Origin of the sequence: Alkalibacterium sp. MB6 (genome assembly GCF_009935905.1) — a bacterium.
Taxonomy (GTDB): domain Bacteria; phylum Bacillota; class Bacilli; order Lactobacillales; family Carnobacteriaceae_A; genus Alkalibacterium.
The window spans coordinates 57,672-113,084 of sequence record NZ_PREX01000004.1; the positions used below are offsets into that span (position 1 = coordinate 57,672).

Annotated in this window: 54 protein-coding genes (1 of these 54 cut by a window edge); 37 read left to right on the forward strand and 17 right to left on the reverse strand. The window is 39.1% G+C overall.

What is annotated here, in order from left to right:
- Positions 1-122, forward strand: partial view of an O-acetyl-ADP-ribose deacetylase gene (locus C3945_RS02830; RefSeq protein ID WP_161878171.1) — the end only. It extends 394 nt beyond the left edge of the window; the window shows 122 of its 516 coding nt (coding positions 395-516); its start codon lies beyond the left edge, outside the window; the stop codon is at positions 120-122.
- Between the two features lie 52 nt (positions 123-174).
- Here C3945_RS02830 and C3945_RS02835 read toward each other — a convergent pair whose 3' ends face one another.
- Together C3945_RS02835 and C3945_RS02840 are read right to left on the reverse strand one after the other, a co-directional pair.
- A complete protein-coding gene (locus C3945_RS02835) occupies positions 175-1,107 on the reverse strand; it encodes a DUF368 domain-containing protein (RefSeq protein ID WP_161878172.1) in 933 nt (310 codons plus the stop codon).
- Between the two features lie 132 nt (positions 1,108-1,239).
- Positions 1,240-2,766 carry a ClC family H(+)/Cl(-) exchange transporter gene (locus C3945_RS02840; RefSeq protein WP_161878173.1) on the reverse strand — a complete coding sequence of 509 codons (1,527 nt, stop codon included), beginning with the start codon at positions 2,764-2,766 and terminating at the stop codon, positions 1,240-1,242.
- Positions 2,767-3,031: 265 nt separating this feature from the next.
- Between C3945_RS02840 and C3945_RS02845 the strand changes: the two genes are divergently transcribed.
- The 3 genes from C3945_RS02845 (at position 3,032) to C3945_RS02855 (ending at position 5,396) form a co-directional block, all read left to right on the forward strand.
- Positions 3,032-3,313 (forward strand): DUF503 domain-containing protein, encoded by a 282-nt coding sequence (locus C3945_RS02845; protein WP_161878174.1) that lies wholly within the window; start codon positions 3,032-3,034, stop codon positions 3,311-3,313.
- Positions 3,314-3,340: 27 nt separating this feature from the next.
- Positions 3,341-3,937: a hypothetical protein gene (locus C3945_RS02850; protein WP_161878175.1), complete on the forward strand. Its 597-nt coding sequence runs from the start codon at positions 3,341-3,343 to the stop codon at positions 3,935-3,937.
- Between the two features lie 187 nt (positions 3,938-4,124).
- The gene (locus C3945_RS02855) at positions 4,125-5,396 is read left to right on the forward strand and encodes a mechanosensitive ion channel (RefSeq protein WP_161878176.1); all 1,272 of its coding nucleotides are present in this window, start codon (positions 4,125-4,127) and stop codon (positions 5,394-5,396) included.
- A gap of 261 nt (positions 5,397-5,657) precedes the next feature.
- On the opposite strand, the gene C3945_RS02860 is transcribed toward C3945_RS02855, so the two are convergent.
- The gene (locus C3945_RS02860) at positions 5,658-6,569 is read right to left on the reverse strand and encodes a nuclease-related domain-containing protein (protein ID WP_161878177.1); all 912 of its coding nucleotides are present in this window, start codon (positions 6,567-6,569) and stop codon (positions 5,658-5,660) included.
- Positions 6,570-6,851: 282 nt separating this feature from the next.
- Here C3945_RS02860 and C3945_RS02865 point away from each other — a divergent pair, with 282 nt between their 5' ends.
- The 3 genes from C3945_RS02865 (at position 6,852) to C3945_RS02875 (ending at position 9,482) form a co-directional block, all read left to right on the forward strand.
- A complete protein-coding gene (locus C3945_RS02865; protein WP_161878178.1) occupies positions 6,852-7,508 on the forward strand; it encodes a P-II family nitrogen regulator in 657 nt (218 codons plus the stop codon).
- Between the two features lie 27 nt (positions 7,509-7,535).
- Positions 7,536-9,008: a DUF1538 domain-containing protein gene (locus C3945_RS02870; protein WP_161878179.1), complete on the forward strand. Its 1,473-nt coding sequence runs from the start codon at positions 7,536-7,538 to the stop codon at positions 9,006-9,008.
- Positions 9,009-9,218: 210 nt separating this feature from the next.
- On the forward strand, positions 9,219-9,482 hold the full coding sequence (locus C3945_RS02875; protein ID WP_161878180.1) for a hypothetical protein: 264 nt from the start codon (positions 9,219-9,221) through the stop codon (positions 9,480-9,482).
- A gap of 74 nt (positions 9,483-9,556) precedes the next feature.
- Here the strand turns inward: C3945_RS02875 and C3945_RS02880 are convergent, their stop codons facing one another.
- Together C3945_RS02880 and C3945_RS02885 are read right to left on the reverse strand one after the other, a co-directional pair.
- Positions 9,557-9,799: a hypothetical protein gene (locus tag C3945_RS02880; protein WP_161878181.1), complete on the reverse strand. Its 243-nt coding sequence runs from the start codon at positions 9,797-9,799 to the stop codon at positions 9,557-9,559.
- 4 nt (positions 9,800-9,803) lie between these two features.
- Positions 9,804-10,013 (reverse strand): hypothetical protein, encoded by a 210-nt coding sequence (locus tag C3945_RS02885; protein ID WP_161878182.1) that lies wholly within the window; start codon positions 10,011-10,013, stop codon positions 9,804-9,806.
- Positions 10,014-10,151: 138 nt separating this feature from the next.
- Between C3945_RS02885 and C3945_RS02890 the strand changes: the two genes are divergently transcribed.
- The 6 genes from C3945_RS02890 (at position 10,152) to brnQ (ending at position 17,564) form a co-directional block, all read left to right on the forward strand.
- Complete coding sequence (locus tag C3945_RS02890; protein WP_161878183.1) at positions 10,152-11,000, forward strand: metallophosphoesterase; 849 nt, start codon at positions 10,152-10,154, stop codon at positions 10,998-11,000.
- A gap of 103 nt (positions 11,001-11,103) precedes the next feature.
- Positions 11,104-11,424: a PTS sugar transporter subunit IIB gene (locus C3945_RS02895; protein WP_161878184.1), complete on the forward strand. Its 321-nt coding sequence runs from the start codon at positions 11,104-11,106 to the stop codon at positions 11,422-11,424.
- 30 nt (positions 11,425-11,454) lie between these two features.
- Positions 11,455-11,772, forward strand: coding sequence for a PTS lactose/cellobiose transporter subunit IIA (locus C3945_RS02900; RefSeq protein ID WP_161878225.1), 318 nt, complete (start codon positions 11,455-11,457; stop codon positions 11,770-11,772).
- Positions 11,773-12,289: 517 nt separating this feature from the next.
- The gene (locus tag C3945_RS02905) at positions 12,290-14,041 is read left to right on the forward strand and encodes an ABC transporter ATP-binding protein (RefSeq protein WP_161878185.1); all 1,752 of its coding nucleotides are present in this window, start codon (positions 12,290-12,292) and stop codon (positions 14,039-14,041) included.
- The gene (locus C3945_RS02910; RefSeq protein ID WP_161878186.1) at positions 14,042-15,799 is read left to right on the forward strand and encodes an ABC transporter ATP-binding protein; all 1,758 of its coding nucleotides are present in this window, start codon (positions 14,042-14,044) and stop codon (positions 15,797-15,799) included. It begins immediately after the preceding gene.
- Positions 15,800-16,208: 409 nt separating this feature from the next.
- Complete coding sequence (brnQ, locus tag C3945_RS02915; protein WP_161878187.1) at positions 16,209-17,564, forward strand: branched-chain amino acid transport system II carrier protein; 1,356 nt, start codon at positions 16,209-16,211, stop codon at positions 17,562-17,564.
- A gap of 57 nt (positions 17,565-17,621) precedes the next feature.
- On the opposite strand, the gene C3945_RS02920 is transcribed toward brnQ, so the two are convergent.
- The 4 genes from C3945_RS02920 to C3945_RS02935 all read right to left on the reverse strand — a co-directional run bounded on the left by C3945_RS02920 (position 17,622) and on the right by C3945_RS02935 (position 19,617).
- A complete protein-coding gene (locus C3945_RS02920) occupies positions 17,622-17,981 on the reverse strand; it encodes a DUF2512 family protein (RefSeq protein ID WP_161878188.1) in 360 nt (119 codons plus the stop codon).
- 119 nt (positions 17,982-18,100) lie between these two features.
- A complete protein-coding gene (locus C3945_RS02925; RefSeq protein ID WP_161878189.1) occupies positions 18,101-18,733 on the reverse strand; it encodes a YczE/YyaS/YitT family protein in 633 nt (210 codons plus the stop codon).
- A gap of 120 nt (positions 18,734-18,853) precedes the next feature.
- On the reverse strand, positions 18,854-19,201 hold the full coding sequence (locus C3945_RS02930; protein ID WP_161878190.1) for a DUF2200 domain-containing protein: 348 nt from the start codon (positions 19,199-19,201) through the stop codon (positions 18,854-18,856).
- A complete protein-coding gene (locus C3945_RS02935) occupies positions 19,198-19,617 on the reverse strand; it encodes a glyoxalase (RefSeq protein WP_161878191.1) in 420 nt (139 codons plus the stop codon). Before C3945_RS02935 ends, C3945_RS02930 begins: the two co-directional genes overlap by 4 nt.
- A 134-nt stretch (positions 19,618-19,751) precedes the next feature.
- On the opposite strand from C3945_RS02935, the gene C3945_RS02940 reads away from it, so the two are divergent.
- Both C3945_RS02940 and C3945_RS02945 read left to right on the forward strand, forming a co-directional pair.
- Positions 19,752-20,174, forward strand: coding sequence for an OsmC family protein (locus C3945_RS02940; protein WP_161878192.1), 423 nt, complete (start codon positions 19,752-19,754; stop codon positions 20,172-20,174).
- A 24-nt stretch (positions 20,175-20,198) separates the two neighbouring features.
- Complete coding sequence (locus C3945_RS02945; protein ID WP_161878193.1) at positions 20,199-20,984, forward strand: alpha/beta hydrolase; 786 nt, start codon at positions 20,199-20,201, stop codon at positions 20,982-20,984.
- A 122-nt stretch (positions 20,985-21,106) separates the two neighbouring features.
- On the opposite strand, the gene C3945_RS02950 is transcribed toward C3945_RS02945, so the two are convergent.
- Together C3945_RS02950 and C3945_RS02955 are read right to left on the reverse strand one after the other, a co-directional pair.
- Positions 21,107-21,451, reverse strand: coding sequence for an ASCH domain-containing protein (locus C3945_RS02950; RefSeq protein ID WP_202623275.1), 345 nt, complete (start codon positions 21,449-21,451; stop codon positions 21,107-21,109).
- Between the two features lie 71 nt (positions 21,452-21,522).
- The gene (locus C3945_RS02955) at positions 21,523-22,761 is read right to left on the reverse strand and encodes an aminopeptidase (RefSeq protein ID WP_161878194.1); all 1,239 of its coding nucleotides are present in this window, start codon (positions 22,759-22,761) and stop codon (positions 21,523-21,525) included.
- 302 nt (positions 22,762-23,063) lie between these two features.
- On the opposite strand from C3945_RS02955, the gene C3945_RS02960 reads away from it, so the two are divergent.
- Entirely contained in the window at positions 23,064-23,633 is a 570-nt protein-coding gene (locus C3945_RS02960; RefSeq protein WP_161878195.1) for a TetR/AcrR family transcriptional regulator, read from the forward strand.
- Positions 23,634-23,939: 306 nt separating this feature from the next.
- Here C3945_RS02960 and C3945_RS02965 read toward each other — a convergent pair whose 3' ends face one another.
- Together C3945_RS02965 and C3945_RS02970 are read right to left on the reverse strand one after the other, a co-directional pair.
- A complete protein-coding gene (locus tag C3945_RS02965) occupies positions 23,940-24,785 on the reverse strand; it encodes an aldo/keto reductase (protein WP_161878196.1) in 846 nt (281 codons plus the stop codon).
- A 121-nt stretch (positions 24,786-24,906) separates the two neighbouring features.
- Positions 24,907-25,359 carry a flavodoxin gene (locus C3945_RS02970; protein ID WP_161878197.1) on the reverse strand — a complete coding sequence of 151 codons (453 nt, stop codon included), beginning with the start codon at positions 25,357-25,359 and terminating at the stop codon, positions 24,907-24,909.
- Positions 25,360-25,627: 268 nt separating this feature from the next.
- Here C3945_RS02970 and C3945_RS02975 point away from each other — a divergent pair, with 268 nt between their 5' ends.
- The 7 genes from C3945_RS02975 to C3945_RS03005 all read left to right on the forward strand — a co-directional run bounded on the left by C3945_RS02975 (position 25,628) and on the right by C3945_RS03005 (position 33,084).
- Positions 25,628-26,608, forward strand: coding sequence for a 2-keto-3-deoxygluconate permease (locus tag C3945_RS02975; protein WP_161878198.1), 981 nt, complete (start codon positions 25,628-25,630; stop codon positions 26,606-26,608).
- A gap of 21 nt (positions 26,609-26,629) precedes the next feature.
- Positions 26,630-28,069 carry a glycoside hydrolase family 1 protein gene (locus C3945_RS02980; protein ID WP_161878199.1) on the forward strand — a complete coding sequence of 480 codons (1,440 nt, stop codon included), beginning with the start codon at positions 26,630-26,632 and terminating at the stop codon, positions 28,067-28,069.
- Positions 28,070-28,192: 123 nt separating this feature from the next.
- A complete protein-coding gene (locus tag C3945_RS02985; protein WP_161878200.1) occupies positions 28,193-29,101 on the forward strand; it encodes a diacylglycerol/lipid kinase family protein in 909 nt (302 codons plus the stop codon).
- A 117-nt stretch (positions 29,102-29,218) separates the two neighbouring features.
- A complete protein-coding gene (locus tag C3945_RS02990; RefSeq protein WP_161878201.1) occupies positions 29,219-29,833 on the forward strand; it encodes a hypothetical protein in 615 nt (204 codons plus the stop codon).
- A 527-nt stretch (positions 29,834-30,360) separates the two neighbouring features.
- On the forward strand, positions 30,361-31,281 hold the full coding sequence (locus C3945_RS02995; RefSeq protein WP_161878202.1) for a nuclease-related domain-containing protein: 921 nt from the start codon (positions 30,361-30,363) through the stop codon (positions 31,279-31,281).
- A gap of 66 nt (positions 31,282-31,347) precedes the next feature.
- The gene (gene map, locus C3945_RS03000) at positions 31,348-32,103 is read left to right on the forward strand and encodes a type I methionyl aminopeptidase (RefSeq protein WP_161878203.1); all 756 of its coding nucleotides are present in this window, start codon (positions 31,348-31,350) and stop codon (positions 32,101-32,103) included.
- 66 nt (positions 32,104-32,169) lie between these two features.
- Positions 32,170-33,084: a phosphotransferase family protein gene (locus C3945_RS03005; RefSeq protein WP_161878204.1), complete on the forward strand. Its 915-nt coding sequence runs from the start codon at positions 32,170-32,172 to the stop codon at positions 33,082-33,084.
- 129 nt (positions 33,085-33,213) lie between these two features.
- On the opposite strand, the gene C3945_RS03010 is transcribed toward C3945_RS03005, so the two are convergent.
- Together C3945_RS03010 and C3945_RS03015 are read right to left on the reverse strand one after the other, a co-directional pair.
- Positions 33,214-33,414: a hypothetical protein gene (locus tag C3945_RS03010; RefSeq protein ID WP_161878205.1), complete on the reverse strand. Its 201-nt coding sequence runs from the start codon at positions 33,412-33,414 to the stop codon at positions 33,214-33,216.
- A 4-nt stretch (positions 33,415-33,418) separates the two neighbouring features.
- Positions 33,419-33,733 carry a hypothetical protein gene (locus tag C3945_RS03015; protein WP_161878206.1) on the reverse strand — a complete coding sequence of 105 codons (315 nt, stop codon included), beginning with the start codon at positions 33,731-33,733 and terminating at the stop codon, positions 33,419-33,421.
- 69 nt (positions 33,734-33,802) lie between these two features.
- Here C3945_RS03015 and C3945_RS03020 point away from each other — a divergent pair, with 69 nt between their 5' ends.
- Positions 33,803-34,546 (forward strand): YihY/virulence factor BrkB family protein, encoded by a 744-nt coding sequence (locus tag C3945_RS03020; protein WP_161878227.1) that lies wholly within the window; start codon positions 33,803-33,805, stop codon positions 34,544-34,546.
- 58 nt (positions 34,547-34,604) lie between these two features.
- On the opposite strand, the gene galE is transcribed toward C3945_RS03020, so the two are convergent.
- On the reverse strand, positions 34,605-35,618 hold the full coding sequence (gene galE, locus C3945_RS03025; protein WP_161878207.1) for a UDP-glucose 4-epimerase GalE: 1,014 nt from the start codon (positions 35,616-35,618) through the stop codon (positions 34,605-34,607).
- Between the two features lie 459 nt (positions 35,619-36,077).
- On the opposite strand from galE, the gene C3945_RS03030 reads away from it, so the two are divergent.
- The 3 genes from C3945_RS03030 to C3945_RS03040 are packed head-to-tail and all read left to right on the forward strand — an operon-like array spanning position 36,078 to position 39,526.
- Positions 36,078-37,127 carry a glycosyltransferase family 2 protein gene (locus C3945_RS03030; RefSeq protein WP_161878208.1) on the forward strand — a complete coding sequence of 350 codons (1,050 nt, stop codon included), beginning with the start codon at positions 36,078-36,080 and terminating at the stop codon, positions 37,125-37,127.
- A 33-nt stretch (positions 37,128-37,160) separates the two neighbouring features.
- The gene (locus C3945_RS03035; protein WP_237585454.1) at positions 37,161-38,588 is read left to right on the forward strand and encodes a lipopolysaccharide biosynthesis protein; all 1,428 of its coding nucleotides are present in this window, start codon (positions 37,161-37,163) and stop codon (positions 38,586-38,588) included.
- Positions 38,589-38,605: 17 nt separating this feature from the next.
- Positions 38,606-39,526: a glycosyltransferase family 2 protein gene (locus C3945_RS03040; protein WP_161878209.1), complete on the forward strand. Its 921-nt coding sequence runs from the start codon at positions 38,606-38,608 to the stop codon at positions 39,524-39,526.
- Positions 39,527-39,600: 74 nt separating this feature from the next.
- On the opposite strand, the gene C3945_RS03045 is transcribed toward C3945_RS03040, so the two are convergent.
- Complete coding sequence (locus tag C3945_RS03045; protein WP_161878210.1) at positions 39,601-41,466, reverse strand: LTA synthase family protein; 1,866 nt, start codon at positions 41,464-41,466, stop codon at positions 39,601-39,603.
- Positions 41,467-41,777: 311 nt separating this feature from the next.
- Between C3945_RS03045 and wecB the strand changes: the two genes are divergently transcribed.
- The 10 genes from wecB (at position 41,778) to C3945_RS03095 (ending at position 55,207) form a co-directional block, all read left to right on the forward strand.
- Entirely contained in the window at positions 41,778-42,896 is a 1,119-nt protein-coding gene (gene wecB / locus C3945_RS03050; RefSeq protein WP_161878211.1) for a non-hydrolyzing UDP-N-acetylglucosamine 2-epimerase, read from the forward strand.
- A gap of 17 nt (positions 42,897-42,913) precedes the next feature.
- Entirely contained in the window at positions 42,914-44,086 is a 1,173-nt protein-coding gene (locus C3945_RS03055) for a hypothetical protein (protein ID WP_161878212.1), read from the forward strand.
- Between the two features lie 38 nt (positions 44,087-44,124).
- Positions 44,125-45,219: a glycosyltransferase family 4 protein gene (locus tag C3945_RS03060; RefSeq protein WP_337249269.1), complete on the forward strand. Its 1,095-nt coding sequence runs from the start codon at positions 44,125-44,127 to the stop codon at positions 45,217-45,219.
- Between the two features lie 12 nt (positions 45,220-45,231).
- Positions 45,232-46,029, forward strand: a complete 798-nt coding sequence (locus tag C3945_RS03065) for a glycosyltransferase family 2 protein (protein WP_237585455.1) — start codon at positions 45,232-45,234, stop codon at positions 46,027-46,029.
- Positions 46,007-47,134, forward strand: a complete 1,128-nt coding sequence (locus C3945_RS03070) for a glycosyltransferase family 4 protein (RefSeq protein WP_161878214.1) — start codon at positions 46,007-46,009, stop codon at positions 47,132-47,134. The genes C3945_RS03065 and C3945_RS03070 overlap by 23 nt, the downstream gene beginning before the upstream one ends.
- Before the next feature lie 14 nt (positions 47,135-47,148).
- Positions 47,149-48,291 carry a glycosyltransferase gene (locus C3945_RS03075; RefSeq protein ID WP_161878215.1) on the forward strand — a complete coding sequence of 381 codons (1,143 nt, stop codon included), beginning with the start codon at positions 47,149-47,151 and terminating at the stop codon, positions 48,289-48,291.
- Between the two features lie 47 nt (positions 48,292-48,338).
- Positions 48,339-49,352 carry a hypothetical protein gene (locus C3945_RS03080; RefSeq protein ID WP_161878216.1) on the forward strand — a complete coding sequence of 338 codons (1,014 nt, stop codon included), beginning with the start codon at positions 48,339-48,341 and terminating at the stop codon, positions 49,350-49,352.
- A gap of 30 nt (positions 49,353-49,382) precedes the next feature.
- The gene (locus tag C3945_RS03085) at positions 49,383-50,690 is read left to right on the forward strand and encodes an O-antigen ligase family protein (RefSeq protein ID WP_161878217.1); all 1,308 of its coding nucleotides are present in this window, start codon (positions 49,383-49,385) and stop codon (positions 50,688-50,690) included.
- Between the two features lie 311 nt (positions 50,691-51,001).
- Positions 51,002-52,906, forward strand: coding sequence for a cell wall-binding repeat-containing protein (locus C3945_RS03090; protein WP_161878218.1), 1,905 nt, complete (start codon positions 51,002-51,004; stop codon positions 52,904-52,906).
- 57 nt (positions 52,907-52,963) lie between these two features.
- Positions 52,964-55,207 carry a cell wall-binding repeat-containing protein gene (locus C3945_RS03095; RefSeq protein ID WP_161878219.1) on the forward strand — a complete coding sequence of 748 codons (2,244 nt, stop codon included), beginning with the start codon at positions 52,964-52,966 and terminating at the stop codon, positions 55,205-55,207.
- Positions 55,208-55,413 lie beyond the last annotated feature (206 nt).

A 55,413-nucleotide genomic window follows, 5' to 3' on the forward strand; every position in this document is an offset into this window, starting at 1 on the left:
TTCATACAGTATACGAATTGACGAAAGACTCAACCGATATACAAAAAGTCATTTTCACTGCCTTTGATGAAAAGACCGAAAATAGTTATAAAAATGAGTTGAAAAAAATAGAACCCAGCTAAAATTATAAGCATAACAAAACTCCCCTCAAACAAAAGGGGAGTTTCGAATTTATTAAGCAGTATGTTTAGAATCTTGTGGAATTTCTTCTGTTGTATCTTCCAACTGCCCGATGCCGTATGACAAAGCAAAGCCCGCTGCCGTAATGACTAAGGCAATCACAATTTGAAGGACAGCATTTCCGCTGCTCAAACCATCCAATGCTTGAGTATTAGCCAATACAGCGATAGGAGAACCAAGAACAAGTCCTAAAATAGCTGCATAAGTCAGTTGTGGGTAGTTTTTAAACATATAATCCAACAACTTACTAATTAAACCAAGACCAACTAAGACACCAAGGCCAAAAGCAGTCAATAGAATAGTTACCGGAATTAAGGCATCTATGTCAAAAGAAGCCAGTGCTGATGAAAAGGTATTGATAGAATTTATCACGACATAGTAATAACCTAAAATCAACATTAACAAGGATCCGCTAATGCCAGGCACAACCATAGCTGCAGCAGAGATGAGACCCACTAAAAATAGCATGGATAAGCTACTAGCAGAAATAGCAACAGACTGCATACCTGAATCGGCCACGTCGGCGATACCCATCCAAGACACAATGATGAAAAAGACAATCATCAAGACAATGTGAAGGCCATTAAATCGTTGACCAGCATCTTTTAAACTGTCTTTAAATTCAGTAGTCAATATAGGCAATCCACCTAAAATCAATCCAATGAAAGCAAAAGCAGTATACAAGGTATAATTTTCCAAAAGCCAGACAATGGCAAAAGAAAAGGCTACAACTCCAAGTACAGCACCAATTAGTAAGGGTCCCAATACTTTTAAACTAGTCTTAAATTCTTTTTTGATATGAGTAACTGAGTGAATCAGGTCGTCGTAAATGCCAAAAGAAACGGCCATAGTCCCACCGGATACACCGGGTATAACGTTCGCAACGCCTATAAACATGCCCTTAATAATCATCCAAAAATAAGTCATTTTGTTTCTCCTTCTAAAAGTCAATTTATGTATAGCGATATACATATAAGCCACAAAAAAGCTCCTTTCCTATTCTATCATAATAAGGAAAGGAGCATAGTCAAAAATGGGTAATTTTACAATTAATTAATATCAATTCAACTTTTCGATATATTTATTCACTTCTGTGATGAACCCTCTGTCACAGGAAACGGCGAGTTCATCTCCGGCCATCAAGACAGTATCTCTGTGGGGAATAAATTCATTGTCGTACCTTATGACACGCGTCACTTTTGCATTATAAGGTAAGGTAATATCTTTCATAATTCGCCCATCGAGGAAACTATCCGGCTCTACAAAGATGTCAAGTCGAGCGACCTTTCCTTCAAATACAGTAGGTAGACGATGGGTTTTATTGGACAAAGTCACTTCATCAGTGGGCTCGAGACGAATCAGATCGGCTATAATATACGTGGTTAAACAAACGATTGAAATAGGCATCATTTGAGTAATGGAGCCGGTCAATTCAGTAATCAAAACAATACCAGTCAATGGTGCTTTTGATGTAGCCGTAAAGAAACCACCCATGGCATAGATGATAAAGTTTCGGACAAACTCATCTTCAAGTCCGGTAATGCCTATAGATAAGTTTCCATATATACCGCCGATTAATGCACCGAAAGCTAGACTCGGTACCAATGCGCCGGCAGGAATACCAGATCCAAAACCTATGTTAAAGATAACAAAACGAAAGACTAATATACCCAACAGCAACCAAGTGGACGTACGCTGAGAAGCAATTTCAGCAATGACACTTGTGCCGCCACCCAACATATCAGTCCAAAATAAACCTGTTGGGATTAAAATAAGAAAGGGAATGAAGCCGTGTAAATAGCGGGGAATAGGTAACTTCTTGAACAATTTAGGTCCAATCTGAAACAACACTTTTTGATAAACCCATCCTCCCAAAGCCAATACCACACCCAGGCCTGCTAAATACAAATAATTGTCAATGGGGAATTCACTGACATAGCCTAAATCGAGTGCCGGTTGTGAACCGAAAATGTAAAAGGCAAAGAAATTGGCCGTGATAGACGCCGAAAAAACAGACAAAATTAAAATGCCTGAAAAACGGTGATGCACTTCTTCTAAAATAATGACAAAACCAGATAATGGGGCATTAAAGGCAGCGGCAAGACCAGCGGCAGCACCACTTGAAATCATAATGTTTTCCTGCGTTTTATTGCCTTTAAACAATTTGTTGATGCCTTGGCCAACAACTCCACCAATTTGAATAGAGGGACCTTCTCGACCAACCGGGACGCCTAAGCCCAGTACCAAAGCACCGGCAACGAATTTTCGCCACAATACAGAAAACCAGTCCAGTTTAATGGTTCCTTGAAGTTGACCTTTTAATTCGGCAACCCCATTTCCTTGGATGTTCGGCTCATCGCGAACCATAATAATGACTAAAAAGGCAACGAACATGACTAATAAAGACCAGCCAATAATCCATATAGGGTTTTGGCGTAACGACTCATACACACCAGGCATGAGATTCAATATAGCATATACAGACATACGGAAAAGACTGACCACAAAACCTGCGACAGCCCCGACTAGAACACCTTTTAAAACATAACTGATCCTGGACCAGTCCATTGCTTTTAAACGCTTCATGATAAACTCCTTTTAGACTCAAATGCGTTCGGACATAACAGGTCGTTAGCACCAAATCTCTTTTAAATACAACCTATAAGATAACGAATCTAAAATTAAAAAGCAAGACGGAAAAGTCTAAGTTAAGAGGGAAATAAAAAGTAACCTCTTTCATTTGAAATTCAAGAAAACCTGACTTTGTGTTATAGTGATTCTAAGCTTTTCAAAAATCGTGACCCTGTTATAATAAGAGAAGCATACAATAGGTATAAAGGAGATGACGACTATGATTGTAATGGGCCTAGAATTCACTATAGTCATCTATGACTCGTATTCGTTGAAGGACAAACGAAGCACGGTCAAGAGTATTCTTCACCGAACCCAGAACCGCCATCACTTAAGTACGGCAGAAGTAGGGGACTGGGATATGTTAAACAAAGCGACACTAGCTTTTGGAGTGGTGGGAAGCGACCGCCAATTAATGAGAAAACGTCTGGAGTTAGCCGTAAAAGAAATCGAAGATGATTATGAAATTGAAGTCATTACCCATGAATGGGTCGTAGCTTAAAAAAATGATAAATGAAGGAGACGAACCATGTCACATACGCCATCAGACATTACGGTAGTTAAAAGTAATATAGAAGAGACCGATTTAGAAACCTTATTGACACACTACACCAAACCACAATTAGTCGACATTGCCGATCATTTAAGAGTAGAAACGAAGAAAAGTTGGCGAAAACATAAGTTAGTTGAGGAAGTAGCTGACGCGATTGATGAACAGAGTCAATCGATTTATGCCTCATTATTAGAAGAGGTCCTATCAGATATACCTGATAATAAAGGGCAACTGTTTTTATTTGAAAGCATGGATGCCGTTGAGCCGTTAGTTCCACTCATTCAAAGAGGCTTTTTCTTCGTGAGTCAAATAGAAGAAGGGATAGCTCTGGTCATTCCAGATGAAATTCTGGAGAACGTTAAAGGAGCAAGAGCTCTTAATGAAAATATAGAGTCAACGAAACAGGATAACAAAAAAGTCGAATTACTCTTGAAATGGAAAGAAAGCCAGACCGCCATTTACGGAGGCTATTCAGTTGAGCACTTAAGAGACATTTGGAATAAACGGTTTGAAGACCAACTGTCTATAGAAGAAATCGGTGCGATCCTTAATGAAGTGGAGAGAGACCACTAATGATAATCAGACATTTAAAACTAAACAATGAATACTCTCCACTCTAATCTGAATGGGGAGTTTTTTCGTTAGATAAATATAAAGGTATTGTCTCAGTATAAAAATGCATATTGTTTGTCCTTTTAAATTCCTTTAGCTATACTAAGGGTGTTCAAGATAAAATATATTTGAAAAGGAGACGGATAACATGAACGATGTTGGGAATACATTGCAACGTGGGTTCAATCAATTTATTGATTTCTTACCACAGTTGCTAATGGGTATCATTCTGGTGTTGGTAGCTTGGGTGGTTGCAACGCTCGTTAAGAAAGCAATCGTCAAAGGCTTGGAGGCAACAGGTTTAGCAGACAAACTAAGAAATTGGGGCGCTGCAAACGACCAGGATGAAGGGCGCTCGATGATTTCTGCTATAGGAAATATAGGTTATTTCTTAGTATGGGTACTATTTTTACCAGGAATCTTTTCTGTATTTGGATTAGATGCTATTGGAAGACCCATCACAAATATGATCGATAAAGCACTTGCATTCTTACCTAATATAATCGGAGCCATTATTATACTTCTATTAGGTTTCTATGCAGCTAAGTTTGTGAAGAATCTAGTGTATAATATAGCCGTTGCAGCAAACTTGGATCGATTTTTAAACAAATTGACTGGGTCAGGTGCAGACACAGACTCAGAATCTGTACAAGAAAACAAACACACGATTGCCAATGTTTTGGCTAATATTGTGTATATTCTCATTTTGATTCCAATCATTTTGGCAGCACTTGATGTATTGAATATTGATACGATTGCACAGCCAATCAGCGACGTCCTCAATACGATTCTACAAGCTATTCCAAATATCTTGGTAGCTGTTGTTCTATTGGCAGTAGGTATGGCATTAGCTAAATTTGCTGGTGATATCTTAACAGATTTATTAAGAGGAACAGGCTTTAACAAGTATTCTTCATACTTGAAACGTTCAAGCAATATCGATATTGACCTAGCTAAATTAGTTGGTCAAGTTGTGGCATTCTTAATTGGTTTATTCTTCTTAGTTGAAGCATTAAACGTCTTGAACCTAGCAATGCTAAATGGAATTATTGCGGCAATCATCGCATACCTTCCAAACGTATTGTTCGCAGCGATCATTATTGGACTAGCCTTTATTGGTGGAAGCATGCTAGCTTCTTCTATTAGAAAAGCAACAGGCAGCAAAGTTGCTGGAGCAGCCGTTCAGTATATCATCATTGCATTCGGTATATTCATGGCATTGAACCAATTGAACTTTGCGACAACCATTGTTAACACAGCATTCATGTTCGTTATGGGAGCCTTAGCAGTCGGATTCGCCCTAGCCTTTGGATTAGGCGGACGTGACTTTGCTAGAAAACAACTGGAACGCGCTGACAGTAAGATTGAAAAAGAAAGTGCAAAACCAGCCGAACCAGGCGACAATACCCCAGAACTATAAGATCATTAAATAAGGAAAGCTTCTGCCTCAACTGGCAGAAGCTTTTTTCTTTCTAAAAAGATTAAAGCGAAGAGAATTGCAGGGCAATTCTCTACAAAATAAAGACCTTAGTGACTACTTGTTTGAAATAGTTGCTTGAGTAGTCACATAAACTCGATTAACTGCTCACTCGAGGCAATGATTTTAACTGAGTGGACAGTCAAAACGAGTTAACTTCCCACTCAAGGCAATACGTTAACCGAGTAGTCGTTTAAATCAATACTAGACGTAGTATCTTGATTTACTCCCACCCATCATCTGATAGCGTGACTTTAATACTCTTCTTATTGTTTTAACCGATAAATCTTCACCACACCATTGAACGATAGTCTGCACAGTGATTTGTTTAGTAGGAAATAAAATATTGAAATGTTCAACTTGAGAAGTGATCATCTCTGTAAGTGATAACTGGTGACCACACATTCGACAAGAACTTAATCGTTGAGTCAACAAAATATCATATGACCCACACGAAATACAGGTAATTCCTTTTTTTAAAGTATCAAAAGAATAATCAGGTAAACGGAGATTATAGGGACTCTTTTCAAGATTAACTTGAAGTAATTTGTTAGCTAAGTAATGATGCTCTTTCTTTAACGGTCGTGATTGATTTAGCTGAGACAAATGCGAGGGAATTTGTCCACTCAAGACAACAGGTAAGTCAGATTTTAATTCATATAAAACAAAGGACGAGTTGACGTAGACGACAAATGATTTAACCGCCAGATTAAATCCCCAAAATCGTAACTGTTGCTTCAATAATATGACCGTTCGATTCAATTGGTCCAAGGGATTGGTTAGTTCATATCCAGTCGAGCTTCGCAATAGATCAGTTTTGTGAATATATTCCCCTTCATAGTTCTTTATTTCATATAAGTAAATGCCGCTGCCAGTAATGACCAAGGAATCTATTTGTACGATGCTATCGTTGATTAAAAACAATAAATCATTCAAAACAAGACACTCACTCTCAATGCAATCTTTCAGTAGCCTGTCAAAATAGATTTCTCCTTCATATCCTTTCTTCATATTTAAAAATTTGAGGCGGTGATCAGTCGACAATGCCATGCGGTTGTTTAAGATTTGCAAGACAGTCAGTAAATGGGGTGCACTTCGTTCTTTCATTATCTTCATTTTAAAAACCTCCCTATTATATGTATTACCCAAAAAACGCAAAAAGCACTTTTTTTCTCAAAATTAATTTCCATGAGACATTAAATAGGGAAAGCCAAATAACTAATAAAACTAATAAATCAAAACTAGATAGAACATAACGTTCGTTTTTTATTGAAAAAAAGGTCGGTTTTGCGCTTTATTTCCAAAAAGAATACATTAATATGCTATACTTAAGTAGTATGTAAAAAGTGCCAACCAGGTTTTGTGGAAAATAATAGTTTAGAAGGTGGAGGAAAACCTATGCCTATGAGTAAGGTAGACAACGTCGATTTGGTTTGCTGCATCGTTAACCGATCAGAAGGCGACCAGTGCATTAAATTAGCTTCCGAAAAAGGAGTTAAAATAGGAACCGTATTTTATGGAGAAGGGACCGCACGTCAAGGGATTTTAAGAATGCTTGGACTAGACCAGCTTCATAAAGAAGTCGTTATCTTTGTTGCATCGTCTTCGATTGCAAAAGAAGCGATGCATTATATAGCCGAGAAAAAGCGAATGGACAAACGCAACAGAGGAATCAGTTTTCGCATGCCTTTAGAAGAGGTTTTAGGAACGTATTCCTTTAAAAATGAAAAAGAAACCAATGAGGAGAGAGAGATTATGCATCAAGCCATCGTTGTTATTGTTAATAATGGAGAAGCTGAAACCGTCATAGATGCTGCCGAATCAGCGGGAGCTCAAGGTGGAACGGTCATTCATGCCCACGGAGCAGGTGAATACGAAACGAAGCGTGTGTTCCATATGGAAATTGAACCTGAAAAAGATATCGTATTAATTATTTCTGAAGTAGAAAAAACAGAAGCCATTAGTGACAGCATTAATAAAGCCTTACATTTGGACGAACCCAATACAGGTATTTTATTTGTTACTAACCTAACTGAAACCATAGGACTGATGTGAGATGACTAAAATAGAAAGGACGATGACATGAATATAGTAGTGGAAAAAGGATTAGAAGTGGTACGATCAGTAGCCCCTATATTTATTTTTGTTCTGGCTATTCATTTCTTTCTTATTCCTTTTGATATAGCAACCTTAGGCGCGTTTGTTTTAGGAACGATTTTAATTATTATAGGCCTTGCCTTATTTTTAACGGGCGTTGATACGGCTATTACCCCAATAGGAGAAAACCTGGGTAAAGGGATTGCCAGATCGAACTCGTTAAAGATTTTAATTCCAGTGGGGCTACTACTTGGCTTTGTCATTTCAGTAGCTGAACCGAGCTTACTAGTATTAGGGAATCAAATAGAATTGGTGACTTCCGGAGCCATGTCAAGCATTCAGTTGGTCATAACCGTATCCGTAGGTATTGCCGTTATGGTCGCCTTAGGACTGCTTAGATTGGTATACAGGTGGTCATTTATAAAAGTAATCGGAATAAGTTATCTGCTTATTCTGATCCTCTCATTCTTTACATCGACAGAATTTATATCCATCGCATTCGATGCATCAGGTGCGACGACGGGGGTCATCACCGTACCCTTCCTCCTAGCTATGGCTATGGGGATTTCAACACTTAGCAAAAGTAAAGTTAAAAATAAATCGTCTGACAGTAGCTTCGGCTTAGTAGCCATCGCTTCAGCGGGTGCCATTATTGCAGTCATGATCGGTGATATTTTTATTTCAACAGGAACCCTTTCAGGAGATTTATCCATATCCTTTGGTTTCAACGAGTCATTTCTTCGGTCTCTTGCAACAATCGGAGCGAGCCAAGTCGGAGAAGCCCTTATTTCAATTTTGCCTATCGGACTCATTTTTCTTATATTTAACTACGCCATTTTAAAATTAAAAAAACGCCCATTAAGACGTATCGTACTGGGTTTATTTTATAATATTGTCGGACTCATTTTGTTTTTGACAGGGGTTAACTTCGGGTTTATGAACGTTGGGACATTAATTGGTTACCAATTAACTCAGTTTGATAATTATATGTGGCTATTCATTTTATCCTTTATTTTAGGAATGGTGACCATCTTAGCTGAACCTGCCGTGAACGTGTTGGCCAATCAAGTGGAAACGGTGACAGCGGGGGCATTAAAGCCGAGCTTTATTTATATCGCACTGGCGATAGGTGTGGGTATCGCGACCTTACTGGCATCATTACGCACCGTTTATTTCGGACTTGAATTGTGGCACTTGTTACTTCCAGGCTATATTATTGCATTCGCATTAAGTTATTTTGTGGATAATTCCATCGTCGCCATGGCTTTTGATGCCGGTGGTGTCGCATCAGGACCGATGACAGGTACCTTTATACTCGCCTTTATTCAAGGAGCAGCTCAAGGTGTCGATCACGCCTCAGTGATGATTGACGGGTTCGGAATGATTGCTTTAGTCGCATTAATGCCCATCATTACCATTCAAATATCAGGCTTTATTTATACAATGAAGTCGGATTAACAGATTTCTATAAAAAGCGTTAGGATAGACCTAAAAAGAAATTATATGACTGAATTATGTATAAAGTGTGACAAAACATTGCATAAAAAATACTTAATTTAGACACAGACAATTGGCTCTCTCTCTTGTATAATTTAGCTAAGCAAGGGCTACTTACACAACACGTCACCAGAGGCGTGTTGAATGGTAAAAAAGAGAGCAGGATCTGAAATGAACACACTAAAAAAACGATTTATATATGTCCTTCAAATGCCTACTGAATCTAGAGAATTATTTATTAGAGATAATGAAATCATCGAGAATGCAGATGGCGAACTGGATTGCCCTTTAGACAGCATTTTGAAACGATACCACTTGGAGTGGGATGATTTGTTTCGTATGAATGTTGGGACAGTTTTTTTACTACAAGAAGATATCGAAGAAAGAAAAGTCATTAGGTCCATATCCTTTGAAAACCTTCATTATCATAGATAAGAGTAAACGTGATACGTATATAAACTAAAAAAAACAGCGACTAGCTCCGTGAAGAGCCTTAGTCGCTGTTTTCTTTATTCTTTTGTATCTGATTGATTAAAGTCTTCTTTAAGCTTGGCTAAATCATCCATACTGTCCGTATTGAAGCTCATAAAATCATCTTCAACTTGGTCACTTTCTTTTTCGTTTTCCGGTCTGAATCGACTAGGGTTAATGTCCTCAGGTTCGCTATTGTTGATAAACTCATTCTTGCCATCTTCTGGTAACGACCCTAAATGTGTATCTGTGTCTGCTGTAAATTTCTTTTTATTTGCCATGTTATCACTCTTCCTTTTCGTCTAATTTACTCAAATCAAAAGGCTCGAAATCATCTGGATGAGTAGCTTTCTCTTTTTCTTCTTCAGACAAGTCTCTTTCTATAAGGTTCTCGTCTGGATCAGTATACTCTTTTGTTTCTTTAACACCTTTCGCTTTAATCAGGTGGTCAGCAGTATGTTGCTGGTCATGATTAAGTGACGGATTATTGTCCATAAAGAGACCCTCCAATTATCGTTCTGATGTGTTAATTTTAGTGTAGCATAATAAAATTGTTAACGCTTATATATTGCTCATATGGTACAATAGGGATACTCATTTATTAAAATTTAGTTTTAGCGTGGAGGAAAAACAATGGCATGGATTTTACTAGGCATAATCATCGCCCTACTAGTGTATTTATACATACAAAATTATTTAATAGACATCACGAACTACACAGTGACCATACCAAAGATTGACGAAGGCTTTGTTGGAAAGAAAATTGTTCAAATAACTGATATGCATCTTCAAAAACGGACTAATAAAGGCTTCGTGAATGCTTATTTAAGTAAAATAGAAGCCTTAGAGCCTGACTACATCATGATTACCGGAGATATCGTTCAAGCAGGTATGGATCATTTTGACGATACGCCGCTTAGACACTTTGCAGAAGAAATAGGGAAGATTGCCCCGACATACGCCGTTACTGGCAATCACGATATCGCAAGTGCCTCCTTTGAGGTCTTGCACTCCATCTTAAACAAGTTTAATATACGTCTCCTTTTAGACGAGGCAACACTCCTCACACTAGAAGAAGACCCGTCAGCGACACTCGTTCTCATGGGCTTAGCTGAACGGCAAAATCAGGACAATTTACCAAAGCCGATGCTTCAACCGATTGAATTAACGACTTATATGGAAGGCAAGCCCAAGATTTTAATGGCGCACCGACCAGAACATTTCGAACACTATATGGACGACAAAACGAAGATGCCTGATTTAGTGTTAAGTGGCCACAGTCATGCCGGACAAGCACGAATACCGTTTGTTGGTGGTTTATATGCACCAGGACAAGGCTGGCTCCCCAAGTACGATTATGGTATTTTCAACTTCAGTGCAGACCGTTCAAAACGCATGATTATTTCTAGAGGACTGGGCAATTCTTCTTTTCCATTTAGAATAAATAACCGCCCGGAAATTGTAGTCGTCACCCTGAAATAATTTAGCTTCAATAGTGGACAGATGTTTTTGAAAAAGGTATGATGAAATGAATCAAACCAATCAATGAAAGCATTTAATCGTACGAATCAAAGGGAGTGAGCTGATGGATAAAAAGGTCATTATGCTTATTTGTGCTGCAGGCATGAGTAGTACTCTGCTTGTAGAGAATATGAAAAAAGTAGCTGCAAAACGAGGCCTTGACGTGACCATTTTAGCCGTCTCAGCTCTTGAAGCCCTGCGTAAACTTGACTCTAGGCAGATTGACGTGTTGTTAGTAGGCCCACAAGTCAGGTATATGATACCAAAGTTTGAACCCAAAGCTGCTGAAAAATCTATTCCAATTGAGTCGATTAATGAATCAGATTACCGCACGATGAATGGGGCTAATGTGCTCGACACAGCCTTGTCGCTTATAAAGAACTAACCGTCTGAAAAGGGGGAGTGGGACATGACAATGAATAACGATGAAACAATGGAAGTCATCATGTCATTAATCATGCATGGTGGGGATGCCAGAAGTAGTGCAATGGAGGCTATTTATGCTGCCAAAACAGGAGACTTCGATCTAGCCAAAGAGAAAATTCAAGGGGCTGATCAGTCGATAATCGAAGCACATGAAATCCAAACAAACTTACTGAGTAATGAAGCCTCCGGTGCAGGCATTCCAGTAAATCTGTTACTTGTGCATGCCCAAGACCACTTGATGAGCGCCATGACTTACCGAGATTTAGCCGAAGAAATGGTAGACATGTATAATAGAATGAATCAATGAAGATAATGAAGATAAGAAGAGCCTGCTGAGATTATTCGGCAGGCTTTTTTTAGTTTAAGAAAGATTAGACTGTCAAGTCGAGTTTAATATCCATTCACGGCAATGACACCCACCGAGTCGCCATTATTCCCCTTAATAAGCCGATGCCGATTCCATAATAAGCGATCCTAAAAAAGATGCTAATTTTATCCGATTTCTATTGTATTAGAAAGAGATTAAGTGTATAGTTATTTTCGATGAGAGAAAACGCCACCAATAGGGTGGTAAAAAAACGGAGAGGAGGAAATGCCATGATTTCAGTCGTTACATTTCGCACTGAAAGTCATTATAAAAGCAGCCAGCCGATGAACGAAAGTCGGCTCCATTCCTCCGTGTCTAGATATTAAGTGCGTTCCTTTTTTTTGCATGCCATAAAAAGAACACATGAACAGTCTATCGCCTTGGGGATAGACTGTCTTTTTTTACCTAAAAATGGACATGCACCAAAAGAATGCAAGAATGAAAGGAACGATAAAACATGTTTGACGTTATATTTAAATTGAAATTTTTCTTTAAAGAAAACAAATGGCAGTACTTAATTGCATTTATTTGTTTGGCAATATCGAATGTTTTCGCCGTCTTAATTCCATTTATTATAGGCCGAATCATTGATGCCATCGTGACTGGAGAAATGAACAGTGACTTGTTACTCACTTACAGTCTCCAGTTCGGTGGCTTGGTCATACTCACCTACCTCTTAGATTTTGTTTGGGGATATGGATTATTTGAAGGGGCCTATAAATTACAGCGCCAAATGAGAAGCGCCTTGATGCGTCATTTCTTGCGCATGCGTGCACCTTATTTTGAAAAGTTCCGTACGGGCGACTTGATGGCACGTGGCACACAAGATATTCGTGCGCTAGCTGACACAGTCGGTTACGGTATGCTCGTTCTCATGAGTGCGACAGGATTCACCGCAACGATCGTTGTCATGATGGGGGTCACTGTCCATTGGGGCTTGACCGTCGCAGCCGTTTTACCTTTGTTACCCATGGCTTATGTCATAAAAGTTAAAGGTCAGCAAGTTGATGAAGCCTATGAAATCGCTCAGAAGTCATTCTCAACGGTCAACGATGACGTCCTCGAAATGATTGATGGCATGCGAGTGATTCGTGCTTACGTTAAGGAAGCAGACTTCATTGATAAATTCAAATCACAAACCAGTGATCTGTTGAAAAAGAATAACCGTGTATCTGAAATTTCAGCTATATTTGGACCAACGGTTAAAACATTCGAAGGCTTAAGTATCATGATTGCATTAACCTATGGATCCGTTCTTGTCGTTCGAGGCATCCTATCAGTAGGAGACATCGTCGCTTTTCAAATGTATTTGGGCATGATGATTTGGCCAATTATTTCTGTATCTGAATTGGTACTTATCTTAAGACAAGGGAGTGCCTCCATGCGTCGTGTGGAAGAAATTACTCATGCCACAGACGGCCTGGATTTGAAAGGAACAGAAGAAGCGAAAACAGCAGACAACTTTGTCTTCGATGAGTTCACATTTAAATACGGTGGCAGCGAAATAACGAATTTAGACAACATTCAATTAACTCTTCCAAAAGGAAAAATGTTGGGCATTGTAGGCAAGACTGGCTCAGGTAAAACCACTCTCATCCGCCAGTTATTAAATCAATTCCCAACAGGATCTGGTGTCTTTAATATGGGCACGCGTTCGTATGCTGATTACCAAGACCCATCCTTAAGACGACTCATCGGTTACGTGCCACAAGACCATGTGTTATTTAGTCGAAGCGTGAGAGACAATATTGCTTTTGGTAAAAGCGACGCGACTGATGAGGACATTTTAACAAGTATTCGACTCGCTTCATTTGAAGACGATTTAAAAAATATGGACAAAGGACTCGACACCATGATTGGTGAAAAAGGAGTTTCCATTTCCGGGGGGCAAAAGCAGCGTATTTCAATTGCGCGTGCTTTAATCAAGAATCCAGAAGTCTTAATTTTAGACGACTCTTTGTCTGCAGTGGACGCCAAAACAGAGCAAAACATTATTGGTAATATTCGTCAGGTGCGTGACGGGAAAACAACCATTATTTCAACTCACCGACTATCTGCTGTTAAAGAAGCCGATGAGATTATCGTCTTGGACAACGGGAAGATTGTTGAAAGAGGGACTCATGACGAATTAGTCAATGACCAAGGATGGTATTACGACCAGTTCTCCAAACAAGAAATTAAAGACATCACTCAAGGAGGCGATGAATAAATGAAGACCGTTAAACGACTCCTATCTTATATGAAATACTTTAAAATGCACTTCACCATTGGTATCGGTTTGGTCATCTTATCGATGATTACCGACCTTGGTGCGCCTATTATCGTCCAACGGGTTATTGACCAAGTCATCACACCAGCGGCTACAAGCGGCGAAGATTACAGCAATGTATTGGTTCGGTTGATTGCCATTTATTTTGGACTAACTGTATCGACGGTTATCACACGGTATATCTCAGCTATTTACCGTATGCGTGGGGCAAATGGAATTATAAAAGTCATTCGTGACCAGTTGTATACCCGTGTACAAGAATTGCCGATTCATTATTTTGACAATTTACCAGCAGGAAAAATTGTGGCTCGCATCACTAACGACACGGAAAATTTAAGACAGCAATTTTACGTTGCAACAGTCGGTCAAATTTTGATCAACGTCTTTTATGTCATCGGTGCGTTTACGGCCATTGCCTTTTTCCACACAGGTTTGGCACTCGTTTTGCTATTATTAATTCCTCTCATGTATTTCTGGAATAAGTTTTATACAAAATACGCCAGATCATTCCACCGCGAAGAGAGAGAATTAAACTCAGATATTAATGGGAAATTAAATGAATCCATTCAAGGGATGCAAATCATTCAAGCTTTTGAACAAGAAGAGCAGATTTCAGCTGAGTTCGAGGAAACAAATGGCAAATGGTATGAGGTCATGCGCAAATACGTTATCTTAGACTCGTCCTTCCAATGGACATTCGCTGACTTTTTAAGACGCGTCTCTTTACTTTTGTTAATGATTTATTTTAGTACTCAATACATCAACGGAACGCTGGGCATTTCGGTAGGGATGCTGTACTTGTTTGGAGATTACGTGAGTCGGCTGTATGAACCGATTAAAGGGATCATTCAGCAAATGGCCTTCGTTCAGCAAGCCATTGCAGCCGGAGACCGTGTATTTGAAATGATCGACAGCGATCCGGAAGATAATCCGACAGACAAAATGACAGTCACTCAAGGACGAGTGGCATTTAATCAAGTGACCTTTGGATACAATGAAGACAAGGATGTGTTGAAAAACATTCAGTTTGTCGCGGAACCAGGGGAGACCGTCGCCTTAGTAGGCCATACCGGATCTGGAAAAAGTTCGATTATGAATTTGCTGTTTCGTTTCTATGACCCTCAACACGGGGAAATCACTGTAGACGGGCAAAACACGCGACTCTATTCCAGACAATCTGTCCGTGAAGAAATGGGAATCGTTTTACAGGATCCATTCTTATTTACAGGGACGATCTATTCCAACATCACCATGGACAACCCTAAGATTTCAAAAGAAGAAGCCATACAAGCCTTGAAAGATGTGGGTGGGGAAGACCTGCTCCAAAAATTCGAAAAAGGCATCGATGAGCCAGTCGTCGAAAAAGGAAGCACCTTAAGTTCAGGTCAGCGCCAGCTGATTTCCTTTGCAAGAGCTCTGGCTTTTAATCCGAAAATCTTAATATTGGATGAAGCGACGTCATCAATCGATACGGAAACAGAAGAAATTATCCAACATGCGATGGACGTGTTGAAAAAAGGTCGAACAACCTTCATCATTGCTCACCGTTTGTCGACTATCCAACATGCCGACCAAATTTTAGTCTTGGATCAAGGAGAAATTTTGGAAAGAGGCACGCATGATACACTCTTAACAACGGATGGTGTTTATGCTGAAATGTACGAGATGCAGAAAAAAGGCCAGACGATAGCGTCATAATAGAGAAGCAACCATCACTGATTTAGTGATGGTTGCTTTTTTAAGTCAAATGCAATAAGGATGCGACTTGCCAGTCGCCTTAGAAGTCAGTTAATTGCCCACTCAAGTCAGCTTTTACGACTGAGTGAGCAATTAAACCGATTTAATTGACGGCTCAAATTACCTATCACGACTGAGTAAGCAATTAAACCAGTTTAATTGACGGCTCAAGTCACCTATCACAACTGAGTGAGCAATTAAACCGGTTCAACTGATGACTTGTGAAAATTTTCCGGCTAAAGTCGTTACATAGACCTATACTATCAAAATGCAAAGACTAAAAATTTATAAAACAATTAGGAACTCTCATTGTTTATTCATTTTCAATATGCTAGGATATGAAGCATATTGAAAAAAAGGATGTGGGAAAATGAATAAGAAGTTGGGTATGAAAGATTATGTATTTGTCGGTTCAATGTTATTCGGGTTATTTTTTGGGGCTGGGAATTTAATTTTCCCTGTTCATATGGGGCAGTTAGCTGGACAAAATGTATTTTGGGCTAACATTGGCTTTTTAATCACCGGGATTGGACTCCCGTTTTTAGGTGTCATCGCGATGGGCGTGTCAAACAGCGCCAGCGTGTATGATTTGTCCTCTCGAGTGAATAAGCATTATGCGAAATTATTTACCATTTTACTTTATTTAGTTATCGGTCCATTCTTTGCTCTACCGAGACTAGCGACAACGTCTTATGAAATTGGGATTGCGCCACTTGTATCAAGCGGAAATCAGCGTCTCGCACTAGCATTGTTCTCAATCGCCTTCTTTGCATTGGCGTGGTTTTATTCGAAAAAACCCAGTAAAATCATTGTGTATGTTGGAAAAGTATTGAACCCTATTTTCTTACTGACCTTAGGAGTCTTATTGGTTTTGGCCTTCATCAATCCAATCGGTTCGGTTTCAGATATGCCTGTCCAAGCTTCTTACCAGACACAAGCTTTTTCAAATGGGTTCTTGGAAGGGTACAACACGCTGGATGCTTTAGCAGCATTAGCGTTTGGTGTCGTTATTATTTCTACTTTGAGAAACATGGGTGTAACGAAGCCTAAAGATATTGCGGTCGATACGATTCGCTCAGGTGTGTTGAGCATGGTATTAATGGGAGTCATCTATTCCTTACTGGCTTATATGGGTGCTAAAAGTCTCGGTGCCTTTGAGATCAGCGAAAACGGTGGGATTGCACTAGCGCAACTGTCGCATTATTACCTTGGCCAAGGGGGCAGCTTGCTTCTCGCACTAATTGTCATCTCAGCCTGTTTGAAAACAGCAATCGGCCTAGTGACCTCTTTTTCGGAAACCTTCATCGAACTCTTTCCGAGCAGAAGCTACGCCTTTTTTATAGCAGTCGCCTCCATATTGCCTGCGGTATTTGCGAACGTTGGTTTAACAAACATTATTGATTTTTCTATTCCAGTCTTGATGTTTATCTATCCCTTAGCCATGGTATTAATCATTTTAACCCTGATTAACCCATTATTTAAAGGCTATCAGTCGGTCTACTTTTGGACAACAGCTTTCACACTTTTAGCAGCTACAGTTGACGCACTAAATGCCAGCTTGTGGAGAGAAGCGGCATGGATTCAGTGGATTGTTAACGCAGCTGATCAGGTGCTTCCTTTGTTCCAATACGGCATGGGGTGGTTACTACCCGCCATACTTGGCTTCTTTGTAGGCTATGCAATAGCCGTGACTCGTCGCCATCACACTCAAGTTCAGTTCACTTAAGCATAACTGAATACAAAAAGACGGCAGCCCAATTAAACGGGTGCCGTCTTTTCTTAATTAATGGACACGTCTTTCATCTGGAATAACATTTCCCAGTAACCAGTTATGGAAGAAGTATTCGAATAACCCCACACCAATAGCAAAGACGAAACTAGCGACTAAGAAGTCTCCATCGTTCATGCTATTTAAATACAACCAAGTCACTAAGAATGCTGTACCAGCATCAAGTAGTGTAGCAGGAATATTCCCGGCTTTACGAAGGACAAGTAAGTCTCCAACAACATAGATTAAAATAGCTACAATCGCTGCTGCAATTAAGGCATCGCCTGCAGGAGCTTCAAAAATAAGACTTAAAACGACCCAACCTAAAACCAAATGAGCAACCAATTTAATGGCAATAGCTTTTACATGATTCATTCTATGCACCTCCTATTTTTATTAAATCAATCATAAATAATTGGTTTAGATAGTACAAACTATAACACTTGTTACAATAAAAAAACCTTCAGTCATGTAAACTGAAGGTTTAGAACGAGTTATTTTTTTGTAGCGTATTTTAATTCTTTTGTATTCAAATCCTTTTGGAAAACATCACGGAAGAATTGAATCAAAGGCCCGAGGAAGAAAGCAGTCAGTATAGTGTTGACGCCAAGTGTTGCACCCAGTAAGAAGCCAATCAAAGCAAAGGCAGTATCTAAAACAACACGGACCACTCGGAAAGAAAACCGACCGTCTAATTTGTCAGTCACAATAATCGGTAGGGCATCGTAAGGAGCCACACCTTCTTTCGCTTCAATATACAAAGCCGCTCCCATAGAAAGCGATAAAATACCTAAAATAGAAAAGACGACGCGTAAGATTAGATTGTCTGGGGTCCCAAACAGATTCAAGTATGTGGAAACCGTTACATCTGATAAATTACCTACTAAAAATATGTTGATCAAGGTCCCTATTCCTATCATTGACCGATCCGCAAAATAGATTAATATTAAAGCAGCCAAACTTGAAATCATGATGAATACGCCAAATTCCATATTAAGAAAGCCACTGAAACCAAGGTTAAACATCGTATAAGGATCCGTACCAAAGTCCGCCAAACGGAAAAAAGACACAGCAAGACTGATAAAGAGTGTACCAATTAGTGAGTAAGTTAATTTAATTTTTTTCATAATCTACCTCAATTTCTTTATAATATCCAAGAATTATCATACGTTGAAACGGATACAAAGTCAATGACAAATAAAAAAGACCCTATAGTGGAAGCTGGTATAGAGTCTTCATTAGTTATGTTATCTCAAAATATTTTCCATCGCTTTTCCTTTTGCCAATTCATCAATCAACTTATCAAGCTGTCTGATGGCTTTCATTAACGGGTCTACAATCTCTTCGACACGAACACCACAAATGACTCCCGTAATATTGTCACGAGAAGGGTGCATAGCCGGAGCTTCCTCAAAGAAATTCTCGAAATCAGCATCACGATTAATTTGTTCAAGCAACTCGTCTTGCGAATACCCAGTTAACCAACGAATGATTTCGTCAACTTCTCCCTTAGTGCGGTTCTTCCGTTCAGCCTTCGCCACATACATAGGGTACACCTTTGAAAAAGGCATATCAAAAATCTTATGTCTAGTCATCTTATACCTCCACGTTTAATAAGGGTCTCTTTCATAGAATCTGGCTTCTCAAACCATTCCAAAAACTCCATGCGGTGACCAAAAAAGGCATAAGTATAAAAGCGTTTGGCGCCAGGCATATTGCTGTCCTCTTCGAATGGTATATCGTTCTCTTTTAAATGGGCCATCAGCGCTACAATATCGCTCACTTCAAAAGCCGGATGACCTCGTTTTTCCGGTTTGAACCACTCGTCCAAGCCGACATGCAAAATATGTCTGCCCATATCAAACCATAAACTGTCAAAATGACTCAGTGAGTCTGGTTTTTCTACTTCTTCACAACCTAAAATATCTATAAAAAAGTGCCGTGTTTCTTTTTCCGACCCAAGTGGGGCAGTGATTTGTATATGATCCAATCCTTTAAAAGCAAAAGCCACTTTCATCGCTCCTTTAGTATTTCGTCTGTCTCTAGTTTACCATACCACACTCAATTGACCACTGTCTTAAAGAAGATTAGACTAAACCCGTGTGCTATAATAAGGCTAACATGATAAGAAGTGGAGTGAAAGAAATGAAAGCAAGCACAACGTGGGAAGGCAATATGGCCTTTACAATGACGAATGAAAACGGCAATACAATGAGGATGGATGCACCTGTCGCTAACGGTGGAGAGGGCAGTGGGCCGTCGCCAATGGAAGTGGTCCTTGGAGGATTAGCAGGATGTATGGGCATCGACATGGTAATGGTATTGAAGCCTTATTTAGACAAGATTGAGCGCATGACCTTTGATACAGTTGGCGAGCGCAACGACGAACCGCCTCGTTATTTCAAAGCCATCGAATTAGTTGTACATGTAGACGGAGACGTTCCAGCCAGCCGAGTCTGGCGTGCGGTTAAACTAAGTGATGAGAAATACTGTTCTGTAGCCAATTCACTGAATGCAGAGTTAAGTTACAAAGTTATTTTAAATGGCGAAGAAGCAGCAGAAGCATAAATATATTAAATTAAGGAGACCATGATGACGACACTAAATGCAACAGTTCATTCCGAACAATTAATGAGGAAAGTGAATTATTTTGCAGTCATACCTGACAAAGTAGAAACTAAATATAATGAGCAAACTAAAAAACAAGAAGTGGTCCCGTTTAAAACCTTGTATTTATTACACGGTTGGTCAGGACACTATATGGACTGGGTTCACAACAGTCGTATAGTTGAATGGGCAGAAGAGTATAACTTGGCAGTGATAATGCCTTCTGGAGAAAACGGCTTTTACGTGGATCACCCACACCACAACAATTTTGGGTCCTTTATTGGAGAAGAATTAGTCAACGTCACGCGACAACTCTTTCCCTTATCCAACAAAAGGGAAGACACCTTCATCGGCGGCTTATCTATGGGCGGCTTTGGCGCACTGAGAAACGGTTATACCTACAGTGACACCTTTAGTAAAATCATCGCTTTATCAAGTCGAGTCTTTTCAAAAGAAGACAACACATTCCATGATTTAACGGAAGACACGCCCATTAACCGAAGTTTGTGGCCATTGATCCCATCAAAGACCTACCGCGACTTGCCGGACAACATGGACACCTACGCTTTAGTCAAACAGGCAAAAAACAAGCCGGAACTGTACTTGGCCTGCGGAACGGACGACCATTTAATTCGAGAAAATGAAGTCTTCCATAACTGGCTCATCCAAAATGGCTTTGATCACGAATACCGGGAAGAACCTGGTGACCACAATTGGGACTTTTGGAATACATTTTTACTAGATGCACTACCTTGGCTAGTCGAGAAATAAAAGAAAGCTGGAACGGATCGAGGCGCAGTGCCTTTTCCGTTCCAGCTTCTTTTTATGGCTATACTCAGTTGAATCTTTTACTTGAGTATGGAGATAGACTCCTAAAAAGTTAATACAACACATTAGTCAATGACCTCTATATGAATAGCGACAGTACCCCATTGCTTTTCTTGTTCAGGGGAGTAAATTTTATAAGTATTTTCAAGCATTTGTTCAACCGTTTGACCTTGTGCGCCTAAAATTTGATCAGGCAATGTTTCGTACATCTTTTTAAAAGTAGGGAAGCGGTCCAATGCCATAACACGAACGGTTAAAGTCTCCAAAGGATTTGACAGCTTGGTAAAGGTAATCGTATCGTTTACTTTAAGCTGACGCCTTTTTTGATCCCATAAACGGATCTCTACTAATTTTTCTTTAGACTGAATCGCGTTAAACGGGTCATCGTACAAAGTCATGTCGTGATTCATCACGAACCTCCAATAGTCATACAAAACCTTCCCCAACAATCGTCGAGGAAGGCCTTATAGTTTTTTAAATATTAAGCCCAAGCACCTTTACGGAAAACAGGCACGCGAGAACCGTCTTCACGGATGCCGTCGATGTCCATTTCGTTTGAGCCGATCATAAAGTCAACGTGAACGTCAGAACGGTTTAAACCGGCTGCTTTCAGTTCATCTTCTGACATCTCAGTTCCGCCTTCAAGGTTGAACGCGTAAGCTGATCCTAAAGCCAAGTGGTTAGACGCATTTTCATCAAATAATGTATTGAAGAAAGTCAAACCAGATTGAGAAATAGGGGACGCATCAGGAACAAGTGCCACTTCGCCTAAACGAGCAGCGCCTTCATCTGTTTCAATTAACTGCTTGATCACGTCTTCGCCTTTATCAGCCGTAACCTTTTCGACTTTACCGTCTTTGAAATGGAATGTCATGCCTTCGATAATCGTACCTGCATAACTTAGTGGTTTAGTCGAGACAACCACACCATCCACACGGTTCGCATCTGGAGCTGCAAAGACTTCCTCAGTCGGCATATTTGCCATGAAGCGTTCGCCGCGAGCATTCAAGCTTCCAGCACCTTCCCAGCGGTGACCTTTAGGTAAGCCAACCGTTAAGTCAGTTCCAGGAGCTGTAAAGTGAAGAGCAGTAAACTGTTCTTTATTCAATTCATCAGCTTTAGATTCCAACGTCTTGTCTTTTTCTTCCCAAGTCGCTACAGGGTTCTCATCATATAAATGAATCGCTTTGAAAATAGCATCCCATAACGCGTCAACGCGTTCTTCAGCTGTTTCTAATTCAGGGAATACTTTCTCAGCCCATTTTTCTCCAGCGGCCGCTGCAACGACCCAGCTGACTTTGTTGGATTGAGTGGCTTGACGCATCGCTTTAAACGCACGTCCATTGGCAGCCTGTGCCGCAGCAATTTTCGTGCTGTCCAGACCTTTTAGTGAATCAGGGTCTGATGAGCGCACGCTAATTCGGCTAGCACCTTTTTCGATAAAATCGTTAGACTCATCGACTTTGTATTGAGGAACCGTTGACACGACTTCTTTTGAAGCGTGTTTAAAGGTTGAACGAGTGACTTGATCGTCCGTCCATTTAACAATCACTTCTTTAGCGCCACGTTCGTAAGCTGCTTCTGTAATCAAGCGCGCAAGAGGTGCTTGATCAACGTCAATGCTTAAAATAACCGTGTGTCCCTCTGAAACGTTAACGCCCGTAGACACAAGTAAATCTGCATAAGTTTTCAAATGTTTCTCGAAATCTGGTAATACCATGAAATTGCCTCCTTCTATGATTGAAATACTCATTCATCTTAGCATATTCACCAATTCGTCACAATCACAAATAAATAAGACACTTTGGTCAATTTGTAATAATTTAATATCGGTTGCCATATAAACTAGTCATAAACATAATGAATAATATAACAAAAACGATTGTTATTTAACCTTTATTCTAGTTATGTAAATAGTGTGAAAGATAAGTAGAGCCTTTTTATAAGATGTTTATTATGTTATACTATAGTGGATTAAATCTATATTTACATTAGATAATAATAGTGAGAGGGAGTAGACGTGTGCCCAGAAAAAGAAGAATTCATAGAGAACATATTTTGGAGGCTGCTCTCAATTTAATGAGAGAAGAAGGATTTGAGCATTTCACTGCGCGCAAGATTGCAGATCACCTTAAAGCTTCTACGCAACCCATCTACAAAGAGTTTACCAATATGGATGACTTGAAAGTTAATTTGACCGACTATGTTATAGACATGCTAGGAGAAAAAGTGTTTCGTTTACACGACGAAGGAACCGGTTTGAAAGAAGCATGCATTAACTACATACAGTTTGCCAGTGAAGAACAAACTTTATTTTCTGCACTGTTTACTCACGGGGAATTGTCTATTGTGACTCTTCAGACCTTCATTGAAGATTCCCTTCATAAAGCGATTAGCCGTACGGAAGGACTAGAAAATCTCACTGAAAGTGACCGAGATTCATTGTTGAGCATAATATGGCCGACCATATTCGGTGTTGCTGTATTAACAGCCCAAAATGTAAGCACTTATGAAGAAGAAAGTCTCTCAACGAGAGCAGAGAATATCGTGGACCATTCTGTATCAGTGTGGAAAGATTTTCAAAAAGTTTAATTAACATGGATGCAAAACTACCCAGCTCACTCGGCTGGGTAGTTTTTAGTTTAGAGAATAGTTGGCCGATTCTACGAACTCAAACGGAAAACTCTGACAAGTTCGTAGAAAAGAGGACCATTTCACCGAACTCAAACGGAAAACTCTAACGAGTTCGTAGATAAGTGGACCATTTCGCCGAACTCAAACGGAAATCTCTGACGAGTTCGTAGAAAAGAGGTCAGTAAGCAATCCTACGAAACGAAAAAAGCTTGGAATGCCTACCCCTATTCCAGGGTGAGTGCGTTCCAAGCTTTTAAGCATGTATTAAAAGGTAATCGTATCCGGATCAGTCGCTTGACCGGCGCGACCTTTAAGTCCATCAATTAACGTCATATCCTCATCGTCGAGTTCGAAGTCAAAAATATCGGCATTCTCCCAGACGCGTTCTTTCGTAACGGTTTTTGGAAGAGGTAAGAAGTTATGCTGCAGACTCCAACGCAAGACGACTTGAGCAATCGACTTGTTATACTTCTCAGCCAAATCTTTTAACTCGTCCACCTCAAAAATTTTACCCGTACCAAGAGGACTGTAGCCTTCATTAATAATACCGTGTTCATTGTTGAAAGCCACAAGGTCAGGCTGCATATCGCTTGGGTTGAGCATAATCTGGTTCACAGCCGGAACAATTTTAGCTGTTTCAAGCAACGGCTTTAAGTGATGCGGGCGGAAATTTGAGACGCCAATCGATTTAATTTTCCCGGCTTCAACCGCTTCTTCCATTGCTTTCCAACTCTCGGCATTGGTTTCTTGCCATCTGTCACGGAAGGAAAGAGGGTTTGGCCAGTGAATTAAGTACAAGTCGATGTAGTCGAGTCCCAATTTTTCTAAAGACGTGTCAATCGCTTCTTTCGTCTTATCATATCCGTGCCACCGGTTATGCAATTTCGTGGTGACAAAAATATCTTCTCTTGGAACATCCGTTTCTTTCAACGCTTGACCGACGCCTTCTTCATTTTTGTAAGTTGCTGCGGTATCAATATGGCGATAGCCTGCTTCAAGCGCCCACAAAACGGCCTGTTTAGCTTCCTCATTGGTACACTGCCAGGTTCCAAAGCCAATCTTTGGAATCTCTAACCCATTATTCATCTTATACGTATCCGTTAATGACATATGCATTCCTACTTTCGCTTTTTTTTCTACATAAAATTATACGTTAAGTGGCAGTAGACTTCCAATGAAAGTGTTTTTTATAGAAAAAAGACACCCTTATGAAAAGTAGGTGTCTTGTCTATTAGTTTGATTCAAATGTTTTAACTAACGATGCTGCGAATGCTTTCAAGTGTTCCACATCATCATCTTCCGGATTTAAATCCACTTTCACACTGTCTGCGCCTTTAGTTGCCCCCGCTTTGGCAAATTGCTCATCGAAATCATCGACTGATTGACAGTACTTATCATAAAAGGTGTCGCCAGATCCAAAGGCTCCGTATATTTTTCCAGTTAAATCGACGTCTTCCAATTCTTCATAAAAGTCGACAATTTCATCAGGTAAATCAGCGTCCGTTCCGTACGTATACGTGCCCACAACACATATGTCATAGTCTAAAAAATCTTCCGGATCGGCAAACACGCTCTCCGTTACTTCAACGTCGCAGTCCAGTTCTTGAAACGCTGCTTCTAAAATATCTGTGCATTCTTCTGTATTACCAGTCAAACTGGCGTATACAATCATTACTTTAGGCATTCATGTCATCCTCTCGCTTTTGACTCAGGCAGTCGTCCTCATTCATCTGTCGGTATTACGTTTGAACAGATGATTCCCAAAAAGCATACCACGATAATCACTGTTTTTCAATATTCGAGGCGAGCGATCAGATACATACTAGATTAAGGGCTGAATCTGTTTAAAGAATGCTCATAAAGAGGTATACTATTCTTAGCACTCACTGAATGAAGCGTCAATCCATCCTATTCTAGTGCACTGATTCATTTATGGAAAAGGAGATAGAACGATGTTAGCAAAAATTAACAAGATTCCTGCAGGAACGTTTTTAGTTCCGCTTATATTGAGTATAGTTGTCTATACCATTTGGCCTAACTTATTTATGATAGGAGGGATGACACAGGCCCTGTTTTCTGGTGAAGGAGTCGGGGTAATTACCGCTATTTTAACCTTTATTTCCGGTACGGCTGTCGATGTAAAACAAACAGGCAGACTGCTCAAGCGTCAAGGGGTACTGTTTATAGTGAAAGCTCTATTCAGCTTGGCCTTATCATGGATTTTCTTGCAATTATTTGGCCAACACGGGGTGCTGGGTATTTCGTCACTTGCATTCGTTGCGGTCATTACCAGCTCGAATACAGCTATTTACTTATTAACGGCTAGACAATATGGAGACGAAATTGATACGGGGGCCTTTGGTTTCTTCGGCATTTTAAGTCTACCTTTGTTACCGACCTTTATTTATAGTTTTGTCTTTGCTTCCGGTGGAAACGTGGACTGGACTCCTGTACTGTCTATTTTAATCCCTCTTATCCTTGGTATCATTGTCGGAAATATAGACCGCGGGTTTTACAAATTATTTGGACCAGCTATTGGCGGCTTACTACCGATTCTAGGCTGGAACTTAGGGCAGGGACTGAATATAATTGAAGCAGTTAGAGCAGGTATTCCTGGACTCATTCTGACACTTATTTACATTATCGCTTCATCCATTTTGGTCATCACCGACCGTATGGTACTGAAAAATGATGGCTTATATGGCCTGTCTTTAGTTACGGTAGCGGGCTTAACTACCTCGGTTCCCGCTTTAATAGCTCATTCGTATCCGCCACTTCAGCCGTATGTGTCAGCAGCCACAGCTCAAATTTTATTTGCTGTCATTATCACATGTGTGGGCGCTCCAATTGTTATTGCGAAATGGAATGACCACATGATTAAAACAGGTGAAAAACCACTTAAAGCCCCAACATCAGATGAAGGAATAAACTAATTTTAAAATAGGAGTGGAGCTATGTATCACAAAGAGTTGGATCAGTTTCCAAAAGATTTCCTATGGGGGTCTGCGTCAGCGGCGTACCAAGTTGAAGGAGCAGCCAGTGAAGACGGGAAAGGCGAGTCCGTTTGGGACCGTTTTGTCCAGATTCCAGGCAAAACCTTTAAGGGCACGACCGGTGAAGTAGCCGTCGACCATTACCACCGCTACAAAGAAGACGTCAAATTAATGGCGGACCAAGGCTTAAAAGCCTACCGTTTTTCTGTCGCTTGGAGCCGCATTATTCCAGACGGCAACGGCGAAGTAAACGAAAAAGGTCTAGAGTTTTATGACAACTTAATCGATGAATTATTAAAGTATAACATCGAACCAGTCGTAACTTTATACCACTGGGATATCCCGCAAGCCTTGCAGGACAAATACGGCGGTTGGGAAGACAGACAAGTCATCGAGGACTTCACTCGTTACGCCGATATTTTGTTTAATCGATTCAATGGACGAGTAAAATACTGGGTGTCTTTGAACGAACAAAACATATTCTTGACTTTGGGATACCGTATGGCGGCTCATCCACCAAATGTAACGGACGAGAAACGCATGATTCAAGCAAATCACATCGCTAACTTAGCGAACGCATCCGTCATCAAACGCTTTAAAGAATTAGGCATTGATGGAAAAATCGGACCAAGTTTTGCTTACAGCCCGACATATTCTTTGGACAGCGATCCATTAAACCAATTAGCTGCTCAAAACCATGAAGAGTTTAACGCTCATTTATGGATGGACGTGTATGTCTTTGGTAAATACCCATCCGTTGTCTGGAACTATTACGAGAAACACGGACTCACTCCCGATGTTAAGCCAGGCGACGAGGAGTTACTTAAAGCAGGCAAACCGGATTTCATGGGACTCAATTACTACCAAACGAATACCGTCGCCAACAATCCATTAGACGGCGGCGTTGGGGAAGGTAAGATGAACACTTCAGGTAAAAAAGGTGCCAGTGAAGAAAGCGGCGCTCCGGGTCTCTTTAAAAACACGACCAACCCTCATGTTGAACGGACTGACTGGGATTGGGACATTGACCCGACTGGCTTGAGAATCGCGATGAGACGCATTAATAGCCGCTACAACATGCCGATTTTGATTACAGAAAACGGACTCGGTGCCTATGATACCTTGGAAGAAGACGGCTCCATTCATGACGATTACCGAATCGACTTTTTGAAGAAACACGTCATGGCCATTCAAGAAGCCATAACAGACGGGGTGGACGTCATGGGTTACTGCACATGGAGTTACACTGATCTGCTGAGCTGGCTCAACGGCTATCAGAAACGTTACGGCTTCGTTTACGTTGACCGAGAAGAACTGGACGAAAAAGAACTGAAACGGTATAAGAAAGACAGTTATTTCTGGTACAAAAACGTCATCGAAACGAACGGACAAGAATTATAATATGGACAGCTTCCCTTTATCACTAAATGGGGAAGCTGTTTTTTTATGCAAAAGAGTCATTTCTTCATAATTAATAAAGAATAGAGTAAACTAATAGAAACAGATAAAAAAGGAGAATGAGCGATGTCAAAAGCAGTTGTGATTGTGAACCCAACATCTGGTCGAGAAGAGGGTAAAGAGATGGGGCCCAAAGTAAAGGAAGCCTTATTAAAAAAATATGACGAAGTGGATTTGCGTTGGACTGAAGGAGAAGGCGATGCCACACGTTTTGCAAACGAAGCGACCAAAGAAGGAGTCGATGCCATCTATGCTTTAGGCGGAGACGGCACGGTTAACGAATGCATCAACGGCATTGCGCCAGAACCAGTCAGACCGGCTTTTGGCTTCATCCCAATGGGCACGGTCAACGATTTAGGCAGAGTCCTTGGGATACCGATGGATTCAGAAGAAGCAGTCGATGAAATCACGTCTTATAAGAAAAAGCGCATCGATATTGGCAGATTGAACAATCACTATTTTGCGGACATTATGGCCATCGGATCGATTCCCGACTCCGTTCAAAATGTTCCTATTGAAAAGAAAACTAAATTGGGTCCTTTAGCATACGTTTTGGAAGGAACGAAAGCTTTTGTGGACAAGGAAAATTACCCATTGCGGTTCAGCTTTGATGATGAAGTGGTCGAGCTCGACAGCTTTCTCGTTTTAGTGGCACTGACCAATTCAGTGGGCGGCATTAAAACAATGATTCCAGAAGCCTCAGTAGATGACGGTTATTTGCATTTAGTTGCTATTGAAAAGCAAAGCAAGATTGGCATTGCTAACCTCGTTCCAAAAATCTTTACAGGCAAACTGACTGAAGACGACCATGTCTTTTACCGAAAAATAAAAAAAGCCCGCATTGAACTGAGAGAAGAAGCAGGCGATCAAACCGTTTTAACTAATATTGACGGCGACGAAGGCGATGCCTTACCCGTAACCGTCGAAGTATTTAAGCATCACATTGACGTATTTGTTCCGGCAGAGACTGAATAAAAATAGTCCTCCAATAAAGGTCATTAAAACATCAATCTTTGTTCTCAAATTGAATACACTTCTTCACTATGCTAAACTATAAAGAGAATAAAGAAAACGAATACGAGGACGGTTTTAATGGCAAAATCGAAAGTAAGAGAAATACTGAAATCAAACGATACACCTAAAGAAAAATTTGACTATTTGTGGGGCTACTACAGATGGCACGTCATTATAGCCACATTAGGATTACTCCTCTTTGGCTTCATGACATATGATTTCATCAACCGACCGGTTCCTTATTTCCACGTGAGCGTTTTGTCACCGGAGATTGATCCAGAAGAAGAAGAAGCGTTGGCTATCGAGTTGGAAGAGTTACTGCAGCCAGAAGGGAAAAATGAATCGATATTCGTCACCTTTACGCCATATGGTCAATTGGCCGAGCGATTTGTCGCTCAGTTATCTGCGGCAGAATATGATTTAATATTGATGGATGAACAGTCATACCGTCAGTATGCCGACTTTGGAACCATGCAAGAGTTCGATATCCTTGAATTAAGTGAAGAAGACTTACACCGTACAGATATCTACGACAACACCATGGCAATGGAAACGAATCAGATTCCACTCTTCACAGAATTTGACACCACATCGGATTTATACCTAATGATTCCGTCAAACGCACAACGAAAAGAAACAATCGTCGACTTCTTCGAAACCCAAGGCTACACCATCGAACTAATAGACAGTTAAGTAAAAGTCTTCCCCAAGCGGGAAGACTTTTTTCGTTTTAGCTTAATAAAGGCGGAACATACTCGCTTTTAGGCGAGTATGCCCATTATAAATCCCTAGTAAGTAGTGTATTCGACGAAGTCAGAGCTGAAACGGAACGTTCGTCGTACAATTAGAAGCTAATTGTACGAACACGAAGCAAATCGGTAGCTTTCATCGTAGAATAAACAGGTAATTCGACGAAGTCAGAAGGATAAAAGAAGTTTCATCGTAGAATAAAGGCACAAATTGTGTGAGATCATAGTAAATGCCTTCTTTATTTCGCAGCATTAATCGAAAGCTTGTCTTATAAAGGAAAAAAACTGGGGCCAGTTTTTTCCAAATGCACTTAAAAAGGCAGAACATACTCGCTTAAAAGCGAGTATGACCATCCAACTCTTTAATTATGTCCAATATTTGGCAATTCATACATAGAAAATAAAAAAATCGAAAGAAAAATAGTTCTTTTTGATGTTAAAAAGGTAATACATATAGTAGGAGGGATGTTAATGATCGTAATAAAAGATAGAAAAAAGTCCGACTTACTTCAAGGATTACAAATACTGAATAAAAGAATGAATCTGTTAGATAGACATAAAAAGGACTTATATAAATTAGAAAAAGGACTTGAAGGCGAGCTCCACTTTGATGCTTTAATAAAGGAAAATCTGAAAAGTGATAGTTTAATAGTGAACGATTTACTCATAAATTATAACGACACAACGATTCAAATTGATTCTCTTATCATCACTAACAACGCCATCTATTTGTACGAAGTCAAAAATTATAAAGGAACATACCAATTAATTAATGAACAGTTTATTACCTTACACGGAGACGAGATACCTGATCCTACATTACAATTGAAGAAGTCATCACAAGTTATCCGACGATTTTTGAAAGACGCCCATAGTCATTTGCCACTTGTAACACATATCGTCTTCGTTCATCCTAATTTTCACCTTTACAATGATCAAGTAACGAGTCCATTTATTTATGCTAATCAAATTGAAGATCATGTCAATACGTTGAACCGTTCAACGAATCAACTAAGTCATCATCGCTATAATTTAGCCAACCGCCTACTTGAACATGTGATAGTAGAAGCACCCTACCAAAAAAAATTACCACCATTCCAGCTAGAGACAGTTAAAAAAGGAGTAAGTTGTAAACACTGCGAAACGTTATTGACGTGGGAAAATCAGCGGAATAATTATTGCGATGACTGTAAACAAGTCACCTCAATTGAAGAAGCAATCCTGCACGCCGTTAAACAGTACCGACTCTTATTCTCTGAAAGTCAATTGACAACTAACCGGATAAATCATTGGTGTGGAGAGACATTTCATTTGCAGACCATCAGGAAAGTAATGATGAAACATTTTCAAGTCGTTGGCAAAACACGTGGCACATACTATATTCCAAAATAAGGGTTTAGTCTCTCCACTATTTTCGCTATAATAATAAGGATACTAGATAAGTAGAGGAGAATGTTTGTGATTACGTTGAAATCACCTAGAGAAATCGATGCAATGGATAAAGCCGGTGACGTCTTAGCGGCCATCCACGAAGCCCTGCGCGATTTCATTAAACCGGGAATTACCGGAACAGATATTGATCAGTACGTTGAAAAATTAATCGCTGAGCACGGAGCCACCGCTGAGCAAAAAGGCTATCAAGGTTACGAGTACGCCACCTGTGTCAGCGTCAACGACGAAATTTGCCACGGCTTCCCACGCAATGAAACCCTTAAAAAAGGCGACCTGATTACCGTTGATATGGTTATCAACCTAAATGGCGCACTAGCCGATTCAGCCTGGAGCTACAGCGTCGGCGAACCATCAGACGACATACAAACCCTAATGGCCGTCACGAAAGAAGCCCTATACAAAGGCATCGAACAAGCTAAAATCGGCAACCGCATTGGCGACATCGGTCACGCCATCCAGACCTACGTCGAAGGAAAAGGCTTCTCAGTCGTCCGCGAATTCATCGGCCACGGCATCGGACCAACCCTTCACGAAGCCCCAAGCGTGCCCCATTACGGCGAGCCAAACAAAGGCATACGCTTGAAAGAAGGCATGGTCATCACCATCGAACCCATGGTCAACACAGGCACATGGCGCTCAAAAATGGATGCCAACGGCTGGACTGCCCGCACCCAAGACGGCGGCCTAAGCTGTCAATACGAGCACACGCTAGCCATCACCAAAGACGGCCCGCGTATCTTAACCCAACAAACAGGCGAATAACTCACAAGAAGCATGGACCCGATCCGTGCTTCTTTTTTTTAAAGAAGGGCAGAAAGGAGAAGGCACATGGGTGAATCAACACGTCAATCATTAAAATGGGCGGAAAAAGAACTGGGTGAGCGCATCATACAAATGGCACCCCTTAAAGGAGGCACCTCATCGTTACTCCATCATTTGACAACCACATCGGGTAGGGCCGTTGTCCTAAGAGAATATAACAATCAAGAATGGCTGACAGAAGACCCAACCGTCGTATACAGAGAAGCGTTGAATTTAAAAGAAGCCAGACACTTAACGATTCCTACACCGATATTCATTGCAGTAGACGATAAAGGGGAAACCGCCGGACGGCCGTCAATACTCATGTCAAAAGTGGGCGGTAAAGTTGACTTAAACCCTAAAGACCGGACTGATTGGCTAAGGCAACTAGCACAAACGCTGGTGACGATTCACTCTTTAAACAAGCCGACCATCACTCACCAATACTTTTCTTACAATAACGACATCACCAAGCCCAAAGCCAACTGGTCCTCCGTTCCTAAAAACTGGCAACGACTCATTACTTATTTGAAAGAAACAACCATACCTGACTACGAGCCCACTTTCATTCATAGGGATTTCCACCCAACTAATGTGTTATGGGAAAACAATCAGGTATCAGCGGTCGTTGATTGGCCCAATGCCTGCATCGGACCAAGAGAAATGGACATCGCTCACTGCCGAGTAAACTTAGCACAAATGTATGGCCAAAGTGTAGCCGATGCCTTTTTAACATACTATCTCGACCAAGCAGAGTTAACGACTTACGATCACTATTGGGACTTGGAAGCACTCAAGAATATCTTTCAAGAAGAAACACCAGAAGTGTATAAAGGCTGGGAAGTATTCGGATTAAATCAATTGACCAGCACAACTATAGTCAAACGCTTGGATACTTTCCTTATAGAAGCACTAAAACAAGAGACCTTCAAAGCTAATTAGCAAAGAAGGTCTCTTGTATTTACTTATTCAAATAGTCTAAAATCAACTCGGTCGCTCGGTTGTTCCCACCAAGGGAGCACATCATTTCACTGACTCGCTTCATGTTACTCTGATAGGGTTCAGATGCAATCAACAAACGGGCGGCCCGTCCATCTCATCATACGGAATATCCTGAGAACCTTCACCATCATCTGAAATAGGGGGACCGACAAAGTGAAACCGCTCATCAAACTCATCTTCAAACAGCTGAAATTCTCTTGACGTATAGACAATGTTTAAATCAGGAACTTCCTCAGCCAACTCATCTAAAAAATCAGTCCGGTACATCATTTGCTTAATATGCTTGTAGTGCCCAATCATCGACCGGTGCACAGGGTAGCGATGCTAGAAGATAGACAAAGGTAAGCCAGCAGTATCGATAACTCGGTCCAAGACATGGTGATTCATCGCATACCAACCGGGAACCAAACACAAACAGCATTTCATAAACCAGACAGTCATAGTCTTTTCCAATTCGTTTAGCCGTTTGATACGCACTTTGAAAAGCAGATAAATAGCGGCGCATCTCAGCTTGATTTGAATCATAATCATCATAAGGGACAAAGTCAGCGCCCGTCTGTTCAATCGTCTCTCTCATCTCTTCAGCCATGACAAAGGTAACTCGGTCACCAGCCTTAATTAATTTTTAGCCAAATCGGTCATTGGATTTAAGTGACCGCTGACCGCCTTTCCTTTACTTGTTGGGATCATCAACGGCCTACAAGCCTTTGGCGGAACACTAAACAGCTTGGCTTGGTTTGTGTACAGTATTGTACCGGGACCCTTAGCCGAAATCATCGTACAAGACATGCTTCAAGTCTTTGAAAGCTCACACGTCGGGATTTTTATCGTCGCCACCGTTTCAACGGTATGGACAGTCAGCTGGATCATGGCTTCTATTTTAATGGGGTTAAATAAAGCGTACGGTGTAGAGAATCGGAAAAACATTGTGCTCTTGCGCATACTGGCTTTCTTTATGACACTCGTCTTTGCTGCCTGGATAGGTGCACTGGTCTTTTTCGTTCATTTGTTCGCTGCAGGTTCATTAATCAGATGGCTCGTCTTAATTCCATTAGTCTTTTTTTCCTTTTGCTTTATTTACTATTTCGTTCCAAATGTCATTCAACAATTCAGGAGTGTCATTCCGGGAGCACTTTTTTCAACACTCGCTCTTTTTTTAGGGATGACTTTAGACCAACTCTTTTTAAACCAACTACCCGATGACTCAACCTTCTTTACCTTAACGGGAAGCTTCATGGTCATGTTGGCCATTTTACAAAAGTTGTCCTTAGCTATACTAGGCGGAGGAACCATTAACGCCACCGTGATGCAAATGCAGTGCGGAAAAGTGAATCCAAAAGGGGACAGCAGTAAATTTATAAAATTATTGAAGAGAACGCATGTGTTGGATTTGATTAATTAATGTAAAAAAGCCCTGTTCATTCAGTATAGTATACTGAAAAACAGGGCTATCTATTTAATTAGTTTTCATAACCATTGGGATTACTGTGTTGCCAATTCCAAGAATCGCGACACATGTCTTCTAAGCCGAGTTGCGCTTCCCAGCCTAATTGATTTTTAGCTTTCGACACATCAGCGTAACTTGACCCGATATCTCCTGGACGGCGGTCAACCAATTCATAGGGAACCTCTTTGCCGCTAGCTTCTTCAAAGGCTTTGACGACATCGAGTACGGAATAACCTTTTCCAGTTCCTAAGTTATACGCGTCAATGCCAGTCGTTGACAACACTTTTTCTAGAGCGCGGATGTGTCCTTTTGCCAAATCGACAACATGAATATAATCACGTACTCCAGTCCCGTCATGTGTATCGTAGTCGGAACCGAAGACTGACAATTTCTCGCGTTTACCGACAGCGACTTGAGTGATATAAGGCATCAAGTTATTTGGAATATCATTTGGATCTTCACCGATGCGTCCGGATTCGTGAGCACCAATCGGATTGAAGTAGCGCAGTAAAGCCGTACTCCAAGAATCATCAGCGACTTGTTGATCTTGTAAAAATTGTTCGATAAACATTTTCGTTGTGCCGTAAGGATTTGTTGTGGATAAAGGCATATCCTCAGTAAATGGTGCTTCATTAGTCATACCATAAACGGTAGCACTTGAACTGAACACCATTTTCTTCACGTTATACTCGTTCATCAATTCCATTAAGACTAGTGTGCCATTTAGATTGTTCTGGTAGTATTTGAGAGGTTTAGCAACAGACTCACCAACCGCTTTATAACCAGCGAAATGAATCACTGCTTCAAGATTGTGCTGCTCAAACACCTGACCTAAAGCTTCTTTGTCATTAATATTTACCTCGTGGAAAGTGACCTCTTTTCCAGATAATTCCTTAATGCGTTTCAAGACTTCAGGTTTTGAATTCGAGTAGTCGTCAACGATGACAACGTCAAAATTTTCATTTAATAATTCAATAACTGTGTGGCTTCCGATATAACCCGTACCACCTGTGACTAAAATAGCCATTTAATCGCTCCTTTAGACTTTCATTTAATAAAGGGGGAAATCCCTTTCGCTTCTGCTATTGTATCATATTAGAAGAAGTGAGGTGTGTGATTTTAGAATGCTCGTTCTTTTTTCTTGAAATATTATCAATTCTACGAAGTCATACTTGATTCATTTTTCTTATCGTAGAAATCTGACTGAATTGTACGATAGAAATGAAGATTTCTTATCTTAATCGTGTAATTAATACTTAATTCTACGACGAAGCTGTCAATTTTTATCTAACTTCGTAGAATTCCTTAAAAGAGAATATAAAACCTAAACTTTTTGTCCACTGGTATGTCATGATTATCTTTCATCTTTGTAAAGAATTCATGAAAACTCTATTTTCCGCTAGTCGCTATGGTATAATGTCTGAGGAATTAGCCAGGTCTAAAAATCTAGCCTATAAATGGAAAGCAAACAAAGAGGGGATTCACTATGTATCACGTATCGATTATTATGCCGGTATATAACGTCAGCGAGCATTTGCCTCGAGCAATTGAGTCTGCTTTAAATCAAAAAGAGGTTTCGTTAGAATTGATTTTAGTCAACGATGGATCAACCGATCAGTCGGGAGAGATATGTGATGCTTATGCAAAAGAAGAGCCACTATTAATTAAAGTCATTCACCAGGAAAACCAAGGCTCAGGGCCAGCAAGACAGGCCGGATTGAAGGAAGCTTCTGGTGAGTATATTTACTTTGCTGATCCAGACGATTATTTTGACCATACGCTACTTAAAGACAATATCAAACACGCTAAAAAGCGAGACGCTGAAGTCGTCATGTTTGGTTTCAAACAAGAGGATTCGAATGGGGACAATCAACAAATAAACTTACCCAATCTTCCTCAGCTAGAGTCTCGAGAAGATTTCCGAATGCATTTTAGAAACGTATATCACTTTTATCCATATGCCTTATGGAACAAACTCTATAAAAAAGACTTTTTAATGAAGAATGGTATTATATTCGGTAATCAGAAACAAGGACAAGACGCTCTTTTTAACATAGAGGTGTATAAACACTTGTCCAGTGTCGCAGTAAACAGGCATGCTTACTATCACTATGTTACACATGAAGGGTCTGCCATTAACCGATACAGACAGGATAGAATGGATATGGAGCTGAACATCGCTCGATCATTCCAAAAAATGATTAAGTCATGGGGAGAGACCGATACCTTTACCGATTTAATTGCGGAAGAGTATTTCAACGTCTTATACCAAGAAACAGTGAATCTTGTTCATCCTGCTTGCCCACTGTCGACAAAAGAAAAGGCCGAACGCTTGGCTTATTTATGGGAAACTCAAGCAAAAGTATGGGTACTTGAGCACAAAAAAGAGGAAAACAACCCATTTAGAAAAGCATTATTAAATGCATACAAAGGTAATGATTTTAGACGTGCATTGTTTTTAATGTCTAATCGTATCAAAGTAGCCAAGCAGTACTCAAAAACCTTCAATTCTTTTAGAAACTTTTTCAAAAATTAACTCTGTAAAACAGAAACAAGGAGCATACGCACGATGATGGATCAATTTAAAAAAGGCATACTGTATACGGCACTTGGAAAGTATTCCATAGTGGTTGTTCAACTCCTTGTCCAAGCCTTTTTAAGACGATTACTGGCTCCTAACGAGTACGGGATAGTATCAGCCGTCAATATTTTTCTAGTTTTTTTCCAGCTATTAGCTGACTTTGGAATAGGACCAGCTATTATTCAGAACAAAGATTTAAGCAAAAAAGAAGTGAATTCAATATTCTCTTTCAGCCTATACGTAGCGATTGGTTTGAGCATACTCTTTGTCTTCTTAGGTTACCCAATGAGTTTATTCTACGGTAACCCAGTATTCATTCCAATCAGTATGATATTAGCAATTGCCGTCTTCTTTTACGGCATACTAGTCGTGCCACAGTCGATACTACTTAGAGAGAAAAACTTCAAACTGGTTAACTTAACGACGGTATCGGGTGCAATCGTTTCAGGCATCGTATCGATTACCTTAGCACTATTGGGCTTCAGTTATTATGCCATTATTATAGGAAATACTGCCAAAGCCTTTACGCTTTTCATCGTATTTTATAGTCAAACACATGTTAAAATTGGATGGAAGTTTAGTTGGGCGCCGCTCAAAAAAATATTCGCCTTTTCACGCAACCAGTTCTTATTTAATTTTATCAATTATTTCTCTAGAAACTTAGATAGTTTATTAATAGGACGATACTTCTCGGCTAGTGCATTGGCTTATTATGACAGTGCCTACCAAGTGTCTCTTTATCCGAACCAAATACTAACTAGTTTAGTGACTTCAGTGATTCATCCGATTTTATCAGATTATGAGGATGAAAAAGAACGAATTAAACGGGTTTACTTAAGAATTTCGAACTTACTTGCCACGATAGGACTACCCTTATCCGTTTTCTTATTCTTCTCTGCACAGGATGTCTTGTTTTTCCTATTTGGGACACAGTGGGGAAATAGTGTACCAGTCTTCCAGATTTTAGCTTTATCCGTTTGGATTCAAATGATTTTATCCAGTACAGGTGGTATTTTCCAGTCAGGCAATAGAACAGATCTCTTATTATTGTCTGGGATTCTTTCTACAGTCTTTAATGTCATAGGCATTGTTGTTGGGGTTTTGTTTGGACAAATCGAATACGTGGCTCTCTTTTTAATCCTCGCCTTCAGTCTAAACTTTATCCAAGCCAATATATTGCTGATGAAAGTCATGTTTAAATCTACATTATTAGAGTTCTTTAGCGTATTAAAAAAACCATTTATTCTGGCCATTATGCAAGCAATTGCTTTCTACTTTTTACCAGAACTCAACTTCTCTATTTTCGTCAACTTGCTCATTAAAGGGAGCTTATTCCTATTCGTTTGGATAGTCGGTCTACTCATGACTGGTGAAGTAAAACGACTAGTAACTGAAGTGAAACAAGCCAGAGGATAAAGGAAAGGAATCATGAAATGAACCAGCCGTTAGTTAGTATCATTGTTCCGGCATACAATGTCGAACGCTATATAGAAGAGTGCATCGACTCCTTACTGAACCAAACGTATAAAAATATTGAAATCATTGTTTTAGATGACGCCTCAACGGATGCGACGCTTTATTTATTGAAACAATATGAAGGTCGCATTCAAATTATCGAAAACGAACTTAACCAAGGGCAGGGAGCAAGACGTAATCAAGGTATGAAGCTTGCTAAAGGCGAGTACATCTATTTTATAGACTCTGATGACTGGATTGAAATGAATACCATCGAAGAGTTAGTCGAACAAGCGGTGAAAACCGATGCTGATTTAGTTCGCTTCAACGGCAAATCCTTCTCTGAAGGAGAAGTCACTCTAGAAAGAGAAGGCCAATACAATTTCTCCCATCAACTCGAGCATCAAAAAGTCTACAGGGGAGACGATTTACTCGAAAAAAACAGAAGAAGCTTCTCAGCATCTCCTTGTTTATACCTGATTAAAAAATCGGTCATCGACCAACACAACCTATACTTTTTAGAAGGCGTCCTTCATGAAGATGAGTATTTTACGACCAGACTCTTTTACGCCATAGAATCGATGACCTACATAAATAAAGCTTATTACAATCGTCGCTACCGAGTGGCTTCTACAATGACTGAGCAGTCTAATTTACACAAATTAAAATCATTTGAGTCTTATTTGAAAATATTTAAAGCACTTGAAAAGGACTACCAACGACCTGAGCTTAAACCAGCTCAAAAGCAGTTTATCAAACGTCAACTATTGTCTGTCTATAACGGCTTACAACAAGCGGATATTCACCCAGAAAACAAACGGAAATTAAAAGAATTAAAATCAGTCACGTTTAAGGATAAAGTCTTTTTAGTATTGGCAAAGATAAAACAAAGAATGTAAATGAAAAAAAGACCCCTATATAAATAAGCTATCTTAAGCACTGATAAGTCTTATCTATATAGGGGTATAGTTGTTTAATTAGTGTGTAAGTCGTAAAAACCAATATCGTGTGAATAGTTTGATCCAGCAAATAAGTCATACTGAATCAAAGTAAACTCATTTAGTAAGCGAATCGTTTCGACTTGTAATTCGTGTCTTGAAGAAACAGGACCATCAATGCCTTCTTCTAAATATAATCCACCATAGATACCTGGCAGCACTGCTTCAAGCTCCATTAACATCGCTTCAAAAGGTGATACCATCATATCTAAAGCTTCTAGAATGTAATTAATAAAGTAGATGGGGCTGATTGTTCCGATATCTCCTGACAACTCTCTTTTATTTGAATAAAAGAAAAGAGGGGTTTCTCTCATTGTCAGTCTAGAGTTTTGGCTAATAGTATCATCGGAATAAATACCTGGTTGATGATCTCCCCAAAAGACAATAAAGATTTCTTCATCATGCTGATCCACTTCTTCTATGAGCGCTTCTAAAGATTGGTCACTATGGTATAAATCTTGTAAGTAGCCATTGCCTTCAGCATCTTCTGTGGCACCAGAGGTTTCAAATAACGGGTCATCATACTTATGACCGTATGCCATATGGTTTTGCATCGTAACTAGGTGAATGAAATCGAGGTTATCAGTCTCATTTAACCGTTGGATCATTTCTTTGTAGGCTGAATCATCAGAAATATAATCACTGTTGCCGATTTTTTCATTAAAAGTCATGTGTTCGTCATAAATAAAATCGTTGAAACCAAGGTTATCGTAAACAGTCGTTCGTTTGTAGAGCCTTGCATTGTAAGGGTGAATAGCCGTAGCGGTCATTCCTTGATCATTGGCTTTTTTAGCAAGGGAAGGAACATCATTTAGTTCATCTGCTGCTTCCACATAAGGTGAGTAAATTCGAGAAGCCAGAGGCTCTAAAGATAGACTCGTCAAGGCTTCGAATTCGCTGTTTGCTGTTCCGCCACCAATGTTTTGGGCAAAAGCTTGGCCACTTAATGTCGATTCCATTAAAGAACGAGTGTAAGGAATAGGGTCTTGATTGAATGAAAAACCTTCAATCGTTGATGGATCCGCGAACGATTCATTCATAATAAATAGAATATTAGCAGGGCTCTCTGACAATAGTCGATCCCTATTAATCTCATTTGCTAGTTCAGTATATTTTTCGTGAATCTCCTCAATGGTATGACGAGAATACTCAGTTGGTTTTTCCATTACCTCAGTCCCTAAGTTAAATAAGAAACCAGCTACAAAACCATTACGTGCGTAGTTAAGGTCTTGATCATAGGTGACAAAGTCTGTGTATTGGTTATATACCTGTCTAAGGGGATTGCCAGGGTAATTAAAGCGATAGATGTTAGCAATTAATGCAAGAGATAAGACAAACAGAGGAAAGCGCCACATAAACTGAAAACGTTTGGTTAATGAACCCTTAGCTCTCAAAGAAAAGTTCTTGTAGACTAAAACGATAAGAAAGAGGATAGCTGATAAGCCACCAAGAATGAAGATTATTTCTCGCATGCTAATCATTTCGACCAAAAAAGGCAATTCCGAAATCATGGATAATTCACTAGGAAATAATGGCTCATTACGGTACTGATACTTTAAATAAGCAGTAGACCCTAAAATTAAAGAGAAAACAGTGAGAAACGAACCACTTAAGACGGCACTGCCGATTAGAGAGGCAAGAAAAAGAAAAAGGCTGAAGAAAACCAAACAACTTAATATAAATACTTCGGTACGAATATTGAAGATGAAATTATGAACATTCTCTAAATTAAAGCCCATATAAAAATATTGAACGACAAAACTAGCAAGAATAGAAGAGACTAATCCAATGAGTAAAAAACAGCTTAAGAGAATGAGGTTTCTTTTTGTAAATAGTTGCAATGTATAATAGTCCTCCTTTATTACTTAAAATCGAGTGTAATGCAAATATCTCGAATTGTAAATATCTCGTAAAAAGAAAGTGCAATCTTTTACAAAGTTTTCAAATTTCAGTCATAAACTATTATAGTTGTTGTGACAAATAATAGGAAGAACAGAAAAGAAAGACATCCGCCAATGGATGAAGGCGTAGTTATCAAGGGAAATACAAGAAGATAGGTTGATGATGAGGTCATTTATGGTAAAATGATGCGTGAATATCAGAAGCCTACGAACTATAACTATTATCTCAATCGGATTAGGAGTAATACCAAGTGAAAAAGAAAAAGATTGCAGTTGTATTTGGAACAAGACCTGAAGCCATAAAAATGGCTCCTGTTATTTTGGAACTCAACAAACATCAAGATATATTTGAAACGAAAGTCATTGTCACTGCTCAGCACAGAGAAATGTTGGATCAAGTATTAAGTGTCTTTTCAATCACCCCAGATTGGGATTTAAATGTTATGAAGGAAAACCAGTCACTATCTGACATCACAACCACTGTGCTAAAAGGAATTGAGCGTGTATTTATTCAAGAACATTTCGACCTTGTTCTTGTTCATGGGGATACAACGACTAGTTTTGCCGCTGCCTTAGCAGCATACTATCATCAAATACCCGTTGCTCATGTTGAAGCGGGCTTAAGAACGTATGATACCTATAACCCTTTCCCAGAAGAAGCGAACCGACAATTAATAGATGCAATAACTGATCTTTTCTTCGTACCGACTGTAGCAACTAAGGAAAACTTGCTAAATGAAAATAAAAACAGTCAATCTATTATTGTCACTGGAAATACTGTGATAGATGCTATCAAGTATACGAAAGAACTAACTAAACAACACCCCATACTAGACAAGATGAATCGCAAATCTGAACAAAAGTGGCTCCTGTTAACGATGCACCGAAGAGAGAATTATGGTAAACCCATGAGTCAAGTATTCGAAGCGGTTATAGATTTGGTAGAAGAATACCCCGAAATAGAAGTGCTCATGCCGGTGCACCTTAGCCCGATTGTTCAGTCAGTGGTTAAGGAAGTTTTAGGTGACCATGATCGTATCCATTTAATTGCGCCTCTAGAGGTCGATATCTTTCATCGTGTAATCAATAAATCCACACTTGTATTAACTGATTCCGGAGGGCTTCAAGAGGAAGCTCCTGCTTTGAACGTACCGGTTCTGGTCTTGCGTGAGAAAACAGAAAGACCAGAAGGGCTAGAAGCGGGAACACTGAAGTTAACAGGAACAGACAAACAAAGCGTATATGAAAATGTAAAAGAGTTATTAAACAACACGGAACTTTATGATAAAATGGCTCAGGCTTTGAATCCGTATGGAGATGGAACGGCTAGCATAAAAATTGTTGAGGCGATGAAAGCGTACTTCAACTGAAAGAAGGTAGGACATTAGTGGAAATAAAAATGAGAGAAGTAAGGGCGTATAATGTTTCACCAATGTTTTGGTCTTCAATTATTATGTCGCTAATTGCATTAGCCTTTGTTCTGAGTGACTGGTTAATACTTTATTCTTCCTTTGGGGATTTTATATTAGCCTTGGCCGTTCTTATTCTTTTTTTAGTGGGAAGACTTGAAATAGACAAACAACAAATGAACGGACTATTAACAGTCTTTGGTTTATTACTCTTAACTATTATATTATCGTATCTTTTTAACGATTATTGGGTGAATCCGCAACGTATTGTTGTGTCGTCCATCAAGTTTATGTTCTATATCATTTCACTCGTTGTTTTTTACAATTTTTTAAATCACAATAAATCATTAAATCAATTCTTGAGAATTAACAACCGTTTCGCAATGGTAGTCATTCTGCTTGGGGTACTCATCACTATAGGCATCTATTTAGATAATCGAGATTTAGCAACGTTCTTATGGCGCTTTACTAGAGATGATTACAGAAGCTTTTACTTTGCGGGGAATGCAGCGATTGTTCGGACGAGAAGTATATTCTCTGAACCGGCTCATTTGGGTTATTACTTAAATACACTTTATTTTGCCAATCTCTTTTCAAAACGAAAAAGTAATAAATTGGTCTTAAGTATAATGGCCTTAGGTATTTTATTAACGTTTAGTTATAGTATGATTCTCATCTTTTTCCTAACAAATACAGTCGCCTTTGTTTATAATATAATTAAAGGTGACTGGAAGTGGTCTAAATGGTATAGCTTACTATTAATACCTTTAGTCATCCTTTTTTACTTTTTATGGGATATGATTAACGAAACGATTATTCAACGAACATTAAATATCCTGAATGGAACAGATACATCGGCTTATAATCGACTGGTTGAGAGCTGGATATATGTAGAAAGAGAGAGACTTCTCTTTGGAAACGGGATTGGGCATACACCACCTGTGACTAATATCTATGCCTATGCCTTAAGTGATTTTGGATTGATAGGATTGATTCCATATATCGGCCTATCCATATATCTTCTTATTTTGAATCTACCTGCTTTTATTCTTTTTGTAACAATGAATGTAGCTAAAGGCGGTTATTTAAACCCAGCGTTTTGGTTGTTTTTACTTATGATTTTCCTATACGGATTTAACAAGGAAAATTAGGATAGTATAGATTGGAAGGAATTTTTATTATGTATGATATGTATCAAGTGCTCATCAATATACTTTTATCAATCGCACTAAGTGTGGGCGTTACCCCATTAATTAAAAAGCTCTCTTATAAAATAGGAGCTGTGGATATACCAAACAAGAGAAGGATGAATACTGAAATCATGCCCTCAATGGGTGGATTGGGTATTTACCTCGTTTTCTTTTTCACGATCATCTTTTTACAACCTGTCGCTAATCGAATTGCTATCCCAATGTTTATAGCGGCTAGTTTTGTTATTCTGACAGGGATGATTGATGACATTAAAGAAATTAGCCCTAAAATGAAAATGGCTGGACTTTTAGCAGCCGCCCTAATCATCATTTTTTTAAACGATTTAACTATCGCCCAGGTAAGTGTGCCTTTCATAGGAGAAATCAACCTTCCTATGTGGATTGGCTTACCGTTCACCATTCTATGGATTTTAGCTATAACCAATTCGATTAATCTAATAGATGGGTTGGATGGCTTAGCAAGTGGCGTTTCTATCATCGCTTTATCGACGATGGGGATTATAGGGGTTTTCTTTTTAGATACCAATAGTTTCGAAACGAGTATAATGATCTTCACATTAGTGGGGAGTATTATTGGGTTTTTACCTTATAACTTTAACCCCGCCAAAATTTATTTAGGAGATACTGGGGCTTTATTTTTAGGGTTTATGATTTCAGTATTGTCTCTATATGGATTAAAGAACGTTACACTGATATCATTAATTATCCCTATCGTTATATTAGGGATACCTATTACGGATACTATTTATGCCATGCTTCGTAGAAAGCTAAATAAAATGCCTATTTCTAGCGCAGACAAACACCATATGCATCATCGATTGATGACTTTGGGATTAACACATAGACAGACTGTACTAGTTATTTATCTAGTAGCCGGTATCTTTTCTATGATTGCCTTACTGTATCCTATATCTACTCTACTGGGGTCCGTGTTAATTACGATTGCGTTACTTATCGGATTAGAAGTGTTTGTTGAATTGATTGGTTTGGTAGGGGAAGACAGAAGACCTTTGCTGAAACGGTTGAGACAGTTCGGAGATAAGCTTAATAAAAACAATAAAAAGAAACATTAAGGAGTCAGATCATTGGATTATACACATACTTTAGTTGATCATTTAGTATCAATCATCATGCCGGCTTACAACTCTGAAAGCTTCATTAAAGAGTCTATTTTATCTGTTCAAAAACAGACCTATACTAACTGGGAATTATTAATCATTGATGATTGTTCAACTGACCGTACGGTTGATACTGTGCACTCTTTCAATGACTCTAGAATTAAATTGATTGAATTAGAACAAAATTCCGGCGCAGCTGTCGCTCGCAATGCAGGAATCAAACAGGCTAGGGGAGAATTTTTAGCCTTTTTGGATAGTGATGACTTATGGACAGAAGAAAAATTGGAAAAGCAAATTGAATTTATGAGAGAGAATAATTATGATTTCACGTGTACCGAATATGCTGAAATGAATGAAGAGGGCGCCATTGTTAACCTTATCGAAGTAAGTGACCAATTGGATTATAATGGTGTATTAAAATATTGCCCAGGCAACTCGACCATTATCTATAATGCTAAAAGATTAGGTAAGTTTTACGCACCAGAAATTAAGAGACGAAATGATTTTGCATTATGGCTAAAAGTGATAAAAAAAGCGGGACATGTGCATGGTTTACATGAAACGTACTCCATTTATCGAGTCCGTTCGCAATCCTTGTCTTCAAATAAATTTAAGTTGATTTCACATCAATGGAACGTCTTATACAATATTGAAGGATTATCTTGGTTAAAGTCTGCCTATATTCTTTTGCACAAAATTTATACTGTTATAACGAAGCACAATAAAGTTGAGGTCGTAAAAAATGAAAAACATTCTTCACATTAATTCTAACTACCTAACCTCTTGGTTGCACGAAAATGTAATGGATTATTTATCCCAAGGAAATGTCACGAATCACATCTATATGCCTATGAAAAAAGAAAAAAAGGAAGACATTTTATATGATTCCAAACACCAAGTTCATTCTCCAATTGTGTTCAATGATGTTGATAAATACATTTTCACGTGGAAACAAAGAAAGATATACAACACTTTAAAACAGACCATACCATTGAGTGACATTCAATTTGTTCACGCGCATACTTTATTTACTGATGGGAATGTCGCTTTAAAACTATATGAAGAGTATGGTATCCCTTATGCGGTAACGGTGCGCAGCTTTACAGATGTCGAAGGTTTTTTTCATAAAAGAATTAACCTAAGAGCGCGTGGTAGAAAGATATTAAAACAGGCATCTAAAATTATCTTTTTATCAGATCATAGTAAAGAAAACCTAATCGATACTTACATTAAAGATACTCAATTGAAAGAAAGCATTCGTCAAAAAGCAGTTCTAGTACCAAATGGCATAGATGACTTCTGGTTTGAAAATGAAGGACAACCTAAAAAGTTAGATGCAACTAAACCTTTAAGAATTATTACTGTTGGGCAAATTAGAAAGCGTAAAAATCAGGATGTCACTCTCTTAGCAGCATCCTTAATTGAAAAAACGATTAAAAGACCAGTCGAGTTAACCATGGTAGGTAAGGTCATAGAAAAGAGTTATTTAGAAAAGCTGGAAGCGACAGGTATTCCATTTAAATTAATTGAGTATATTCCAAAAGAAAAGCTAATAGAAGAATACAGAGAACATGACCTCTTTATCTTGCCTTCAAGATATGAAACATTTGGTCTAGTCTATCCGGAAGCAATGAGTCAAGGTTTGCCTGTTCTTTATTCTAAAGGTCAAGGGTTCTATAAACAGTTTGAAGAAGGGTCGGTCGGCTATGCTGTCGATTCAAATGATCCTAAAGATGTGGCAGACAAAGCAGTAAAGATTTTATCTCATTATGATGCTATATCAGAGCAAGCTTTGTCAGCATATAAAAAGTTTAATTGGAAAGAACTATCTGAAAAATTGTTAACTATCTATGAAAATGAATCACGATAAAGGCAGGTTATCTAATGCAAAAAAAAATACAAACTAATAGAGTGGTTCATATCATGAGTGGCTTTGGAGGGGGGATTTCCTCCTTTATCAAAAACAAGGCAGAAGCATTAGTCGATCAAGCCATTAGGTTTGATGTGATCACGTTTGATGAAGTAGGGGCTGAATTTAGACGATCAATTGAGAAAACGGGTGGGCAGATTTTTAGAGTAAGCAACCCAAAAGAAGCCGGTTTTAAACAATTCTTTAGCCAAGTAAACACCATTATGAAAGATTTACCCAAAGATGTACTCGTGCATTCACATGTCAATGGGAGGATCGCCTTGCCATTTTATCTAGTAGCTAAAAAGAACCGATTGTCACGATTTGTCATTCACGCTCATACGGCAAGTCCGTTAAGCAGTCCGAATAGTAAACAAGATAAAATCAAGCGTCAGTTAAATAAGAGGATGTCTAAAGAAAAAGTATCCTGTGGGATTAAAGCATCTGAAAATATCTTTGGGAAACATGCAGTTGAACAGGGCCGTATTGTTCATATTCCCAATAGTATTGCTCACGAACGATTTTTGAAAGAATCTGATCCGATACAATTAAAAAAAGAGATATTAGGTGTAACTGACAACCGCTTAATCATTGGCCATGTAGGAAGATTTAAAACAGTGAAAAACCACCCGTTCATGTTAGATATAATTGAAGAATTAAAAAACAGAGGGATTGAATTTCTCTGGTTTTTTGCAGGGGACGGTCTATTAAAAGAAGAGATTGAAAATCAAGTTAAAGAAAGAAATCTTGAAGACGTTGTTCAATTTCTGGGTCGAAGAGATGACATTGAGAATCTATTTCATATGATGGATGTCGTCGTCTTGCCATCATTCGATGAAGGACTACCAACCGTTGTCATTGAAGCGCAAGCATCTTCAACACCTTGTATCTTATCGCATACCATCACTAAAGAATGTGACTTAAACCTCTCAATGGTAAAGTTTTTACCGATTGATCATGTGGATCAATGGGCGAACGAAATAGAGACGTTTAAACCAATGCCAGTAAAGAAAGAAGACATTGAAGACAAGCTGATTTCAAGCAAATTTACTAATGAGACGTCTGCGCAACTTTATGTACAGTTTTTAAACAAAGAAATTCAATCCTATGAAATTTAATCAAACGGATGAACGCATTCGAATGTCAAAAAATAAGGAGTATTAAGATGGATTTAAAATCGTTTAGTTTAGAGGTCTGGCAGCTAATAAAAGACTATAAGAAATTAATCGCATCACTAGCAATTATTTTTTCCTTACTCTTTGCAGGAGTGAGACTACTGATGCAGTGGGACTTTCAAACAGTTGGAACGGAAACAATCGAAACAGAAGGGGTCCCGTCTAACTTTGATTTATTTATTGAACAAGATAACTTAGGGACATTTACTAATTCGTACTTAATAGAGATCTTAGCTACTCAGCCGGAAGTTGTATCAAGTATGGAACAAGAAACGGGAATTGTCATTCAAGATGTATTAGATGAATTTAGCGAAAATTTTGATCCTGTATATACTAATGAGGATCCTATAAATATTGAGCGCAACACATCTACCAATGTGATGACCGTAACCATTGGTGTAGGGACCAGTGAAGAAAATCAAGAACTAGCTGAAGCATATTATTCTTGGGTAAGCGAATCAGAACATCCATTTTTCGATGATAAGAATGTTTATCTGTTATCAGAACCAGAAGCAACTGAAGAAGAACCAGTCTTTGTTAATGGAGAAGGGCCAACAGCTTCTATTGTATCCGTCATTCTTATGGCAGGAATTGGACTGGTTTTCGGTATAGTAGCAGCTATTGCTATAGCAATCTTAAAAGCTCTACTACATGACAAGATATTATACAGCTTTACTTATGGTTGGAAATCTGATGATATTTATATGCGTGAATTGAATCAGGCAGGAGATAAAGTTGCCTATGATATATTAAGTGGCCATGCAGATAAAGTGGTGATTCTAACTGAACACCCGTTATCAGAAGAGTTGGTTAATGCATTGACTAAAATGGGACAGCATCAGTTTTCAATACATTCAAATGTGACGTCAATTCCTATTGACGAACGATTTGAAGAATGCTCGATTATTATTCAGCGAAAATTAACTAGCAAAGATTGGTACGCATCACAACGCAAGAATTTAAAATTATATCCATCTGCACGTACAAAAATTATTGAAATATAAGTAGTACGCTTAACCGAATAGAGGTGACCCATGAAAAAATTAGGCTATCTACTCATTGCTTCCGTATTTCTAGGAACAGACATACTAGCTGTTAATGCTGGTATAGCACAAGTATCAATGTATAGAATGCTGTTAGCTCTATGCGTGATCACTATCAGTTTTATCTATATTAGAAGAGACCCGGCAGTTAGCTTGAGATTTAATCTTCAAGATAATCAGTTCAGGTATGTGTATCTCATTTGGTTAATTATTGGTGTATTTTCGTTTATATGGGCAAGAGATAGTGGGAACTGGATGAAAGGGATCTTTTTCGTCGGAGTAGGGACCTTTACCATAGTTCTGACTAGCACCCTTATGACTAGTCAAAGGGATCTAAAAAAATGTTTCGTCATCTTATTTTCGATGATAGGTTTTCATCAATTGATGGGCTTATACGAAATAATGACGAATCATTATATATGGGCTGATTTATCAGGACCAGTTAGAGCGAACTTCTCGGCTAATAGTGGGGCTCGAGTTCCATACACCACCTTTACTAATATCAACGATTATTCAACTTTGATTTTTGCCAGTATTCCACTATCCTGTATTATCTTGTTTAATACAAACAAAAAATGGCTCAAAGGATTAAGTATTCTATCTATTCTTTCCACTTTGTTTTTGCTTTACCGAACAGGCTCAAGAGGAAATCAACTGGCGTTAATTTTGTTCGTTTTTACTCTATTCATACTTAAAACAATGAAGCGCCGTTACTTAAGGGTTATTTTATATTCCATTTGTATCTTTATGGTTCTGTTTATAGGGGCTTATTTTGCTGTTCCATCTTTACGTTATTCTATTTATAGTGTAGTTATCGCTTTTATTAGGCAATCAGGATCTAATGTTTATCGAATCAATTTGCTACTAAACGGCTTTGCCTTCTTGGCGCAATCCTTTGGCTTCGGGGTTGGGGCAGGTAACATTGAGACATGGATGGTTGAGTCACCGATTTTTGTAGTAGACGCTCCCAACATTCATAACTGGTTTATGGATATTCTTGTTGCGTATGGATTGATTACCTTTATCTTATACACCCTGATGTACCTTTACATCTTAAGACAATTATATGTCTCTTATAAATATTCTTATAATCCGTTTATTAGATCGTCATCTTTCTTTTTGTTTGCTTACGTCATTAGTTTTGTAGCATCATCTATATCGTCAGCATCAAATATTTTTATTGAATGGCAATGGGTCTTATGGGCGGTAATCATCGCATTTGTTCAGTTAACAGAAAAAAAGGAAAGTGAAAACAACATAATCAAAAAAGGAAATCCTACAATATCCAATGTATATTAGTTATACAAAAATTAATCAGAAAATGTGTAAAATGTAAAACAGACAATAAAAAATAAGTGTGAAGAAAGGAGGTGATTCCTTTTTCTTCACACTTATTTTATAATGCAAGTAACTAAAAAAGGTGAAACGTGTTAATGATAACTAAAAATGACCGATTATAAACGGTGGAGGGAAGTTATTTAACTCTTTGAACAAAAAGAACACTTATTGTCAGTAAACTGTAACAATTTTCATAACTTTTAACTGGAAATAAAAGGTAGACTAACAACAGTGTTAAGTTATTATAAAGTTGAAAAGGAGTTTTTTGAAAAATGAGCAAAAAACGATTGGCTAGAAAATCTTTAATCTTCAGTGCATATTCATTATTGTTGATAAGAGCTGGGGAACATGATCAGAACTTAAACGTTCAAGCAGAAACATTAGGAGAAGATATATATACTTTTGAGCAAAAAGAATCTTTTGAAACGGAAGACTATCATACTGTTGAGGAATTCATTGAAAAGAATGAAATTATTACTACAGTTGCACCACCTGCACCAAGAACATTTGTGACGACTCAATCATCTCAGCAAGCGACATCGTCTGTCGTTAGACTGTCAGGAGATAACCGCATGCGCCTTGCGGAAAACATTAGTAAACAAGGATGGAAAGTAAGTGATACAGTTTTCATTTCAAATGGCTTTAAATTCACAGATGCACTCTCTGGAACCCCTCTTGCAGCACAGTACAATGCGCCTATGTTATTGGTTAATGGAAAAAGTATAGATACTCAGACATTAAATGAGATTAGTCGATTAAGTGCTAAAAATATTATTATATTAGGCGGACCTCACTCTGTTCCGGAACATATTGCTAATACATTGAGAAGTAAAGGTCTTAATGTTAGACGTATAGCTGGAAATAATAGGTACGATACATCAAGAAAAATTGCAGAAGAGTTAATCAACTCAAGCAAAGCAACAACTGCACACTTGGTTAATGGAGAAGCTTATGCGGATGCTGTCAGTATTTCTGCAGTAGCGGGTCGCAATAAGCAACCGATTCTGTTAACAAAAGCAAACGCTCTACATAAAGAAGTACAAACCATGACTAATTCAATTAAAAATTGGAATATTATCGGTGGAAATACCTCAATTACAAATACTGTAGAAACACAATTGAATCAAAGGGTAAACACCGTTAAACGTATATCCGGTGCTGATCGATATGAGGTCAATCGAAACGTATTGAACACATGGGGCATGACAGGACGAAAAATCTATGTTGGTTCTGGCGATGCTTTTGCAGATATATTAACTGGATCTGTATTAGCTGCTAGAGAAAATACAGGTATTTTACTTTTAAGTGAACGAGAAAGTCATATCGCAAGTGCTGAACAGTATGCTAAAACGAAAAATCTTAATGATTTTGTTATTCTCGGGGGACCAAATACCCTTTCAGAAGGAATCGTTACTCGATTTTCAAATCTCTATCCTTTAGTAATCATTACTCGTGGCCATAAGAATGGACTTTATACTGTTCAAAGAGGCGATACGTTTAATGCAATAGCTGACAGTTTTGGTTTAAGTCCACTACAGTTAACTGTGTGGAATAGACATATACCAAATATAAATGTGTTGGCTGTTGGTCAAACCCTCGCCGTAACCCGTACTGGTGTAGAACAATTACTTTCATCAGCGGATAAAGCAAGATTAATGCTAACAAATAATCCTTCTCCGTTTAAGTCAGTACATGAGTTCATTGACTGGATGGCCCCTTCAGCGATTGAAGTTTCCAATAGATCAGGTGAGGAAGCATTGTACCCGTCGTTGATGATAGCTCAAGCCATACATGAAAGTGGAGCAGCTAGAACGATTGGCCTAAGTTCTCTATCAAGACCGCCTTACCATAACTTATTTGGAATCAAGGCGGGTAACAACCCTGACTATGTTGCCGCATGGACATGGGAAGTAATGAATGGCATACGTGTGGATGTTATTGCTAGATTCAGAAGCTTTCCATCCTACACTCAATCTTTAGACGTATACGCCAACATGATGCGTCGCGGAAGAGGAACAGGTGAAGACTTTTATTATAGAGGAACATGGAGAAAGAATACAAAAGACGTCATGGAAGTTTTAGATAATGGCGGATTAAGAGGCTATGCAACAGATCCTGAATACTTTAATGCTATTAGACGAGTAATTAATAATTATAACTTAACTCGCTTTGATTAATCGGAAAGTAAGGAATTGTTTTTAAGTTTAGAAGAGAACACATAGAAGGGAATAAAGATGAATTTTATTATAAAAAAAATTAAAAAATCTATAGTCATATCAATGAGTGTAATTCTACTAGCCACACCAATCGGGTCTAGCTTCTCAATGGTTGCATTCGCAGAAGAAAACACAGCAATCGCAAATGAAGAGCAACTAAATGAAGGTGACGGACAACAAGAAGATAATCTGGTAGAAGAATCAGATGAACGTCATGAGGAAGATGTTCCAAAGACCTTTTTGCAAGAAGAGCCAGACGTAGAGGAATCTTCTGATGACCGTTCTGTTTTAGACGAAGGAGAACAAAATGAGGTTGAGAGTCTAGAACAAGAAGTCGCTCCTACAGTGCAAGAAGCAGAAGAAGTAGAAATAGAAGAAACAGACGAAACAGACGACGTAATAGAAGAAGCTCTATTTCTTGAAGGACTAGAGGACTCGTATACTGACATGGAACGCTCATTCAAAGAATTTTTGACTACCATAGAGGACTTATCTAACGAGGCCGTTCGGGCAAACATTAACGATTTCCAACTATTTATAGATGATGAATACACTGTGCATTCACAATTGGAAGTGTTGGTACCGGACAGACTTGGAGCTGGACAGTCAGATAAACTAAAAGCTATCCTACTTGATATCCGAGTTGAAAATCAAGTGAGGGATATGCAAGCCCGCATAAACCCGATGAATATGATAACGACAAGCTCAGTGTCTACTTCCTCTAATAGGTCAAACCGTAGAGTGGAAAGAGAAACAGTAGTAGATAGAGTAACGGGCCAAAACCGAATGAGAGTAGCAGAGAATATTAGTAGAAAAGGGTGGACACGCAGTGATAGAGTAGTCCTTGCTAATGGATACAAATTTGCTGACGCTCTTTCTGGCTCTCCTCTTGCGGCACATTATAATGCACCGATGTTACTTGTTAACGGAAATAGTATTTCTCCTCAGACGTTAAATGAAATCACTCGATTGAGAGCGAAAGAAGTCATTGTTCTGGGTGGGGTAAACTCTGTTCCTGAGCATATTATAACGACATTAAGAAATAGAGGTTTATCTGTTCGTCGATTGGCAGGTCAAAACCGTTATGACACATCCCGTATTATTGCAGAAGAGTTAATTAGCTTACGTGGACCATCTACGGCCCACTTAGTCAATGGGGAAGCTTATGCAGATGCAATTAGTATATCTCCAGTAGCTGGAAGATATAAGCAACCCATCTTATTAACTAGATCTCATACTTTGCATGAAGACGTACAAAGAGTGGCAAGGGTTATTAAAGACTGGCGCATCATTGGTGGAGACACATCAGTTAGTCGCCAAGTAGAGAATCAATTAAACGCTCAAACACGAAATGTTAGACGACTATCAGGAAGTAATCGTTATGAAGTCAATAAAGCTGTACTGAACAATTGGGGGATTAATGGTAAACATGTGTATGTCGGATCAGGTGATGCCTTTGCTGATGTCTTAACAGGTTCAGTTTTAGGGGCAAGAGAATCCTCTGGTATTTTACTGTTGAGTAACCGAGATGGACACATTGAATCTGCTAAAGAGTATGCGAAAAGTAAGCAGCTTGATCGTTTCACATTACTTGGCGGGGAGTCAACGTTAGCACCTAAGGTCATGACAGCCTTTAAAGATTTGTACTTAAATCCTAAAGCTTTAGTTTACGTGGATGCCGGTCATGGCGGAAGCGATGCTGGTCCAGTTTACGGAGGCGTATCTGAAAAAGTATTAAACCTACAAATTGCTCGTCAGCTGAGAGATCAGTTGGTTGCTTCTGGAAATTACGATGTCATTATGTCTCGTGATACGGATCGATACCTTACTCTGGCCCAAAGAACAAATGAAGCAAACGCTAGAAAGGTAGATATTTTTGTAAGTATCCACCATAACGCTATGGGCGGCACACACGCTGGTTCAGCTCGTGGAGTGGAGACGTTTATCCATCACCGTGTAGCTAGTGGCTTTGGCCAAGAAACTCGCCGTAGTCAGTTTAGAACAAGTGATCCACGTATTAAAGATAGCTTAGCACTAGCGGATGAAATACACCCTAGAGTCGTTAGAGTAGCCAATCAATTTGACCGAGGAGTCAAAGGCAATAACTTCCACGTCCTTAGGGAAAGCAATATGCCAGCTGTCTTACTAGAATATGGATTTATGGATCACGCTGGAGAATTATCTCTAGTGAGAACAAGCTCTTATCAAAGAAATGCTGCTATCGCTACTAAACAAGGAATAGACGCCTATTTCGGATTCTAATTCAGAATCTATTAACTATTTTGAACGAGCATTCATCTAGAAGATGTCTGCTCGTTTTTTATATTTGTTAGTTTCATGTAAGAGGCGTATGCCAAAAACATTAGCTAAAGGCATTAGTCGAAATCGATGTTTATGGCAATATAAAAGTAGATAGTATTGCAACGAAAATCTTAGAAGCTTGAACAAACAAAAAAGGCTTGCCAGCC

Bases quoted from the DNA above. Each gene is read 5' to 3' on its own strand.
- C3945_RS02835 (WP_161878172.1), bottom strand. From the start codon at position 1,107: ATGACTTATTTTTGGATGATTATTAAGGGCATGTTTATAGGCGTTGCG.
- C3945_RS02840 (WP_161878173.1), bottom strand. From the start codon at position 2,766: ATGAAGCGTTTAAAAGCAATGGACTGGTCCAGGATCAGTTATGTTTTA.
- C3945_RS02845 (WP_161878174.1), top strand. From the start codon at position 3,032: ATGATTGTAATGGGCCTAGAATTCACTATAGTCATCTATGACTCGTAT.
- C3945_RS02850 (WP_161878175.1), top strand. From the start codon at position 3,341: ATGTCACATACGCCATCAGACATTACGGTAGTTAAAAGTAATATAGAA.
- C3945_RS02855 (WP_161878176.1), top strand. From the start codon at position 4,125: ATGAACGATGTTGGGAATACATTGCAACGTGGGTTCAATCAATTTATT.
- C3945_RS02860 (WP_161878177.1), bottom strand. From the start codon at position 6,569: ATGAAGATAATGAAAGAACGAAGTGCACCCCATTTACTGACTGTCTTG.
- C3945_RS02865 (WP_161878178.1), top strand. From the start codon at position 6,852: ATGCCTATGAGTAAGGTAGACAACGTCGATTTGGTTTGCTGCATCGTT.
- C3945_RS02870 (WP_161878179.1), top strand. From the start codon at position 7,536: ATGAATATAGTAGTGGAAAAAGGATTAGAAGTGGTACGATCAGTAGCC.
- C3945_RS02875 (WP_161878180.1), top strand. From the start codon at position 9,219: ATGAACACACTAAAAAAACGATTTATATATGTCCTTCAAATGCCTACT.
- C3945_RS02880 (WP_161878181.1), bottom strand. From the start codon at position 9,799: ATGGCAAATAAAAAGAAATTTACAGCAGACACAGATACACATTTAGGG.
- C3945_RS02885 (WP_161878182.1), bottom strand. From the start codon at position 10,013: ATGGACAATAATCCGTCACTTAATCATGACCAGCAACATACTGCTGAC.
- C3945_RS02890 (WP_161878183.1), top strand. From the start codon at position 10,152: ATGGCATGGATTTTACTAGGCATAATCATCGCCCTACTAGTGTATTTA.
- C3945_RS02895 (WP_161878184.1), top strand. From the start codon at position 11,104: ATGGATAAAAAGGTCATTATGCTTATTTGTGCTGCAGGCATGAGTAGT.
- C3945_RS02900 (WP_161878225.1), top strand. From the start codon at position 11,455: ATGAATAACGATGAAACAATGGAAGTCATCATGTCATTAATCATGCAT.
- C3945_RS02905 (WP_161878185.1), top strand. From the start codon at position 12,290: ATGTTTGACGTTATATTTAAATTGAAATTTTTCTTTAAAGAAAACAAA.
- C3945_RS02910 (WP_161878186.1), top strand. From the start codon at position 14,042: ATGAAGACCGTTAAACGACTCCTATCTTATATGAAATACTTTAAAATG.
- brnQ (WP_161878187.1), top strand. From the start codon at position 16,209: ATGAATAAGAAGTTGGGTATGAAAGATTATGTATTTGTCGGTTCAATG.
- C3945_RS02920 (WP_161878188.1), bottom strand. From the start codon at position 17,981: ATGAATCATGTAAAAGCTATTGCCATTAAATTGGTTGCTCATTTGGTT.
- C3945_RS02925 (WP_161878189.1), bottom strand. From the start codon at position 18,733: ATGAAAAAAATTAAATTAACTTACTCACTAATTGGTACACTCTTTATC.
- C3945_RS02930 (WP_161878190.1), bottom strand. From the start codon at position 19,201: ATGACTAGACATAAGATTTTTGATATGCCTTTTTCAAAGGTGTACCCT.
- C3945_RS02940 (WP_161878192.1), top strand. From the start codon at position 19,752: ATGAAAGCAAGCACAACGTGGGAAGGCAATATGGCCTTTACAATGACG.
- C3945_RS02945 (WP_161878193.1), top strand. From the start codon at position 20,199: ATGACGACACTAAATGCAACAGTTCATTCCGAACAATTAATGAGGAAA.
- C3945_RS02950 (WP_202623275.1), bottom strand. From the start codon at position 21,451: ATGAATCACGACATGACTTTGTACGATGACCCGTTTAACGCGATTCAG.
- C3945_RS02955 (WP_161878194.1), bottom strand. From the start codon at position 22,761: ATGGTATTACCAGATTTCGAGAAACATTTGAAAACTTATGCAGATTTA.
- C3945_RS02965 (WP_161878196.1), bottom strand. From the start codon at position 24,785: ATGTCATTAACGGATACGTATAAGATGAATAATGGGTTAGAGATTCCA.
- C3945_RS02970 (WP_161878197.1), bottom strand. From the start codon at position 25,359: ATGCCTAAAGTAATGATTGTATACGCCAGTTTGACTGGTAATACAGAA.
- C3945_RS02975 (WP_161878198.1), top strand. From the start codon at position 25,628: ATGTTAGCAAAAATTAACAAGATTCCTGCAGGAACGTTTTTAGTTCCG.
- C3945_RS02980 (WP_161878199.1), top strand. From the start codon at position 26,630: ATGTATCACAAAGAGTTGGATCAGTTTCCAAAAGATTTCCTATGGGGG.
- C3945_RS02985 (WP_161878200.1), top strand. From the start codon at position 28,193: ATGTCAAAAGCAGTTGTGATTGTGAACCCAACATCTGGTCGAGAAGAG.
- C3945_RS02990 (WP_161878201.1), top strand. From the start codon at position 29,219: ATGGCAAAATCGAAAGTAAGAGAAATACTGAAATCAAACGATACACCT.
- C3945_RS02995 (WP_161878202.1), top strand. From the start codon at position 30,361: ATGATCGTAATAAAAGATAGAAAAAAGTCCGACTTACTTCAAGGATTA.
- C3945_RS03005 (WP_161878204.1), top strand. From the start codon at position 32,170: ATGGGTGAATCAACACGTCAATCATTAAAATGGGCGGAAAAAGAACTG.
- C3945_RS03010 (WP_161878205.1), bottom strand. From the start codon at position 33,414: ATGATGTACCGGACTGATTTTTTAGATGAGTTGGCTGAGGAAGTTCCT.
- C3945_RS03015 (WP_161878206.1), bottom strand. From the start codon at position 33,733: ATGGCTGAAGAGATGAGAGAGACGATTGAACAGACGGGCGCTGACTTT.
- galE (WP_161878207.1), bottom strand. From the start codon at position 35,618: ATGGCTATTTTAGTCACAGGTGGTACGGGTTATATCGGAAGCCACACA.
- C3945_RS03030 (WP_161878208.1), top strand. From the start codon at position 36,078: ATGTATCACGTATCGATTATTATGCCGGTATATAACGTCAGCGAGCAT.
- C3945_RS03035 (WP_237585454.1), top strand. From the start codon at position 37,161: ATGATGGATCAATTTAAAAAAGGCATACTGTATACGGCACTTGGAAAG.
- C3945_RS03040 (WP_161878209.1), top strand. From the start codon at position 38,606: ATGAACCAGCCGTTAGTTAGTATCATTGTTCCGGCATACAATGTCGAA.
- C3945_RS03060 (WP_337249269.1), top strand. From the start codon at position 44,125: ATGTATCAAGTGCTCATCAATATACTTTTATCAATCGCACTAAGTGTG.
- C3945_RS03070 (WP_161878214.1), top strand. From the start codon at position 46,007: ATGAAAAACATTCTTCACATTAATTCTAACTACCTAACCTCTTGGTTG.
- C3945_RS03075 (WP_161878215.1), top strand. From the start codon at position 47,149: ATGCAAAAAAAAATACAAACTAATAGAGTGGTTCATATCATGAGTGGC.
- C3945_RS03080 (WP_161878216.1), top strand. From the start codon at position 48,339: ATGGATTTAAAATCGTTTAGTTTAGAGGTCTGGCAGCTAATAAAAGAC.
- C3945_RS03085 (WP_161878217.1), top strand. From the start codon at position 49,383: ATGAAAAAATTAGGCTATCTACTCATTGCTTCCGTATTTCTAGGAACA.
- C3945_RS03090 (WP_161878218.1), top strand. From the start codon at position 51,002: ATGAGCAAAAAACGATTGGCTAGAAAATCTTTAATCTTCAGTGCATAT.
- C3945_RS03095 (WP_161878219.1), top strand. From the start codon at position 52,964: ATGAATTTTATTATAAAAAAAATTAAAAAATCTATAGTCATATCAATG.